General features: G+C 31.3%; 47 protein-coding genes (1 of these 47 running past the window's edge). 21 read left to right on the top strand and 26 right to left on the bottom strand.

Features of this window, described 5'->3' with window-relative positions; genetic code table 11:
* Positions 1-160 precede the first annotated feature (160 nt).
* From IR010_RS16180 to IR010_RS16150, 7 genes are all read left to right on the top strand, one after another.
* On the top strand, positions 161-892 hold the full coding sequence (locus IR010_RS16180) for a type III pantothenate kinase (RefSeq protein WP_194605303.1): 732 nt from the start codon (positions 161-163) through the stop codon (positions 890-892).
* On the top strand, positions 889-2,118 hold the full coding sequence (locus IR010_RS16175; RefSeq protein ID WP_029271747.1) for a hypothetical protein: 1,230 nt from the start codon (positions 889-891) through the stop codon (positions 2,116-2,118). Before IR010_RS16180 ends, IR010_RS16175 begins: the two co-directional genes overlap by 4 nt.
* A 52-nt stretch (positions 2,119-2,170) precedes the next feature.
* On the top strand, positions 2,171-2,722 hold the full coding sequence (gene lptC, locus IR010_RS16170; RefSeq protein WP_194568028.1) for an LPS export ABC transporter periplasmic protein LptC: 552 nt from the start codon (positions 2,171-2,173) through the stop codon (positions 2,720-2,722).
* An 11-nt stretch (positions 2,723-2,733) separates the two neighbouring features.
* Positions 2,734-2,928 carry a hypothetical protein gene (locus IR010_RS16165; RefSeq protein WP_194605300.1) on the top strand — a complete coding sequence of 65 codons (195 nt, stop codon included), beginning with the start codon at positions 2,734-2,736 and terminating at the stop codon, positions 2,926-2,928.
* Positions 2,929-2,930: 2 nt separating this feature from the next.
* The gene (locus tag IR010_RS16160) at positions 2,931-4,190 is read left to right on the top strand and encodes a hemolysin family protein (RefSeq protein WP_029271751.1); all 1,260 of its coding nucleotides are present in this window, start codon (positions 2,931-2,933) and stop codon (positions 4,188-4,190) included.
* Positions 4,191-4,298: 108 nt separating this feature from the next.
* Positions 4,299-6,398 (top strand): peptidylprolyl isomerase, encoded by a 2,100-nt coding sequence (locus IR010_RS16155; protein ID WP_194605297.1) that lies wholly within the window; start codon positions 4,299-4,301, stop codon positions 6,396-6,398.
* 304 nt (positions 6,399-6,702) lie between these two features.
* Positions 6,703-7,137 (top strand): hypothetical protein, encoded by a 435-nt coding sequence (locus IR010_RS16150; RefSeq protein ID WP_029271753.1) that lies wholly within the window; start codon positions 6,703-6,705, stop codon positions 7,135-7,137.
* Positions 7,138-7,163: 26 nt separating this feature from the next.
* On the opposite strand, the gene IR010_RS16145 is transcribed toward IR010_RS16150, so the two are convergent.
* On the bottom strand, positions 7,164-8,078 hold the full coding sequence (locus IR010_RS16145) for a GYDIA family GHMP kinase (RefSeq protein ID WP_194568030.1): 915 nt from the start codon (positions 8,076-8,078) through the stop codon (positions 7,164-7,166).
* A 116-nt stretch (positions 8,079-8,194) separates the two neighbouring features.
* Complete coding sequence (locus IR010_RS16140) at positions 8,195-9,508, bottom strand: hydroxymethylglutaryl-CoA reductase, degradative (RefSeq protein WP_194605294.1); 1,314 nt, start codon at positions 9,506-9,508, stop codon at positions 8,195-8,197.
* A gap of 182 nt (positions 9,509-9,690) precedes the next feature.
* On the opposite strand from IR010_RS16140, the gene IR010_RS16135 reads away from it, so the two are divergent.
* The 6 genes from IR010_RS16135 to IR010_RS16110 all read left to right on the top strand — a co-directional run bounded on the left by IR010_RS16135 (position 9,691) and on the right by IR010_RS16110 (position 16,967).
* Complete coding sequence (locus IR010_RS16135; RefSeq protein WP_194568032.1) at positions 9,691-11,862, top strand: S9 family peptidase; 2,172 nt, start codon at positions 9,691-9,693, stop codon at positions 11,860-11,862.
* 36 nt (positions 11,863-11,898) lie between these two features.
* Entirely contained in the window at positions 11,899-13,575 is a 1,677-nt protein-coding gene (locus IR010_RS16130) for a peptide MFS transporter (protein ID WP_029271759.1), read from the top strand.
* A 1-nt stretch (position 13,576) separates the two neighbouring features.
* Positions 13,577-15,061 carry a peptide MFS transporter gene (locus tag IR010_RS16125; RefSeq protein ID WP_029271760.1) on the top strand — a complete coding sequence of 495 codons (1,485 nt, stop codon included), beginning with the start codon at positions 13,577-13,579 and terminating at the stop codon, positions 15,059-15,061.
* 52 nt (positions 15,062-15,113) lie between these two features.
* On the top strand, positions 15,114-15,581 hold the full coding sequence (locus tag IR010_RS16120; protein WP_029271761.1) for a thioredoxin family protein: 468 nt from the start codon (positions 15,114-15,116) through the stop codon (positions 15,579-15,581).
* Positions 15,582-15,804: 223 nt separating this feature from the next.
* Entirely contained in the window at positions 15,805-16,257 is a 453-nt protein-coding gene (locus IR010_RS16115; RefSeq protein WP_029271763.1) for a hypothetical protein, read from the top strand.
* A 263-nt stretch (positions 16,258-16,520) separates the two neighbouring features.
* Entirely contained in the window at positions 16,521-16,967 is a 447-nt protein-coding gene (locus IR010_RS16110) for a thioredoxin family protein (RefSeq protein ID WP_194568033.1), read from the top strand.
* A gap of 20 nt (positions 16,968-16,987) precedes the next feature.
* On the opposite strand, the gene IR010_RS16105 is transcribed toward IR010_RS16110, so the two are convergent.
* From IR010_RS16105 to surE, 5 genes are all read right to left on the bottom strand, one after another.
* The gene (locus tag IR010_RS16105) at positions 16,988-19,024 is read right to left on the bottom strand and encodes a ComEC/Rec2 family competence protein (RefSeq protein WP_194605291.1); all 2,037 of its coding nucleotides are present in this window, start codon (positions 19,022-19,024) and stop codon (positions 16,988-16,990) included.
* Between the two features lie 53 nt (positions 19,025-19,077).
* Positions 19,078-19,563 (bottom strand): C40 family peptidase, encoded by a 486-nt coding sequence (locus tag IR010_RS16100; protein ID WP_194605288.1) that lies wholly within the window; start codon positions 19,561-19,563, stop codon positions 19,078-19,080.
* Between the two features lie 12 nt (positions 19,564-19,575).
* Positions 19,576-20,694 carry a lipid-A-disaccharide synthase gene (gene lpxB, locus IR010_RS16095; protein ID WP_194568036.1) on the bottom strand — a complete coding sequence of 373 codons (1,119 nt, stop codon included), beginning with the start codon at positions 20,692-20,694 and terminating at the stop codon, positions 19,576-19,578.
* A 66-nt stretch (positions 20,695-20,760) separates the two neighbouring features.
* Positions 20,761-21,030: a hypothetical protein gene (locus IR010_RS16090; RefSeq protein ID WP_029271768.1), complete on the bottom strand. Its 270-nt coding sequence runs from the start codon at positions 21,028-21,030 to the stop codon at positions 20,761-20,763.
* A complete protein-coding gene (surE, locus tag IR010_RS16085) occupies positions 21,023-21,802 on the bottom strand; it encodes a 5'/3'-nucleotidase SurE (RefSeq protein WP_029271770.1) in 780 nt (259 codons plus the stop codon). Before surE ends, IR010_RS16090 begins: the two co-directional genes overlap by 8 nt.
* Positions 21,803-22,015: 213 nt before the next feature.
* On the opposite strand from surE, the gene IR010_RS16080 reads away from it, so the two are divergent.
* Complete coding sequence (locus IR010_RS16080) at positions 22,016-24,199, top strand: carboxy terminal-processing peptidase (RefSeq protein ID WP_029271771.1); 2,184 nt, start codon at positions 22,016-22,018, stop codon at positions 24,197-24,199.
* A gap of 90 nt (positions 24,200-24,289) precedes the next feature.
* Positions 24,290-25,072: a DNA/RNA non-specific endonuclease gene (locus IR010_RS16075; RefSeq protein WP_194605285.1), complete on the top strand. Its 783-nt coding sequence runs from the start codon at positions 24,290-24,292 to the stop codon at positions 25,070-25,072.
* Here the strand turns inward: IR010_RS16075 and rpe are convergent.
* From rpe to IR010_RS15980, 19 genes are all read right to left on the bottom strand, one after another.
* Positions 25,049-25,711, bottom strand: coding sequence for a ribulose-phosphate 3-epimerase (gene rpe, locus IR010_RS16070; RefSeq protein WP_194605282.1), 663 nt, complete (start codon positions 25,709-25,711; stop codon positions 25,049-25,051). The two genes, IR010_RS16075 and rpe, sit on opposite strands and share 24 nt — an antisense overlap.
* 334 nt (positions 25,712-26,045) lie before the next feature.
* On the bottom strand, positions 26,046-26,909 hold the full coding sequence (locus IR010_RS16065) for an RNA polymerase sigma factor RpoD/SigA (RefSeq protein ID WP_007804760.1): 864 nt from the start codon (positions 26,907-26,909) through the stop codon (positions 26,046-26,048).
* An 83-nt stretch (positions 26,910-26,992) separates the two neighbouring features.
* Positions 26,993-28,471 carry a hypothetical protein gene (locus IR010_RS16060; RefSeq protein ID WP_194605279.1) on the bottom strand — a complete coding sequence of 493 codons (1,479 nt, stop codon included), beginning with the start codon at positions 28,469-28,471 and terminating at the stop codon, positions 26,993-26,995.
* Positions 28,461-29,012 (bottom strand): RNA polymerase sigma factor, encoded by a 552-nt coding sequence (locus tag IR010_RS16055; RefSeq protein WP_194605276.1) that lies wholly within the window; start codon positions 29,010-29,012, stop codon positions 28,461-28,463. Before IR010_RS16055 ends, IR010_RS16060 begins: the two co-directional genes overlap by 11 nt.
* A 250-nt stretch (positions 29,013-29,262) precedes the next feature.
* A complete protein-coding gene (locus IR010_RS16050; protein WP_194605273.1) occupies positions 29,263-30,999 on the bottom strand; it encodes a hypothetical protein in 1,737 nt (578 codons plus the stop codon).
* On the bottom strand, positions 30,987-32,216 hold the full coding sequence (locus tag IR010_RS16045) for a DUF4249 domain-containing protein (RefSeq protein ID WP_194605270.1): 1,230 nt from the start codon (positions 32,214-32,216) through the stop codon (positions 30,987-30,989). The genes IR010_RS16050 and IR010_RS16045 overlap by 13 nt, the downstream gene beginning before the upstream one ends.
* A gap of 5 nt (positions 32,217-32,221) precedes the next feature.
* Positions 32,222-34,963, bottom strand: coding sequence for a TonB-dependent receptor plug domain-containing protein (locus IR010_RS16040; RefSeq protein ID WP_194605267.1), 2,742 nt, complete (start codon positions 34,961-34,963; stop codon positions 32,222-32,224).
* A 20-nt stretch (positions 34,964-34,983) separates the two neighbouring features.
* Positions 34,984-35,700 (bottom strand): hypothetical protein, encoded by a 717-nt coding sequence (locus IR010_RS16035; RefSeq protein ID WP_194605263.1) that lies wholly within the window; start codon positions 35,698-35,700, stop codon positions 34,984-34,986.
* A gap of 155 nt (positions 35,701-35,855) precedes the next feature.
* Entirely contained in the window at positions 35,856-37,607 is a 1,752-nt protein-coding gene (locus IR010_RS16030) for a hypothetical protein (RefSeq protein ID WP_194605260.1), read from the bottom strand.
* On the bottom strand, positions 37,595-38,806 hold the full coding sequence (locus tag IR010_RS16025; protein ID WP_194605257.1) for a DUF4249 domain-containing protein: 1,212 nt from the start codon (positions 38,804-38,806) through the stop codon (positions 37,595-37,597). The genes IR010_RS16030 and IR010_RS16025 overlap by 13 nt, the downstream gene beginning before the upstream one ends.
* Before the next feature lie 11 nt (positions 38,807-38,817).
* Positions 38,818-41,604, bottom strand: a complete 2,787-nt coding sequence (locus IR010_RS16020; RefSeq protein ID WP_194605254.1) for a TonB-dependent receptor — start codon at positions 41,602-41,604, stop codon at positions 38,818-38,820.
* A 5-nt stretch (positions 41,605-41,609) separates the two neighbouring features.
* A complete protein-coding gene (locus IR010_RS16015; protein WP_194605251.1) occupies positions 41,610-42,356 on the bottom strand; it encodes a hypothetical protein in 747 nt (248 codons plus the stop codon).
* Between the two features lie 173 nt (positions 42,357-42,529).
* On the bottom strand, positions 42,530-42,781 hold the full coding sequence (locus tag IR010_RS16010) for a hypothetical protein (RefSeq protein ID WP_029271786.1): 252 nt from the start codon (positions 42,779-42,781) through the stop codon (positions 42,530-42,532).
* 200 nt (positions 42,782-42,981) lie between these two features.
* Positions 42,982-43,728: a LytR/AlgR family response regulator transcription factor gene (locus tag IR010_RS16005; protein ID WP_194605248.1), complete on the bottom strand. Its 747-nt coding sequence runs from the start codon at positions 43,726-43,728 to the stop codon at positions 42,982-42,984.
* On the bottom strand, positions 43,721-45,262 hold the full coding sequence (locus IR010_RS16000) for a tetratricopeptide repeat-containing sensor histidine kinase (RefSeq protein ID WP_194605245.1): 1,542 nt from the start codon (positions 45,260-45,262) through the stop codon (positions 43,721-43,723). Before IR010_RS16000 ends, IR010_RS16005 begins: the two co-directional genes overlap by 8 nt.
* A gap of 197 nt (positions 45,263-45,459) precedes the next feature.
* Positions 45,460-45,852: a hypothetical protein gene (locus tag IR010_RS15995; RefSeq protein ID WP_194605242.1), complete on the bottom strand. Its 393-nt coding sequence runs from the start codon at positions 45,850-45,852 to the stop codon at positions 45,460-45,462.
* A gap of 250 nt (positions 45,853-46,102) precedes the next feature.
* Positions 46,103-48,238, bottom strand: coding sequence for a polyribonucleotide nucleotidyltransferase (locus tag IR010_RS15990; RefSeq protein ID WP_029271790.1), 2,136 nt, complete (start codon positions 48,236-48,238; stop codon positions 46,103-46,105).
* Positions 48,239-48,399: 161 nt separating this feature from the next.
* Positions 48,400-48,666, bottom strand: coding sequence for a 30S ribosomal protein S15 (gene rpsO, locus IR010_RS15985; RefSeq protein ID WP_029271792.1), 267 nt, complete (start codon positions 48,664-48,666; stop codon positions 48,400-48,402).
* Between the two features lie 163 nt (positions 48,667-48,829).
* On the bottom strand, positions 48,830-49,285 hold the full coding sequence (locus IR010_RS15980) for a GAF domain-containing protein (protein WP_029271793.1): 456 nt from the start codon (positions 49,283-49,285) through the stop codon (positions 48,830-48,832).
* A gap of 71 nt (positions 49,286-49,356) precedes the next feature.
* Between IR010_RS15980 and xrtF the strand changes: the two genes are divergently transcribed.
* From xrtF to IR010_RS15950, 6 genes are all read left to right on the top strand, one after another.
* Positions 49,357-49,893, top strand: a complete 537-nt coding sequence (xrtF, locus tag IR010_RS15975; RefSeq protein WP_029271794.1) for an exosortase family protein XrtF — start codon at positions 49,357-49,359, stop codon at positions 49,891-49,893.
* On the top strand, positions 49,883-50,329 hold the full coding sequence (locus tag IR010_RS15970; RefSeq protein ID WP_029271795.1) for an exosortase F system-associated membrane protein: 447 nt from the start codon (positions 49,883-49,885) through the stop codon (positions 50,327-50,329). The genes xrtF and IR010_RS15970 overlap by 11 nt, the downstream gene beginning before the upstream one ends.
* Before the next feature lie 44 nt (positions 50,330-50,373).
* Positions 50,374-50,772 carry an HYC_CC_PP family protein gene (locus IR010_RS15965; protein ID WP_194568051.1) on the top strand — a complete coding sequence of 133 codons (399 nt, stop codon included), beginning with the start codon at positions 50,374-50,376 and terminating at the stop codon, positions 50,770-50,772.
* A 116-nt stretch (positions 50,773-50,888) separates the two neighbouring features.
* Positions 50,889-52,895, top strand: a complete 2,007-nt coding sequence (locus tag IR010_RS15960) for a TonB-dependent receptor plug domain-containing protein (RefSeq protein WP_194605239.1) — start codon at positions 50,889-50,891, stop codon at positions 52,893-52,895.
* A 45-nt stretch (positions 52,896-52,940) separates the two neighbouring features.
* On the top strand, positions 52,941-53,282 hold the full coding sequence (locus tag IR010_RS15955) for a heavy-metal-associated domain-containing protein (protein WP_194568055.1): 342 nt from the start codon (positions 52,941-52,943) through the stop codon (positions 53,280-53,282).
* A gap of 130 nt (positions 53,283-53,412) precedes the next feature.
* Positions 53,413-53,584, top strand: partial view of a DedA family protein gene (locus IR010_RS15950; RefSeq protein ID WP_029271799.1) — the beginning only. Its footprint extends 512 nt past the window's final position; 172 of the gene's 684 nt are visible here — the first part of the coding sequence; the start codon lies at positions 53,413-53,415; its stop codon lies beyond the right edge, outside the window.

Here is a 53,584-nt window from a genome sequence, read left to right as displayed (position 1 = left end):
GGATCGAACCAGGGACACATGGATTTTCAGTCCATTGCTCTACCATCTGAGCTAAGGCACCGTGCTGATTGCGGGTGCAAAGATAGAATCATTTTTCGTTTATCCAAAACATTTTTTTAAAAAAATCAATTCGTATCTTCGCATTTATAAAAAAACGAACATGGTTTTAACGGTTGATGTTGGAAATACTCGGATTAAAGCGTCTGTCTTTGAGGGAAATACTGCTTTAGAAAATTTTGTTTTCGAGAAAAATGAACTCGAAAAAAAAATTAAAAAAATTTTAAAAAAATTTCAAAATTGCTCCGATTTGGTCGTTGCTTCGGTCGGAAATGTCGAAAAACAATCTTTTTTAGCTTTCGAAAACCAGCTTAAAGTTCATTTTTTAACAAATGAAGATTCTTATCCCTTTATAAATAAATATGCAACTCCAAAAACTTTAGGAATCGATCGTATGGTTTTGGCTGCTGGAGCTACTTTGCAGTTTCCAAAACAAAATAGATTAGTGATAGATACCGGAACTTGCATAACCTACGATTTTATCGACGAAAACGATAATTATCTGGGTGGCGCAATTTCGCCAGGACTGCGTTTGCGTTATGAAGCATTACATAATTACACGGCCAAACTGCCTTTGCTTACCTTAGAGAGTCCAGACTTGTATATAGGAAACTCTACCAAACAAGCGATTCATTCTGGAGTTGTCAACGGGTTCGTCTATGAGATTGACGGTTTTATCGATGAATATCGAGCAAACTTTTCAAATTTTATAATAATTTTAACGGGAGGCGATGCAGAATTTTTGGCTAAACGATTAAAAAATACCATATTTGCCAATTCAAATTTCCTTTTAGAAAGTTTGAACCAAACATTTCAATATAAAAATCGACAATGATTAAAAAAATTATAATAAGTGCTTGTTTACTTATCTCGTTCGTTTCATTTGCTCAGCAAGGTACAGCTTCACCATATTCTTTTTACGGAATTGGGGATGCAAGATTTAAAGGTACTCTTGAAAATAGATCTATGGCCGGAGTTTCGGTAGAGCAAGATAGTATTCACTTGAATATTGATAATCCTTCAAGTTATGCAAGTTTGAGACAAACTACATTTACAGTTGGAGGAAGTTTTGGAACATCTAATCTAAAAACTACTGAACAATCTGAAAAAGCGCAAAGAAGTACTTTTGATTATTTAGCAGTCGGAATTCCGATGGGAAAATTTGGAGCATCTTTTGGTTTGATTCCATTATCTTCTGTTGGATATAAAATTTTAAATGATAATTCTACTCAAGAAGGAGCAACAAGCAATCAATTTGAAGGTAAAGGCGGCGTGAATAGAGTGTTTTTTGGTTTAGGATATAAAATTTTGCCAAACTGGAATATTGGAGCTGACGTTCAATATAACTTTGGTAAAATTACAACAACAAGTATCGAAGCCATTACAGGAGTGCAAAATGCAACTAAAGAAACAAATGCGTCTGAATTATCTGGTGCTAATTTTAATATTGGTACAATGTATCAAACAAAAATTTACAAAAAAACGACATTGTTTACTAGTCTGAGTTATACTTTTTCAAGTACATTAAATTCAACTAGTACTAGAGTTATTCAAGTAGATACAGATCCAGATCCTATAACATTTGATCCAGTTGATACAAAATTAAAATTACCAACCAAGTTAACAATTGGTGCGGGTATAGGAGTGCCAAGAAAATGGCTTGTTGGAACTACATTGGCCTTCCAAGGTGATGGAAGATATGCAAATTACTACAATTCAAGTGATGATGTTCGCTACGAAAAATATTCAAAATATGCAGTTGGAGGATATTTTATTCCTAACTATGCTTCCTTTTCTAGTTATTTGAGCAGAGTTACTTACAGAGCTGGTTTGAAATACGAAAAGATTGGTTTAATTGTGAATAATGAGTCATTAAATGATGTTGGAATGACTTTAGGAGCAGGATTTCCAATTACAGGATCTTTTTCAAACGTAAACGTAGGAGTTGAATTTGGTAAAAGAGGAACAACAACTGCAGGTTTAGTTCAAGAAAACTATATGAATTTTAGTGTGAGTTTTTCTTTCAACGACAGATGGTTCGTGAAAAGTAAATTCAACTAAACATAAAAATTTATGTTTTTCTAAGCTCATTACAATTTACTACATTTGGCAAATGAATTTACCAAAGAGATATATTATAACCGTTGTCACAGTTCTTGCTGTGACACTGTTTTTTGGATGCGAAAGTAATTTTAAAGACGTGCAGAAAATTAACTTCTCTGAATTCGTTCCCGGAAGTGATGCTGATACAGTTAATATAAAATATACAGATTCTGGACGCATAACAGGAGTTTTAAAAAGTCCAAAAATGCTGGATTATTCAAATCTAGAATTTCCATTTACTGAATTTCCTAAAGGAATCGATGTTACCTTATATGATAAAAAACAAAAGCGTACTTTTATAAAATCTAATTATGCTGTTTCTTATAAAAATACTGGCATCATCGATCTGCAGGGAAAAGTAAAAATTACTTCAGAAGCAGGACAAGTTCTTGAAACAGAACAGCTTTATTTTGATCAAAAAAACGAATGGTTTTACACCGAAAGAAAATTTAAGCTTACAGATGCTAAAGGAATTTCTAACGGTCAGGGAATAGATTTTAGCAAAGATTTTAAAGTGATTAATTCGCAGCGAATAAGCGGTGAAATTGAATCAAACGAATAAAAATATAAATTATGGGCGTTTTAAAATACACACAATATCTTTACTTATTAATTGCTGCGGCTTTCATTTTCGATGGAATTACGAAGCTAAATACGCCTAATGAAGATGCATGGTTAAGTTTTTTAATTGCTGGCGTGAGTGTTTTTATGTTTTTCTTCAGGAGAAAATACGCTAAGAAATTTGATGACCATTATAAAAAACAATAAAAATGGAAATTAGTATTATAATACTATGTTTAATACTATCAGCCTTTTTTTCAGGAATGGAAATAGCTTTTATTTCCTCGAACAAAATTTATCTTGAAATCGAAAAAAAACAAGATAATTTTCTGTCGAAAATCCTAACTAAACTTACCGAAAATCCATCAAAATTTATTGCTGCAATGCTGATTGGCAATAATGTAGCCTTAGTAATTTATGGGTTTTATATGGGAGATTTAATTTTGAACTGCATAGTTGGTTTAGGATTTCAATTCTCAAGTTTGACCGGTTTATTGATTCAAACTGTGCTTTCGACTTTTATCGTTTTAATTACTGCGGAATTTTTTCCGAAAGTGTTTTTTCAAATTTATGCCAATTCATTAATTAAGATTTTTGCAATTCCGGCCTATTTGTTCTATAGATTATTTTATTATATCTCAACCTTTTTTATTTGGATTTCGGATTTTGTTTTGAGAAAGTTTTTCAAAACAGAAGGCGATCAGGTACAATTGTATTTTAGTAAAATTGAACTTGGAAATTACATTACGGAGCAAATGAATTCTGTAGAAGATGATGAAGAAGTAGATTCAGAAATTCAGATCTTTCAGAATGCATTAGAATTTTCAGGCGTAAAAGCGCGTGATATTATGACACCGCGTACAGAAATTGTAGATATTGATTTGTTTGAAAGCATAACAGAACTGAAAGAGCTTTTTATTGAAACAGGCTATTCTAAAATAGTAGTAAGTCAAAATTCGCTTGACGATATTGTTGGCTATGTACATTCATTTGATTTATTTAAAAAGCCAAAAACAATAAAGTCTGTTTTAATGACGGTAGAGTTTGTGCCGGAAACTATTTTGATAAAAGATGCATTAAATCTTTTAATTAAAAAACGAAAAAATGTAGCTGTTGTTTTAGATGAATATGGGGGAACTTCTGGAATTATTACTATAGAAGATATTGTAGAAGAACTTTTTGGCGAGATAGAAGACGAGCACGATTTAGATGAAGAATTGATAGAACAAGAATTAGGAGAAGGTAAGTATTTGTTTTCGACTAGATTAGATGTAGAATACCTAAATGAGACCTATAAATTGGCAATTCCCGAAGAAGATTCATACGGAACTTTAGGAGGTTTTATCGTTAATTATACGAAAGAAATTCCGCTAAAAGGAGAAGAAATAGTGATAGACAGCTATCATTTTGTGATAGAAGAGGCCACAAATAAGAAAATTGAATTGGTTAAATTGACAATAAAAGAGTGATTTTTTAAATTAATGAAAAAAATGTTGCAAAATAAAACGCTAGTTGTATTGTTATTAACTAGATAATTGTATTTTCGCAAACTGAATATAAAATTAACGATAATAAAAATGGCAGTTTTAGCAAAAATTAGACAGCGTTCCGCTTTATTGATAGGAGTTATTGCACTTGCATTATTTGCATTTATAATACAAGATCTATTTAATAAAGGAACATTTAGTCAAAGTTCAAAAGATGTAGGAAGCATCGACGGAAAAGATATTTCATTTGAAGACTTTAGAGTTAAAGTTAGTAATGTTGAAAAAAGTGGGCAAGGAATTACTTCCACTGAAGCTGCAAACAGAGTTTGGGATCAAGAGGTTTCAATTGCATTATTATCAGCTCAGTTTGATAAGTTAGGATTAAGAGTTGGTGAAAAACACTTGCTTGAAGTTTTAAAATCAGATCCAAATATTGGTAAAAACCCAATGTTTTTAAATGCAGCTGGTATGTTTGATGTAGTAAAATTTAAAGATTACTTCAAAACAAATCCTGAAGCAGCACAGTATATTTCTGAGAAAGAAAAAGACGCTGAATTAAATGCAAAATTTCAAATCTACAATACGTTAGTAAAATCTGGACTTTACACTACTGCTAGTGAAGGAAAGCTGAAATATGAAATGGAAGCAAACAAAGTTAACTTTAGTTATGCTGCTGCATTATATTCTTCTATTAAAGACAGTGAAGTGAAAATTTCTGATTCAGAAATTGTTGATTATATGAAGAAAAACGAGAAAAAATTCAAAGCGGATGAAACTCGTGAAATTCAATATGTTTTAGTTGAAGATAAAGCATCAAAAGAAGACGAAGCTGAAATCAAAGCTAAAATCACTGGTTTATTAAACGGAAGTGTTGTTTACAATGCAAAAACTGGTAAAAACGATACATTAGCAGGTTTTAGAACTGCAAAAAACATTGCTGAATTTGTAAACGCAAATTCTGATGTTCCTTACGATTCAACTTATATTCCTAAAAATTCTTTACCTGCGGTTGATGCTGATAAATTATTCAGTTTGCCTGCTGGAGCAATTTATGGTCCTTATGTTTATGGAAAATACTATGCTATTTCTAAATCTTTAGGATTTAAAGCTGGTGTTAACGCAAAAGCAAGTCATATATTAATTGGTTATAAAGGATCTCAAACTCCAAACCAAAAAGAAGAGAGAACTAAAGAAGAAGCAAAAGCTAAAGCTGAAGAAATTTTAGCACAAGTTCAAGCTAATCCAGATAGTTTTATGATGTTGGCTTTTACAAGTTCTGATGATTCATCTGCACAACAGGGTGGTGATTTAGGATATTTTGGTCAAGGCCAAATGGTAAAACCTTTCAATGATTTTGTATTCAGTAACGGAATTGGAAAAGTTGGTTTAGTTGAAACTCCTTTTGGATTTCACATCATCAAAATTACGGATAAACAAGACGGAATTCGTTTAGCTACTATCGCTCAAAAAATTGAGCCTTCTGAAGCTACTTCTGATAAAGTATTTACATTGGCAACTAAATTTGAAATGGATGCTGCTGATAAAGATTTTAATGCTACTGCAAAAGAATTAGGTTTAAAAGTTTCGGCTCCTGTAACTGCAAAAGCAATGGACGAAGCATTTGGTCCATTAGGAAACCAACGTAATATTATAAGATGGGCATTTGACAAAGAAACTAGTATTGGAGACGTAAAACGTTTTGAAATTGCTAATATCGGTCACGTGATTGCACAATACAAAAGCGAAAACAAATCAGGTTTAGTAGCTGTCAGCTTAGCTAGACCTTATGTAGAGTCTATCTTAAAAAACAAGAAAAAAGCTGAAATCTTAAAAGCTAAGTTAACTGGTTCAACTATAGAAGCTATTGCAAAAAATGCTGGTGTAGCTGTTCAGCAAGCAACTGATGTTACATTAGAGAATCCAGTTTTACCTGGTGGAGTAGGACAAGAGCCAAAAGTTGTTGGAAATGCATTTGCTTTAACTGCAAATAAAGTTTCTGCACCAATTGAAGGAAATACTGGAGTTTATGTTGTAAAAAACATTAGCACTGTAAAAGCTCCTGCAATTGCTAATCATGCCGCTTATGTTGCTAAGCTAAAAGCTCAAACTGCATCTGATGCAAGCAGAATTTTGCCTGCTTTAAAAAGCAATGCTAAAATTGAAGATAATAGACTGCAATTTAACTACTAGTTATTAGTAGCAAATAAATTTTAAAATATAAAACCCGAAATGTTCATTTAGAATATTTCGGGTTTTTCTTTGTTTTTTTCTTATTATTTTCGCAATTTGTAGTAAAATATTTATGTATTTTTCTTAACTATATGGAAATAATGGAAATATAATTTAAAATACTTGCGATATTAAAATTATTGCAGTTTATTTGTCCGGATTTTTGTTTTAATAAATTGAGCTATTAACAAACAATTGTTAAATAAAAATTGTAAGAAAATGATAAAAAAATACTTTAATAATCTGACATTTAATGTTTTTTTATATGTTTAGTTTTTTAAAAAGAAAACCTAGAGTATATTCCAAAATTGAAAATCATATTTTTGGAATAATTACGGAACTTTTAAAAGTTAGTAGTACTGACATCAATGTTGATGAATTGGGAGGTAAATACTACTTAAGCAATGAGGAGCAACATTTTAAAGTTACTATTTTAAGTAACGATTATGTTATCAGGCTAACTAATACGCGTGATTCAGTTGCTGAAAAATATGATAAATTTTTTGTTGAAGATGTTTTAAAAGCAGTAAAAGAAGAGAAACATCGGAGAATGGAACTGGTATACGATTCTATAACAAATAGTATCGAAAAAATGGCAGAACGTTTGCACAATACACTTATAGAATCTAATGAACAAGAAACTGAAAAAGTACGTCGACTTGAAACAAAACCTATAAAAGATAAGAAAGTAAATTTCTAATTTTTATAATAGGCATAAATTACTCCCTATAAGATCATCTCCTCGTATGAAAGAATAGTTTCATATCCTTTTGAAACAAAGTATTTCGTTGGATCTTCTTTAGAAATTACCATTACAAAATCACCGCCCCACGCCCCAAGACTTTTAACAAGGCCATTGAAATCTGCAAAAGCAATTTCTTTTATCGTTTGTATTTCTAAGATATTGCTCAAATGAATCTCATGTTTTTCTACAGCAAGAGCAAATTCTTTTAGCGTTTTAGCGTTTAATATAGTGTCGGTAATTTTGTTATTATCAATAATATTTTGAACTAAATCTTGATTTTTATTGTTGTAATAAGCATTTATAGCAGCTTTGCTGTTTTGTTTTTTATTCAGGTAAACAAAGTAAATGTTTTTAGTGAAATCAGGATTAAAGGCAACCTGTTCAACTTTAGGTAAACTTTGTTCTAATCGATAAACAATTGGTGTGTTATTTTGTGCGCAGGCAATATCATATCCACTGCCTCCAAAACTGTTTTTAAGCAGTGTGAAAGCATCAATTTTAGCCCATTGAGCAATATTGTTCAACAGTGTTGAGGATGTGCCCAATCCCCATTTTTTGGGAAATGTAAGGTGGGTACTAATTATATATCCTTCTGCTTTATTAATAAAGTCTGGATTTAATAAATAAGCTTCGTGTAAAATATTGATTAAAGTTGTTTTTACAGTTTCAACTTGTGTTGGAATGTTATTTGTAATTTCAGAAAATGAAATAACATCTTCAAACCAAAGATGCTCGTCGAAGTCATAACTCTTCCATTTAATTTCTTGGTTCGATCCGTTTTCTACAATTAAATCCTGTCCAAATTTTGTAGGCAAAGCAAAGGCTCTTGCACCATCTAAAACTAAGTATTCGCCTGTAATTAAAAGTTTTCCGTTGCTATAAAAGGTTGTTTTCATTCTGTAATTTTAAAATAAAGTCCAATCCCGTAGCTTTGGGATAAAATTCAAAATCCCACCATTCTTGGAATTTGGAATTCTATTCGCAGCTATACTTTTGGAGTTTAATATTCGGGTTATTTTCTTAAATTTTCAATAAAGTCAACTACAGCACTATGAGATACAGCATTTTTCTTAAAATGAGTTTTAATTAAATGGCGTTCTTCTTCAGTTGCTTCAAATTGATTGATGATATTATTTAAGTGCATTTTCATGTGTCCTTCCTGAATTCCTGTTGTAGTCAGCGAACGCAAGGCAGCAAAGTTTTGAGCCAAACCAGCAACAGCAACAATTTCCATCAATTCATTGGCAGATGGTTTTTCTAGTATTTCTAAACATAATTTAACTAAAGGATGTAAAGATGTCAATCCGCCAACGGTTCCTATGGCTAAAGGGATTTCGAGCCAAAAAGTAAAAATACCGTTTTCGATTTTTGCATGCGACAAGCTAGAATATTGCCCATTTCTTGATGCATAAGCATGCACGCCAGCTTCTACAGCTCTAAAGTCATTTCCAGTTGCTAGAATTACAGCGTCAACTCCATTCATAATACCTTTATTATGCGTCACAGCTCTAAAAGGTTCCACTTCGGCAATTTGAACAGCCTGAACAAAACGCTCGGCAAAATCTTGCGGATTCGAAATATGTTTCTCAGTTAAATCTTCAACAGGACAAGAAACTTCAGCCCTAACAACACAATTCGGAACATAATTAGACAAAATACTCATCACTACAGTAAGGGTTTCCTTCTCTGAAAAGAGATTAGAATTTAGAAATTCTTCTTTTAGAGTTGAAGCAAATTGTTCGAGACAAGAATTTATGAAATTAGCACCCATACTGTCTTTTGTTTCAAAAGTGGCATGAAGCTGAAAATAGTTTTCTAACAAACTTCTTTTGTCTTTTAGTTTAATATCTAAAATTCCTCCGCCACGTTGCTGCATGTTTTTGGTGATGCTTTGCGTGTCGGAGAAAAATTTAGATTTTATGTTGTTAAAGAAAGAATCTAATTTATCGGCATCTCCATTAAATGTAAAATGCACTTGACCAATCTTTTCAGTATTAGTTACCGTTGCTTTAAAACCACCTCGAGTTGCCCAATATTTTGCTGATTTTGAAGCCGCCGCAACAACAGAACTTTCTTCAATTGCCATCGGAATTGTTTTGTACTTGCCGTTAATTAAAAAATTGGGTGCAACTCCTAACGGAATATATAAATTGGTGATAGTGTTTTCGATGAACTCATCATGCAATTGTTGGAGCTTGTCGTCTGAATTCCAGTAATTTCTTATAATAGTCAGTGCTTCTTCAGGGGTTGAAAAATACTCATTTGCGATCCAGTTTATTTTTTCTTTTTTGGATAATTTAGAAAATCCAGCAACTGCGTTGTTCATTCTCAATGTATTAAATAATAATGTGGTAACAAAGATACTATTTTAAGAGTTTTGTTTATAATGTATTTGAAAATTGAAAAGCACGCAATCGTTATTTTTTTTAACATTTAACAGTTAAAATGTGTATTATGTTTATTTTTTTTACTAAAATTGGGCTCTTTTTTATATTTAAAATAATTCTGATGAATACAAGTAAAATTACTGTTATGTTTTTGTTTTTTGTAGCCGCCATTTTTGGCCAGCAAAAAATAACTGTCGAAAATATTTATAGTGGTGCATTTCGTGCAAAAGCGATGGATGAACTGCAATCGTTAAAAAATACAGATCAATATACTGTTTTAAATGTTGATCAAGCCAGCAGAAGCATGCAGATTGACTTGTATGATTTTGCAACCTTAAAAAAAGTGTCAAATCTAATTGATACTAAAAATCATAAAGAACTGGCTACCGGAATTGACAGCTATACTTTTGATGCTTCAGAAAAAAAGATTTTAATAGCTTGTAATTCAAATCAAATTTTCCGTCACTCTTTTACAGCAGATTATTTTTTATATGATATTGCTTCAAAATCGCTGACAAAACTGTTCGATTTTCAAGTTCAAGAGCCAACTTTTTCTCCTGATGGAACTAAAATTGCTTATGCTAAAGAAAATAACCTTTATGTATATGATGTAGCTTCAAAAAAATCTACTGCGGTTACTACTGATGGAAAGAAAAATGCCGTAATTAATGGTATTACGGATTGGGTTTATGAAGAAGAATTTGCTTTTGTCCGAGCTTTTGACTGGAGTAAAGACAGCAAAAAACTAGCTTACATTCGTTTTGACGAAAGTGCTGTTCCAGAATTTTCTATGTCGATATTTCAAAAAGATTTATACCCGACAATTGAAACATTTAAGTATCCTAAGGCTGGAGAAAAAAACTCACTAGTTTCATTACACATATATGATGCTGCTGCAAATACAGCCAAAAAAGTTGATTTAGGAAATTATAATGACTTTTATATCGCGAGATTACAATGGACTAATGATAATAATGTATTGTCAGCACAGGTTTTAAACCGCCACCAAGATAATCTAGATCTTTTATTTGTTGACGGAACAACAGCTGCTGCAAAAGTAGTTTTGAATGAAAAAGACAAAGCTTATGTTGATGTTACAGATAATTTGACATTCTTAAAAGATAATAGCTTTATCTGGACAAGTGAAAAAGATGGTTTTAATCATATCTATGTTTATGATAAAACAGGAAAACTTAAAAATCAGGTTACAAAAGGAAACTGGGAAGTAACTTCATACTACGGTTTCGACGAAAAAACAAAAACTATTTTCTACCAATCTACAGAAAATGGTTCTATAAATAGAGATCTTTACAGAATTAGTTTAGACGGAAAAAATAAATTGCGTTTAACAGCAAAAGTAGGAACAAGCGCTGCGACTTTTAGTCCAAATTTCCAATATTTCATTACTACTTTCTCTAGTAATTTAGTGCCAACAACTTATACTTTAAACGATGCTAAAACTGGAAAAGAGATTCAGGTTATAGAAAATAATCAGGCTCTTGCTGATAAGTTGAAAGCCTATAACTTGCCGGCAAAAGAATTCTTTGTTTTAAAAACAGCTAAAGGAAACGAACTTAACGCTTGGATTTTAAAACCAAAAGATTTTGATCCTTCTAAAAAATATCCTGTTTTCATGTACCAATATTCTGGCCCAGGATCGCAGCAAGTAAATAATGATTGGAATAACACTGATGATTATTGGTTTTTATCTCTTACACAGCAAGGTTATATCGTAGCTTGTGTTGATGGTAGAGGAACTGGTTTTAAAGGTGCTGATTTCAAAAAAGTAACCCAAAAAGAATTAGGTAAATACGAAGTTGAAGATCAGATTGATGCAGCAAAAGTAATTGGAGCTTATCCGTATGTTGATGCTTCAAGAATCGGAATCTTCGGATGGAGTTATGGTGGATTTATGGCTTCAAACTGTATTTTTCAAGGAAACGATGTTTTTAAAATGGCAATAGCGGTAGCACCGGTTACAAACTGGAGATTTTATGACAGTGTTTACACAGAAAGATACATGCAGACTCCTCAGGAAAATGCAAGCGGATACGATCAAAATTCTCCAATAAATCACGTTGATAAATTAAAAGGAAAGTTTTTGTTGATTCACGGATCAGGTGATGACAACGTTCATGTGCAAAATTCAATGCAGATGATGGAAGCACTGATTCAAGCGAACAAACAATTTGATTCTCAGATATATCCAGATAAAAACCACGGTATTTACGGTGGTAAGACGAGAATTCAGCTTTATAATAAAATGACTAACTTTATCAAAGAAAATTTATAATCTAAATCTATTAACCTTAAAAAAATAATGAATAATATGGGAGAAACTCAAGTAAAAACTGGGCATCCAAAAGGACTTTGGGTATTGTTTGGAACGGAGATGTGGGAGAGATTCAATTTTTATGGAATGCGAGCTTTATTGACTTTATTTCTTGTGAATTCATTAATGATGAAGGAAGAAGAAGCGTCATTAATTTATGGAGGTTTCCTTGGACTTTGTTATTTAACACCAATGTTGGGAGGTTTTATTGCTGACCGATTTTTAGGAAATAGAAATTGTATTTTATTAGGTGGATTATTGATGGCTACTGGCCAAATGTTATTGTTTACCAGCGGTAGTATTTTTGAGTCTAATTTAGGATTGGCAAAAACTATCATGTATTGCGGATTAGGTGTTATTGTTTTTGGTAACGGATTCTTCAAGCCAAATATTTCGAGTATGGTTGGAAGTTTGTATCCAAAACAAGAAAAAACAAAACTAGATACTGCTTTTACTATTTTCTATATGGGTATTAATATTGGTGCTTTCTTAGGGCAATCAATTTGTCCTTTCTTAGGCGATGTAAAAGATGCAGGCGGAATTAGAGATATTCACGCTTTTAGATGGGGATTTATGGCGGCGTCAGGAGCAATGCTTGTTGGAACTGTTCTTTTCTACTTCTTGAAAAATAAATATGTGGTTTCTCCAGAAGGAAGACCATTAGGAGGTTTGCCTTCTAAAAATATAGCTTCAGATTTTGAAGAAGGAGAAGCTCAAAAAGCTAATTTTTCTAGTAAAGCGCTAACTATTGCAGGTGTTGCATTTATTGCTTTAGGTTTTTTCTTTCATTATGTTGTGGGTCAAAACTTGATTTATACTTTGATATATTCTAGTGGTTTGGCTTTGGCTGGATTAATTATTTCTGATACTTCTTTAACTAAAATTGAAAGAGATAGAATTATTGTAATTTATATCGTGTCGTTTTTTATTATTTTCTTTTGGGCGGCATTTGAACAAGCAGGTTCGTCATTAACTTTTATTGCGGATAATCAAACAGATAGACATTTCTTTGGGTATTTAATGCCTCCATCAATGGTTCAGATCTTTAACGGATTGTTTGTTGTTGTAATGGCTGTTCCTTTTAGTATACTATGGGATTCTTTAAGAGCAAATCAAAAAGAACCAATTTCACCAGTTAAATTGGCTGTAGGTTTGGTTATAATTTCTGTAAGTTTCTTTATGATTGCAACTCAAGTTTCATACATCGGAACTTCTGGCTTACTATTGGTAAAATGGTTAATCTTATTATATTTCTTAAATACTTGTGCAGAGTTGTGTTTGTCTCCAATTGGATTGTCATTGGTGGGTAAATTATCTCCAAAACGTTTTGCTTCATTGCTATACGGCGTATTCTTTTTGTCAAATGCATCTGGTTATGCGTTAGGGGGAACTTTAGGTTCTATCTTGCCTGCTACAGGTGATAAATTTGAAAAAGCAAAAGAATTAGGAATCGATCTTCAAGCCGTTTTAGACAATAAAGTAACGCCTACAACTGAGCAATTAGCACTATTAGAACAGCACCAAATTAGTGCGCACAATCACTTTTTTGCAGGATTCGAGATTCATAATTTATATGAGTTTTTTATGGTGTTTGTTGTTCTTACAGGTATTGCAGCGATTGTATTATTTGCTTTGACTCCGTTATTGAAAAAAATGATGCACGGTGTTAGATAATATGGAAAACAATTTAGCTTTAGAGGAAATTCAAAATTTTAAAGGCAAGTATCCAAAGCAATTGTGGTACTTGTTTTTGGTTGAAATGTGGGAGCGTTTTTGCTTTTACGGAATGAGAGGTGTTCTGGCTTTTTTCATGGTAGACCAATTAGGTTTGCTTGAAGGAAAAGCGAATCTTCAATATGGAGCCATTCAGGCTTTTGTTTATGCCTTTACTTTTATTGGAGGTATTTTTGCTGACAAAATTTTAGGATTCAAAAAATCACTTCTTTTTGGAGGAATTGTGATGATTTTAGGAAATTTGCTTATTGCAGCAAATCCGCATGATTTCTTTTATTACGGAATAACACTTTCTATTATTGGAACAGGTTTTTTTAAGCCAAACGTTTCGTCAATGGTTGGTGAATTATATCATGAAAAGGATGGCCGACGTGATGCTGGTTACGGACTGTTTTACGCAGGTATTAATATAGGCGGAATGCTGGGAGGTGCGATTCCTATTTATTTAGGGAAAAACTATTCTTGGAGCTTATGCTTTCTTTCTGCAGCAATTGTGATGATTATTGGTGTTGTTACTTTTCTTTTGACTAAAAAACATTTAGCACCAATCGGAAATTCTCCTCTTGAAAAACATGAACCGAAAAAACGTAATCTTTATGAAATAGCTGTTTACGTTGGATCATTTCTTGTAATTCCATTGGTTTATATAATGGTAATTAACTCTGATTTTACAGAGTATTTTATGTATTCAATTGGTGTTGCAGCATTAGGATACTTTTTGTTTGAATTATTTATGATAAAAGAAAGAAAACAGCAATACAAACTTTTGGCAGCTTTCGTCTTTATTTTTGGATATTTCATGTTTATGGCGATTTCTGAGCAATCAGGAGGTTCTTTGTCGTTGTTTGCCAAGGATAACTTAACAAATAAATTGTTGTTTTTTCATATTGATCCGAATGTTGTTAACAATAGTATAAATTCATTGTATGTTATCATTTTCAGTCCATTAGTAGGGCTATTGTGGATCTTTCTTTTCAAAAGAAAAATTGAACCAAATACAGTTATTAAATTCGGATTCTCATTTATATTGTTAGCAGCGGGTTTCTTTATTTTTTACAGTGCCAGATTTTTTATTGATGAAAAAGGATTGAGTTCTCTAAACGTATTTGCATTAGGGTACTTGTTGTATACTCTGGGAGAATTATGTATTGGACCAATTGGAATGTCTGTAATTACTAAATTATCTCCAAAGCGATTGTTTGGAATGATGATGGGATTGTGGTTTTTGTCTAGTGCCTTTGGTCAATTTGCAGCAGGTAAATTAGGCTCTGAAATGTCTAATGCAAATACAGGCACAACATTAATGTCAAAATTGATTGCTTACACTGATGGATATTATCAATTAGCATTATATTCTTTAATTGCCGGCGTTATTTTGATTGTTACAACACCATTAATCAAAAAATTAATGCAGGAAGTAAAATAAGATTTATTTACCGATTCTTTTTTTGTTTAAATTTGTGCAAAATAAACACAATATGAAAAAAATATTTTTAGTAACGTTATTTTTAGTTGGAGCGCTTACAGTTCAATCACAAGAGCTAAAGTGGTATACAGATGTAAAAGAAGCAATAACGGTAAGTAACAAAGAACATAAGCCAATGTTGATGTTTTTTACTGGAAGTGACTGGTGCGGATGGTGTATTCGTTTGCAAAATGAAGTTTTAACGACGCCTGAATTTAAAAAATGGGCTGTAGATAATGTTGTTTTAGTAGAATTGGATTATCCAAGAAGAACACCTCAGACTCCAGAATTAAAAAGTCAAAATAATGAATTACAGCAGGCTTTTGGAATTCAAGGTTTTCCTACAATTTATTTTACAAGTGCTGAGTCTAAAGACGGAAAAGTAAATTTTAAAGGTCTTGGACAAACCGGATACGTTGCTGGAGGGCCAACTGCATGGTTGACAGTTGCAGACGGAATCATTAAACCAAAAAAGTCTTAAAGAAAAACATATTCAAATTTATTTATAAGCTCCTTGTGCAATATGCGCAAGGAGCTTTTTTCTTTAGTAAGAAAAGTTATTCATTTGTTTTTCTTTATTTTATGTATTTATCAATTTATTATAAGTAAAAAAACACATTATATATTTTTTATATTAATAAAAGTTGGAAAATTAAAATATTATGTTAATTTCGTTACACTATACTAACCAAAATCAATATAATATGACTAAAAAATTACTTATCCTACTGTTTTTTTTAGGTTCATTTTTTATGCAGGCTCAAAATCTAGTTTGGAGAACAAACATGACTGATGCTATCGCTATTAGCAATGAACAAAGAAAACCAATGTTGATTCTTTTTACTGCCTCAGGTGTACCAGACAATCTTCAGAATGAAATATTTAAAACTCCAGATTTTGCAGTTTGGTCTCGCGACAATGTCATTCTCGTAAAACTTGATTTGTCTGATGAAGCAGCATCTGATGGTGATAAAGAACAAAACCTTAGATTAAAAAGTGCTTTTGGCGTTGAAGACTTACCAGAAGTTTGTTTTGCAAGTGCTTCTATCAGAAAAAACAAAACTACTTTTAGCGCTTTAGGAAAACTTGCTTATAAACCAGGAGGTGCAAAAGCTTGGATTGCAGAATCTAACGGAATCTTGCATCCAAGTGAATAATACTTAAGTCAAGTTTCGCAATTTAACTTGTAAGTCCCTTTTCAATTTAGTGAAAAGGGATTTTTTTTTGAACAGTTTAAGATTATCGTCATTATTTTGATAATTTATTATGCTATTTTTTTTGTTTTTGTCAGTTATTTAGGGTTTTATTAACAAATTCGATTTTGTTATGTTTTTTTTGAGTTTTTTGTCTAAATATGACTTGTTTGATAAGGATATTATACTAATTTAGTCGCGTTAACCTACTTAAAACCCAAATTGTTATGACCAGAAAACTACTTATACTACTATTTTTTTTAGGTTCATTTTTTATGCATTCGCAAAATGTCTGGAAAACAACTATGACAGAGGCTGTTGCAGCAAGTGTTGAACAAAGAAAACCACTATTCATATTTTTTACAATTGCTGGTGCACCACAAAGATTCCAGAATGAGATATTTAATACTCCAGATTTTGCTGTATGGGCACGTGAAAATGTCGTTTTGGTTAGACTGGATTTATCTGATCCTAATATATCTGATGCCGAGAAAGAACAAAATGTTATGTTGAAAAATGCTTTGGGAGTAACCGAATTGCCACAAGTTTGTTTCACAATAGCATCTGTTAGAAAGCAGAAAACAACTTTTAATTTATTGGGTAAATTGCCTTTTAAACCAATTGGTGCTGTGGGATGGATGACGGAAGCTAATATAATTTTACGTCCCGAATAAGAAATATAATTTTAAGTATTTTAATTTAATTTGTAATATCCTTTTTCGCTTGTTGAGTGAAAAGGGATATTTTTTTTATCGCAGGTTTTCTTCCATTTTTTCTGGATGGAGTAAGAGTTTGAAGCATCAGCAACTATAATTTTTGGATGTAAGTCTTTTAAAACTCGATCTAAATTTAATTTTGGAGATTGTATAAGCAATACTATATCCGGCTGAATTTTATTTTGATAAGTTCCTGTACTGTCAATTATAAATATTTTTTTTCCGTTGAAAAATAACGTGTTTTTAACTTTGTGTGTGGCTTTTATTGTTCCAAAATTTCCTACTAAATAGGAATTCAAAACATAGTTTTTAGGATCATGAAGTAAAGCTGTATCTGATGTAAACAGTTCTATAGTTTTTCCTGATTTTTCTGTAATCAGCGTTTTTTTCTTTAAATTATAAATAATCATTTCCAGTTGGTTTTCAGTTTCTTTTTTGGTGTATATAAAAGAAATTTGAAGTAAAATTATAGTAGTCAACACAAAAACCAATTTGGAATAACTCGGTTTTTTGAAGCAAATAATACTCGTAATTATCAGCAGGTAAAAAGTGATGAGATAGTAAAGGTTAAAACTTATATCAATTATTACAAATGATTCGAATGAAGCAACATAATGAATGATGTGGTTTAAAAGATAGATACTCTTTTCGAAAATGATAATTAAGAATTCTGGAGGAGAACAAAAAACAGCAAAAATCATAACAATAATTCCCGCTATCATTATAAAAGACAAAACTGGAATAATAACAATATTAGTTACAAAAAATAAACCTGGAAATTGGTGAAAATAATATAAGCACAAAGGAAAGGCTCCGATTTGAGCCGCAAATGAAACCGTCAAAGCTTCCCAGATATAAAGTAGTACTTTGTTTTTTGGTGTCCAGATGTTTTTTAATAATGGCTGTAGCCAAAGAATAAAAAATAAGGCAATGTAACTTAATTGAAAGCCAACATCAAATAAAAAATAAGGTTCAAATAATAAGATCAGAAAAATAGAAACAAGCAAAGTATGGTAAATATTGCCGCCTCGGCGAAGATGATTTCCTGTGGCAATAAAAGAAAACATAACAACTGATCTTAAAACAGAAGGCGATAGTCCTGAAATTACGGCGAATCCCGCTAAGGAAATTAAAATTGAGATTAATTTTATAAATGAACCTTTTCGTGTATTTGGAATTGGTTTCAAAATGAAATTTATAAACAGCATAATAAAGCCGACATGCAATCCTGAAACAGATAAAATGTGTGTTGCTCCAGAGTACTGATAATCTTGAATAATATCTGACGAAATTTCTTGCTGCTGTCCTAGAATTAGGGCAAGTGCAACATTCATTTCAGCGGCGTTAAAATGTGCTCTCTCTAAGTTTGTAAGTATCCTGCGATGCAAACACCCAGAATAATACCAAATGTCTTTTTTAGCATATTTAGCGATACTGATTTCAGATTTGCTAACGTATAGCTGTGCATAAATTTGCCTGTCTGCTAAATATTTGCCGTAGTCAAATTGGTTTGGGTTTTTAGCATTACTATTATGCTGTAAAGTGGCTTTTAGTTTGATAATATTACCGATTATTACCGATTTTTTAATACTGTCTTTTGCAATATTTACAATAATTTTTCCAGTATAGTTTTGATTATTAATGCTGTTGATCAATGCAATAAATCGATCGTTATAGGCATTGCTTTTAAGCTTTTCTCGAATAGTAAGTGTAATTGTTTGTGATGTCTCAAAAGCTTTGGTACAATGAATATAGTTCGATTTCTGAAGCGAATCAGTATGGAAAAGTAAAGTTGCTGCTCCAATACAAAAAGAGGTAAAACAAGTAGTTATCCCAAAAAGCGTAATTAATTTTTTATTGTTTTTGGATGAAAAATACAAAAGAGAAAAGTCGATTGTTCCTATGAGAAGTACGATGCATAAATTGAATAATGTATTTGGCAGATAATAAGAAAACAAAATGCCAAGCAGAAACCAAATCGTAATTTTAACTAAAGGGAAATCTAATACTTTCATGGCATAAAAGTATTAAATATTTGTAAGAAAAAGAATATATTTTAATAGATAGATTATTCAATTATTCGATTCACCTGAAAAAAGGAATCACGATAATAGGGTTCTTTTGTAGATGAAATCATTACGCCTTTTGAAGTAGAAGAATGCACAAATTTTATTTCGTCTGAGTTAACTTCTGTAATAAGTCCTACATGGTTGATTTGCTTGCTTTTATTGGTTTTAAAGAAAATTAAATCGCCTTTCTTTGCATCATTCAGCACGATTATTTTTCCAACCTTTGCTTGCTCGTAAGAACTTCTGGGAAGTTTAATATTTTCTGATTCAAAAGTAGTATAAACTAATCCGGAGCAGTCAAAACCATTTTTTGTTGTACCTCCAGCTTTATATCTAACGCCAATATTGCTTGTTGCAGTTTCGATTAAATTTTTCACAAGAGTTCTTTTTTCTGTTTTAGATTCTTTTGCGCTTACGGCATTTGAAGTCGATTTACAAAAAGCAAAGAGAAGAGATAGAATAAGAATTGTGACTATTTTTTTCAAAATAAAAATATTTTATACTGGTTTTAAGTCGGCTACGATAAGTTTTGCTGTTTTTTTGCTCGCGCCAACGCCACCTAATTTTTGTTCGAGAATATCGTAATTTTTCAATAGTTTTTCGCGATAATGTGGCTCGAGCAATTTTTGTAATTCTTCTTTAATGCGTTTTGTATTGCATTCATTTTGAATTAATTCAGTAACTACTTCTTGATCCATTATTAGGTTTACAAGCGAAATATATTTTAAGGTAATAATGCGTTTTGCAATTTGATACGAAATATTACTTCCTTTATAACATACTACTTCTGGAACTTTAAAAAGAGCAGTTTCTAAAGTTGCTGTTCCCGAAGTTACCAAAGCAGCTGTCGAAGAACGAAGCAAATCGTACGTTTTATTCGAAATAAACTTGATGTTTTTATTACTGATGAATTGCTGATAAAATTCGTAATCCTGACTTGGTGCGCCGGCAATTACAAATTCATAATCCTGAAAATCATCGACAACACTTAGCATTACGCTTAACATTTTTGTAATTTCTTGTTTGCGGCTTCCTGGTAAAAGTGCAATAATGGGTTTGTCACCCAATTGATTTTCTTTTCTAAATATACCTTCATCAAAAGGTGGTTGATTTTGAATGGCATCAATTAAAGGATGGCCGACAAAATCTACAGGAAAATGATGCTTGTCTTCGTAAAAACTTTTTTCAAAAGGCAAAATCACAAACATCTTATCGACATCTTGTTTAATTGCTTTGATCCTATTTTCTTTCCAAGCCCAAATTTGAGGAGAAATATAATAGTGTGTTTTATAATTTAAAGTTTTGGCCCATTTTGCAATACGCATATTGAAACCTGGGTAATCTATAAAAATGATAACATCTGGCTTAAACTCAGAAATGTCTTTTTTACAAACTTTAATGTTGTTTAAAATCGTTTTTAAATTGAAAATAACTTCAACAAAACCCATAAAAGCCAATTCGCGATAATGTTTTACTAAAGTACCGCCGGCTTTTTGCATTAAGTCTCCACCCCAAAACCGAATTTCGGCTTGCGGATCTTCTTCATATAAAGCTTTCATTAAATTTGAACCGTGCAAATCTCCAGAGGCTTCGCCAGCTATTATGTAATATTTCATATCGACTTTTTTAAAAGTGTGTTTTAAATTTGCAACACAACATTTTTTTGCAGCACAAAGATAAGATTAAATAAATAAGGTTGAAATTGCTAAAACAATCACAGCAAAAACAACGCCTCTCGCCATTATTTCCTTATTTCTTTTAAGCAAAAATAAAAACAAAATAAGATCTAAAACGGTTCCTAGAGTAATTACTTTGCCCAAATAACCGTATTGTTTTATGGTTTCAATATTTGAAACATCAAAAGAGGTGAAAAATGTAATGAAAAGATAACTTCCTAAAAGTGAAGTTAAAATGCCGAGAACAAAACCAATAAGAAGGTCTAATTTATTCATTTAATTTCCAAGTATTAAGTTGTTGTATAGAATGATGCGCGGTTAAATCAAATTGAACTGGAACGACAGATATGTATCCGTTTTCTAAAGCCCATTCGTCAGTATCTTCGCCTTTGTCTTCGTTTGTAAATTTACCGGTAAGCCAGTAATAATCTTTTCCGTATGGAGTTTGTCGCTTGTCAAATTTTTGAGCATAGTAGGCTTTCGCTTGACGGCAAATTTTTATTCCTTTGATTTCTTTCTCTTTTAATTTTGGAAAATTTACATTTAAAACGACACCTGGCGGTAATTTATTGGCAAGAGTTTCTAAAGTAATCTTTTTTACAAATGATTTTATCTGTTCGAAATCAGCATTCCAGTCAAAATCTAAAAGAGAGAATCCAATTGCTTGAATTCCTTCAATTCCTGCTTCGACTGCCGCGCTCATAGTCCCAGAATAAATTACATTTATAGAAGAGTTTGATCCGTGATTAATTCCGGAAACACAAAGATCAGGTTTTCTTTTTAAAATTTCATTGACAGCCAATTTTACGCAATCTACTGGTGTTCCAGAACAGCTGTATTCTGTTATAATGTCTTCTTCTTTAGAGATTTTATCTAAAAACAGCGTGTTATTTATTGTAATTGCGTGTCCCATAGCACTCTGAGGTTTATCTGGAGCGACTACTATAACATCTCCAATAGTTTCCATAACGCTGATTAGGGCTCTGATTCCAGGAGCGAGAATTCCATCGTCATTGGTTACTAATATTAATGGTTTTTCATGTTTCATGCCGAGATTTTCATTTTTGATTTATCAAAATTAGTGCTTGATAGAGCAAATGTAGTAACAGATTTTGGTAGAATACTAACAAATAAATAAAAATTGTAAACTAAATTAAAGAAGACTTTTGAACATCAAACATTTTTATATCTTTAACAAAAAATTATAGTGAACTTGGCTTTATTGGCACAGTTTTTACCGTAACTTAGATTAAAAAATTTGATGAATGCTATTATTAAGTTTATGAAAAGAAATTATAAAATACTTATAGCCGTATTATGCTTGTCAGTAACATTGTTTGCATTTAAACTAAATGCTGATAAGTCTGAGGATCCGGACCCGAATAGAGATAAAACACTTTTAGAATTGCTTGCGTTTGTTATTGAAAAAGGACATTATAGTCCGGCTGAAATAAACGATGAATTTTCTAAAGGAATTTTTAAAGATTATATTGATGCGCTGGATCCTTCTAAAAGATTCTTCCTTCAGTCTGATATTGATGAATTTAAGCAATATGAGCTTCAGTTAGATGATCAGTTTTTGAATAAAGACTTAACGTTTTTTAATCTTACTTATACAAGATTGATGAAACGTATGGAAGAAAGCAAAAAACGATATAAGACTATTTTAGCACAGCCTTTCAACTATAATGTTGATGAGACTTTTAATGCTGATTATGAACATCTTCCTTATGCTAAAAATGCGACGGAAATTAACGAAAGATGGAGAAAACAAATCAAATTATCTACTCTTTCTTCACTTGTTACCAAACAAAAATTAGAAGAAGATAAAAAGAAAGCAGATCCAGCTTACAAAGAAAAATCTTTTGAAACTTTAGAGAAAGAAACGCGTGAAAGTTCTTTAAAATCTTTGGATGATAATTTTAGTCTGATTAAAGATTTAAATAAAGGAGATTGGTTCTCTGTGTATGTTAATTCGATTATGACACGTTTTGATCCGCATACAAGTTATTTTGCACCAGAGGAAAAAGATCGTTTTGATGTAAATATAAGTGGAAAGTTAGAAGGAATCGGAGCCAGATTGACTAAGAAAAATGACTTTACTCAAATTGACGAATTAATTTCTGGCGGTCCAGCTTGGAAAGGAAAACAACTTGAGGCAGGTGATTTAATTTTGAAAGTTGCACAAGGAAACGAAGAGCCTGTAGATGTTGTGGGTATGCGTTTGGATGATGTTGTGAAGAAAATTAAAGGTCACAAAGGAACTGAAGTTAAACTTACAGTTAAAAAAGTAGACGGAAGTATTAAAGTAATTTCTATCATCAGAGATGTTGTTGAAATTGAAGAAACTTACGCTAAATCTAGTATTGTAGAAAGAAACGGATTAAAATACGGAGTTATTTATTTGCCTAAATTCTATATCGATTTTGAAAACAAAGATGGACGCGATGCTGGAAAAGATATAGCTCTTGAGGTTGAAAGATTGAAAAAAGAAGATATTAATGGTATTGTACTTGATGTTCGTGATGATGGTGGCGGATCTTTATCTACAGTTGTTGATATTGCCGGTTTGTTTATCGAAGAAGGACCAATTGTTCAGGTTAAATCTGCTGGAAAAAAGAAAGAAGTTTTATACGATAAAGATAAAAAAATCGAATGGGATGGACCGTTAGTAATTATGGTGAACAGTTTCTCTGCTTCGGCTTCAGAAATTTTAGCAGCAGCAATTCAAGATTACAAACGTGGAGTGATCATTGGAAGTAAACAAACTTATGGAAAGGGAACTGTACAAAATGTTCTTGATCTAAATCAGTTTGTTCGTAATGCAAGCTATGGCGATTTAGGAGCTTTGAAAATTACGGGACAAAAATTCTATAGAATCAACGGAGGTTCTACTCAGTTAGAAGGTGTTCACAGCGATGTTGTGATGCCAGATCGTTATGCTTACTTAAAAATGGGCGAGCGTGATATTGACAATGCAATGCCATGGGATAAAATTGATCCAGCGGATTATAGTACTTGGACATCAAACGAAAAATTCAATCAAGCGATTAATAACAGCAGAAACAGAATTGCTGGAAATGCTCAATTCAAATTAATTGAGGATAATGCAAAATGGATTGATGTTAAGAATAAAGAGAACACTTACAGCTTGAACATTACAAGCTTTAAAGCTACTCAAGAACAGGTTGAGAATGAAGGTAAAAAATACAAACCAATCGCAGATTATAAAAACAGCTTGGTTTTTAAATCATTGCCTTACGAAGAACTTGAAATGAATAACGATGCTACATTAAAAGAAAAAAGAGAAGCTTGGCACCAAGCATTGTCTAAAGATGTTTATGTAGAAGAAGCATTGAATGTTTTAGATGATTTGCAAACTAAAGGATATGTAAAAAATACTGTTGCTCCTAAAATGAAAAAGGATAAACTAGTAAAATCATAATACTATAAAGAATTAATTTGTTATTAAACGCTCCGTAAATTTAAATTTATGGAGCGTTTTTTTGTAAGTTTATTAAAAATTAAAGTTTACATGAATAAGTATATTGTTTTTGTTGTAATAGGATTGCTATTATTATCCTGTAAAAAAGAAGTTGAAAATAATAGTGAGATTTTGCCACAACAGCAGACTTCTTTTGCTTCAGCCCAGAATACTTCAGATTCGCTTTATACAGTTGCATATTTGCCAACATCTACAACCAAGCAAATTGTAAAGCATACATATTATACGTTATCTTATAATGAAAAGTTCGAACAAGCCGAATGGGTTGCATACGAATTAAAGAAGGAATATTTAAAAAACAGAGATTATAAGAGACCTTATTTTATTGAAGATCCTAAAGTAACAACTGGTTCAGCAGATTGGAGAAATTATAAAAAATCCGGTTATGATAAAGGGCATCTTTGTCCGGCTGGTGATATGGAGTTTGACGTAAATGCCTATAATGATACTTTTTACACCTCGAATATTTCACCTCAAAGACATGATTTTAATAGTGGTATTTGGAATAGGATAGAGCAAAAAACGCGCTATTGGGCCGAAAAGTATACTGATATTTATATAGTAACAGGAGGGATTCTCAAAGATTCAGATAAAAAAATAGGAACAGAAAAAGTAGCTGTTCCTAAATATTTTTATAAAATCGTTTTGGCTAAATCAGGAAAAGAACATAAAGCAATTGCTTTTTTGGTTCCGAATGAAGATAGCAATAAGTCACTTTATGATTTTGTAGTTCCAATTGAAACTTTAGAAAAAATGACTGGAATTGATTTTTTTCCGAATTTGAAAAGATTAAAAAGCAGTCAAAGCTTTTAATTCTGCAATAGTTTGAGTTGGGTTTTCTGCTTTAAAAACAAAGCTTCCAGCAACTAAAACATCTGCACCTGCTTCTACTAATTGTTTTGCATTTTTACTGGTTACGCCGCCGTCAATTTCAATAATAGTCGAAGCATTTTTGCGCGTAATCAAATCTTTAAGTTTTTTAACTTTCACGTAAGTGTTTTCAATAAAAGATTGTCCTCCAAAACCTGGATTCACACTCATTATACAAACTAAATCAATATCGTTAATAACGTCTTCTAATAGATCTATATTGGTATGAGGATTAATGGCAACGCCAGCTTTCATTCCTTCTGCTTTGATGGCTTGTAGCGTTCTGTGCAAGTGTGTGCAAGCTTCATAATGTACACTTAAAATGTTTGCACCTAAATCTGCAAAAGTTTTAATGTAACGATCTGGATCAACAATCATTAAATGGACATCGATTGTTTTTTTAGCGTGTCTAGAAATTGCTTCTAAAACTGGCATTCCAAAAGAAATATTTGGAACAAAAACGCCATCCATAATATCGATATGAAACCAATCAGCATGACTGTTATTGATCATTTCTATGTCACGTTGTAAATTGGCAAAATCAGCTGCAAGAACAGAAGGAGCAATAAGTGTATTCTTCATTGTGTAGTTGTGTGTGTTATTTTTTTGCAAAGATAATTTTTTTAAATGCAAATTTTACAAGGATTTATCTAAAGTTTATTTAACAGAAAATTTCGCAAGGATTTACGCTAAGATCACAAGGTTTTATCTCGAATGTTAAAAACCTTTGCGAAAGTTGCGGTTTAAAAAAACGTCCTAATAAAAAATAAAAAACTCCGGTAATCAGCCGGAGTTTCAATCATCAATCAAAAAACGAACAGTCAATCAAACTGTTGTTTGCTTTAAAATAGTTTCAAGTTTAAGGTTTCAAGTTGTTTTTAGTTAACCTGAAACTTTAAACCTGAAACAAATATAGTTATCCTAAATAAGTTTTAAGAATTTTACTTCTAGAAGTATGTTTTAATCTGCGGATTGCTTTTTCTTTAATCTGACGAACACGCTCACGAGTTAAGTCGAAAGTTTCTCCAATTTCTTCTAAAGTCATTGGGTGCTGATCGCCAAGGCCAAAATACAAACGAACTACATCAGCCTCTCTTGGAGTTAATGTTTCTAACGAACGTTCAATTTCAGTACGTAATGATTCGTGAATTAATTCTCTGTCTGGGTTTGGAGATTCTCCAGAACGTAAAACGTCATAAAGGTTAGAATCTTCACCTTCAACAAGAGGTGCATCCATAGATAAGTGACGGCCAGAGTTTTTCATAGACTCTTTTACGTCATTTACAGTCATGTCAAGTTCTTTTGCAATTTCTTCAGCAGAAGGCGGACGCTCGTTAGATTGCTCTAATAAAGCATACATTTTGTTGATTTTATTGATAGAACCAATTTTGTTCAATGGTAAACGAACGATACGTGATTGTTCTGCTAATGCTTGAAGAATCGATTGACGAATCCACCATACTGCATAAGAGATAAATTTGAAACCACGAGTTTCATCAAAACGCTGCGCAGCTTTAATTAAACCTAAGTTTCCTTCGTTAATTAAGTCAGGAAGAGTTAATCCTTGATTTTGATATTGTTTAGCAACCGATACAACGAAACGTAGGTTGGCTTTTGTTAATTTTTCTAATGCTCTTTGATCACCTGCCTTTATTCTTTGTGCTAATTCTACCTCTTCATCAGCGGTAATTAGGTCAACTTTTCCGATTTCTTGTAGATATTTATCTAACGATGCAGTTTCACGATTAGTTACCTGCTTGGTGATTTTAAGTTGTCTCATGTTTTTGTCTCCTCAATTTTTAAGTGTACAAATAGTTATACGTAAAGAGTATCAAAAAAGTTACAACAAAGTAAAAAATATTTTTAAAATTTATAGCTAACCCCAGATTGAAGCGAAAAACTATATGGTTTTGCATCACCGCTTTCTTTAAAAGTACTCAGATAATATTTAAAAAGCGGATTTATGTCTAAATTAAACTTGTCATTCAATTTATAGCTTATTCCTATTCCTAAATTATAAGAAAAATTGATTCCTGATATGTTTTTCGCTTCGCCAATTTGTTGCTTCGCCACTTTTTCAGATTCTAAAAAAAGCTGGTTTTTATCTAAAAGCAAAAAGCTAAAGCCTGTAAAAACATCCATTCCAATCTTGCTTTCATCCTTTTTTATAGCATAGTCAAATTCCATTGGCAGTTCATAATATGAAATTTTTTGTAATAAGTTAACTTCATTCGAACCGCTAAAAGTTTGATTAATGTTTGTTTCAGATTTTAATTCAATATTAGTATAATTCGGAATTAATACATCTTTATCTAATCGAGTTGTAGTTTTCAAGCTTATTTTAGAAAATCCTGCTCTAAAACCAATTCTGTCATACATAGTTTTGACATAAATACCATAATGCGACGTTATAGGATGGCTTTTAGATAAATCATTCATCGCTGGACTTATCATTGATTCACTGTTTAAAGACCCTGAGATAGCTGGGCCATAAAAAACAGATACAGTAAAATCTGGATCTGATTCATCATTTTGAGTATTATAAATTGTTTTTTTATACTCTCTTTTTGGAGTTGTACTTTTCTTCGTCTTCAAGCTGTCGACTTTTGGCAAGCTGTCTATTTTTGTTTCTGCTATTTTCGGAGAATTTTCAATTTGCTTATCGTTCAATATTTCTTTTTCTGCTTCAGTCTTTTTAACGGGATCGCTGACAGCTGGTTTTGCAGGAACTGTCTTATTATGATTTATTACTATTTTTTTAGATTTTCCTTTTTTGTTTTTATTTCCTTTTAAAGCTAATTGCTTGTTTTTCTGAATTTTTGGCTTTGCCAATTTTTTAACTGTCGCTAATTTTATAGGTTTTGCGCTTACCTGTTCCTTCTTAATAACAACTTTGTATTTTTTCACGACTTCATATTCTTCGTATTCATCTGTAGAAGTTACCAGTTTGCTTGACTCCTTAACCAATTTTACAGTTTTGCTTTTCTTTATTGTAGTAATTTCATCTGGTCCGGATTTTTTTAATTCAGAGTTTGATTTTGATTTTTTTCCTGGGTTTTGCGTTGGATTTTGGTCAGATTTAGAATTAACAGCATTTATTTTAATTTCTTTTTTTGAAGATTCTAATCTTTGATTTTTATCTTGAAAATCTGAATTAAAATAAAGTAGTGTAGAAAAAAGCAAAAAGGCAATTACGCTCGGAAGCATCCAAGATAAAATTCTTTTGTTTCTTTTTTTATTAAGATCTGTTTCAATTTTAGACCAAACAAAATCACTTGGATTTTTGTCCAAATGTGTCAATTTATTTTTGATCACTTTTCCTATTTCAGTTCTATTTTCCATTTTTTTGCTTCGAATAATAAAATGTACTTTTTGATTTAATTTTTTCTTTCAAAATTTGTTTTGCCCTGTGCAAGTTTGATTTTGAAGTGCTTTCAGAGATTGATAACATCTTGGCTATTTCCTGATGCGAATAATCATCCAATTCATATAAGCTGAAAACCAATCGATATTGATGTGGCAATTCTTGAATAAAAGACAAAATGATATCTAGTGAGAAATCAATTTCATTCTCATTTATAGTTTCGTCTTGAGGATAATCATCTTTTATAGCCGTTAAACTATAAGATTGTTTATATCTGGTTATTGCTTTATTAATTGTGATTCTTTTTATCCATCCTTCAAAACTTCCGTTTCCCTTGAAGTTTTTTATATTGGTAAATATCTCAATAAAGGAGTCATGAAGATTATCTTCGGCTTCAGTTTCATTCGCGCAATATTTTAGGCTTAATACAAAAAGAGTTTTTTTATACGTTTGGTATAACTCTTCCTGTGCCTTTCTGTTTTGCTTGATGCAGTCCTTTATGAGTTGATTTAAATTCAAATTTTAATATTATAATTTTGAGATTTCTAATGATCTTTAACAAAATAAATATAATCTATCGGATCTTGATTTGCTGTCATTACTGGAGAATATAAAAATTAATATAATTAATATTATTTCTTCATGGTTCATTGCCTTCTATACTTAATAGTATTAAAACAATAAAAAGGTTGCGTTACATAATAAAAAAAAACCTCTGCTTTCTATATTTCGAAAGCGGAGGTTTTTTAAGAATGCATTTTTTTAGAATTTAATTCAAATCTGATTTTTTTATTTCTATAAAATCTTTTATATAAACCGGTTTTCCGGTTGCTGAAAATCCTTCCAATATTATTTCAAACTTACCTGATACATCTGATGTGTAAAATGTGATCTTTGATTTTGAATTATTCAAATCTACTTTAGGCATCCATACTAACTGATGTCTGTAATCTGGAATTCTTAAACTTTTATTAGTACTGTAATCAGGCTGAAAATATTCTTTTTTAGCCTGAGGTCTTAAAAGTTCCGGTCTTATTATAAAATTACCTTTTAGTTTTGTTTCGTAATCGCCATTTTTGGTTGTAAAAGAAATTAAGCCGTTGAAAGATTTTGCACCGTAGTAGTAAACTCCTCTTACAATATTAATTTTGTACATATTTTTAGGATTGTACTTAAAAAGCTCATTCAGGTCTTTTATAATTAATCCGTCAACCACTACTAGTGCAGGCAAAGTAGATTCGTAATTAGGGTCGTAATCATAAATATGAATAAAATAATCATTTTTGACTTTTCTGTAAACTACACCTTTTACCACTTCTGTAATTGTTTCTTCCATAGTTGGAAATCTTGTAAAAGCATCAAGTTTAAATTCTGTAGAAAGATTTCCATAAAAAGGAATACTGTCGTTAGAATTTAGTGTACTGTCTTTTTTAACATTGTAGTAAGCGTTTTCTATCTGACTTGCAATTAATCTCTCGGTTATATTTTTTTTGAATTCTGAATTAAATTGAAGGCTTGGGAAATTTAAGTTTGACAAATCAATATTTTTTGTTTTATCAATTTCAACTGTATACTCTTTTTCATTGTCTTCAACTACTTGTACGACAATATTTGAACTGCTGTTAGGTTTTTCTAAATTAAAAATGAATCGTCCCAGATCATCCGTTTTTGCTAATTTTAAATAGTAATTTTTACCTATTACAGAGAGGGCAACTTTTTTATTTTTAATATCACCGGTGGCAGAAGATATTTTCCCTGAAATAATTTCACCGCGCAATTCGGGAAAAATAAAATTAGTATTGTCGATTTGTAAATTAGAATTTCGGCTCAGATTCTCAGCGGGCAATTCCTTAAAATTTGTTTTATTCTGAGATAAAAAGCCATCTGTTTTTCTTACCGATAATGTATAATTACCTTTGGTAAATTCTTCAGAATTAGCATTGATTCCTAATTCTATCGGATCACGATTATTATATGTTTTGGTTTTAAAATCAAAAGAAATATTACTATCAGTTACAGATTCTAAAGAAGCTAATTCGTTAGAAGCAACTGTTGTATTTGACTCTTCTTTATACGGATTTACTATATAAATATCGATATTAAAAAATCCTGAAGCATTTTTATTGAGCATCCAGTTTGTATATCCGATTAATTTATAATTTCCTGTTTCTAAAGTAGTCGGAATAAAGAAATCACCATTTCCAGCTCCGTTTTCTAGAAATAATTTATGGGTAAAAACTATTTTTTTATTACTGTCGACAAGTGCTGCATAAGCAACTTTACTGAAATTTTTTGCAGCATTTGTTGATTTGTCAATGCAAAAAAGTTTGTAGAATAAAGTTTCTCCAGTTAAAAATGAATTAGCATTTGTAGTGATGTAAATTGATTCATTTATTTTTTTATCAATTTCATTCAGTTCAGTTATAGAATTGCTTTTTTGAGCAAAAGAAATCTGCTGACAACTTATTGCTAAAGCTGCGACTAATATATATTTTAATCTATCCAAAATGATGGTTTTATATTTGATGAAAATGAAGTGCAATCTCCGCATTCTATTGGATACAATATGTAGCCTATTGGGTTCTCTGTAGGGAAATAAACTTTTGTTCCGGAAGCAAGTAAGTCTAAAATTAAGTTTCCTTGACACGCACTATTGTTAGCAAAACAATACGTAAATAAATAATCTGCATTATCTGCATCAGGTATTGGTGCAGGGCAATTGTATTGATATTCAGGAATTGGCTGTCCATTCAGAAGATCGGTAAAATTGAAAAACAGTCTTTTTTCAGAATAAGAAGCTACATTAAAAAAGCCTATCACTTTTTCTCCAGGATTGTCAAGAGATTTTATATTTCCGTAGAAAAAACCAGGCTGTGTTTGCGATAAAATGCTTCCTGAATTTGATATTTCTTTTAAGGTTTCAAAAAAAGTATGAGCAGCAAGGCTCTGAACATATTGTTTTACTAAAATACTATATCTGTTTCTGATGATTGGATCTGTGCTCAGAATAAATCTTACAGGAAAATTAGTAACTTTATCTTCAGCTAAATTATTTGTATTAGTTAAAAGTAAATCATTTGATTTTTGACTTAAAAAACAAACTCTAGCTTCTTCTGTTCTGTTTTCAAAAACAACTTGTCCTTTTGGATTTGAACCTGAAGCGAAAAATTTTGGAACAGCTTTTTGATAATACCATTTAGGAGCAATAACCTTGTACGTTTCCTCATAATCATATCTGTAATATCTTGATTTATTAGTAGGATCACTACTGTTTACAGTAATTTCGACACCAAGCTGTCCTTCTTTAGTTACGGCTTTTGCTTCTAGACTTTCAATTTGAGTTTGCTGCGGTAACACTTCGGCTGTAGAAACATAGGATCTGCCATCTTTGGTTAAAATATGCAATTGATATTCTTTATCCGCACTTGCCTGAAACTGATTTACAGAAGTATATAATTCGTTGTTTTCTTCAAAATCATATTTATTGCCTGAATTATCAGTTACATACACGACTGCTTCAGTTTCAAACTTAGATTTTACACCATCAAGCTGATAGGTTCTTGTAAGTTTAATTTCTTGATTTTTATTTTCATTTGTTATTGTTGCTTCTATTACAATGACGTCTTCAAATCCTTTATTTTGGTAAGCATAAGGCGTTGTACAGCCAAATACCGATGAGAGAATTATTGTTACAAGAAATCTAAGAAATAAGATTTTTTTCATAACCTTTAAAATTTAAAATTGTAAGTAATGGTTGGTATTGGCACGGCAAAAATTGACGTTTTATAGGCTTTTATCTCTCCTTTGTCTGTTACAAAAAAGATCGAATACGGATTATTTCTTCCGAGTACATTATAAACTGAAATGTTCCAGAAACTATGTGCTAATTTTTTTATTTTGTGGTTTCCTTCAATATTAAGCCCAACATCTAATCTATAATAATCTGGTATTCTGAATTTATTTCGGTCACTGTATAAGGTAAATTGTGCGCCATTATAATCGTATTTACCAATTGGATATGTAATTGGCCTTCCTGTTTGATATACAAAATTAGAAGAGAAACTATAACGATGCGTAAATTTATAGTTCATTACAATACTTAAATCATGAGGTTTGTCAAAATTTGTTGGGAAATAAGCCCCATTATTGACTTTCTCATCATTAAACTTACTGTCTAATTTTATAAAAGTTCTTGAATACGTATAACCAATCCAGCCGTTAAGTCGTCCTATCGATTTTTTTAATAAAAATTCGACACCGTATGCTTTTCCGTCACCTTGTAATAATTCAGTTTCTAAATCCTTATTTAACAATATGTTTGCTCCAACTTTATAATCTAAAATGTTTTTAGAAGTTTTGTAATAACCTTCTACGCTTAGCTCTAGATCTTTATAATCCAGTTTTTTGAAAAGCCCTAATGAATATTGTAATCCGCTTTCTGGTTTTACATTCAGGTCAGACAATTTCCAGGTGTCAGTTGGCGATTGTGTTGTATTATTTGTAAGGAGGTGAATGTATTGATAATTTTTGTCGAAACCCGCTTTTATAAAAAAGCTGTCATCAAAAATATATCGCAAGCCTATTCTCGGTTCAAACCCTCCGGATGTATTGATTACTTGGTTGTTACTGTATGTTTTTTCTTCTACAACTGTTGAAGGAGTTTTAGGTACGCCATCTTGATAGATTTTTTGAGTTGATTCTCCTAACGCTGCATATAATGAATATCTCGCGCCAATGTCTAATAGTAATTTTTCGGTAATTTGAAATTTATCAGAAAAAAACACTCCAGACTCCAATCCTTTTTCATCGTCAATTTTTAATGGATTTACTAATGAAGATGATCCGTTAGGAGTTAATTCTCCAGGATTTACCTTATAGAGTTTGCTTGAAATTCCGTAAGTAAATTTATGATTGCTGTTGAAATCAGTATTGAATTTTAAGCTTGCCTGAGTTTCATTTATTTTATATTTAAATATAAATGATTCCGGATTAGCAGATTCATAATCAATGCTGAATTTATATTCGCTGTTTGTAACGTTAAATTCGCTGCTATTTTTCTCGTTATACGAATGTTTCCATTTTAAAGAAACAAGTCTGTTGCTGTATTGGTACAAGGAATCCGGAGTAATACTATATTTGTCCTTGCTATAGTAGGCAGTTCCTTCAACTGAATTATTTTTGTTTATTTTATGGTTGTACTTTGCAAATAAATCATAAAAAGAAGCTTCACTATTTTTCAGGTTTTCATCATCTAAAGACTTTAAAATCCAGTCGGAATAAGTTGCTCTTCCTCCCACTAATAAACTTGCTTTTCCTTTCACAACAGGAATTGAAGCAGTAAGATTACTTGTTACAGGGCCGATTCCGCCTTCCCCTGAAATTTTTTCTGTATTTCCGTTCTTAGAAATGATATCAAAAACAGACGATAATCTGCCACCAAATTCTGGAGGAATACCACCTTTATAAATGTCTACTTTGTTGATTGTATAAGGATTAATAGAGGAGAAAAATCCAAATAGGTGAGAAGGATTGTATATCGTTGCATTATCTAATAATACTAAGTTTTGATCTTCTTTTCCGCCTCTTACATTAAATCCGGAAGAGCCTTCTCCGGCAGTTTTTATTCCCGGTATTGTTAAAGCAACTTTTAGAATATCTCTTTCTCCTAAAACTAACGGAATGTTTTTCACTCCTTCTGCCTCAATTGTTGTAACTCCAGTTATGGCAGTTCTGATGTTTTGACTGTCTTTTCCTTTTACTAAAACCTCGTCAAGCTGGTTTATCTTTTCCATTACAGAAAAATCCAGAGTACCGTTGCTGTAGATCATTATTTTTCTGGAAGTACGATTGTAAAAAAGTGATTCAACTTCAATTGTACTTAATCCTGTAGGTATTTTTACACTATAAAATCCTTCGGCATTTGTGATGGTTGTAATTGTTGTGTTTTTTACTTTTACATTAATATCTGCTAATGGTTTCTGATCTTTTAAATCAGTAATATGACCAGAAAGAGTGTATAACTCAACGTCTGAATCTGTTGATTCTTTTCCAATTAATGCAATTGGAGCAGCTGTTTCTGTTTTGTTTTTTTTAACCGAATCGTATTGCTGAAAAAAGATTGGAGCATTCGGATTCTTAGTATTTTTATTTTGAAATTTATCGTAAATAATACTGTTTTTTGTTAGTATAACTTTATTCTCATCAATGAAAAAATTAAGCTCAGTATCTTCCAAAACTTTAGTCAAAACTTCCTGAATTGTTTTGTCTGAATAATCTCCTGATATTAAAACATTGTTGCTGAGCCAGTCTTCCTGAAAATAAAACTTATAATTAGTCGAAGCCTCAATCTTTTTTAAGACTTCTATTCTATTAATATTGCTGTAATTAATGCTAATCGTATTTTTTTGATCTTGTGAATACATTAATTGATTAAAACCGAAAAACAATAAAAGGATTGTAAATATTCTCATTTGGGTGATTTCTACAGATTTTAATTATTGATGTACTTGACCAGATTCTCCATGAATAAAGGAGTGTTGCTCTCTTTTAGATTTTTATTCATATCGTAGAAATCGTTTATCTTTTTTTTATTGGCTGGAAATAGTGCTATGATTACTTTTTTATCATTAATCAAATTAAATTTATTTTCCTTTAAAAGTATAAATTCATATTTTGGAACATATTCAATGAGGTCAACGTTATCTTTGGTAACTTTTTTTCTTTCTTTATAATATTTTATATAAAGTGTAATATTGTTTCCAATTAATACCTCTTCATAAAATCCGCCTTTAAAAATAGTTGAGTTGAGTTCTTTTAAATTAATAAACTTCTCAGTGCCAATTTTAAAATAGCTGATATTGTCTTTTATAAGATTGATTTTTGTTGTGTTTAATTCGTCGTAAGGTCTTAAAACTAATTCATCGCTGTAGATGTCATACTTCAAAAATAAATCAAAATAATTCAGAAGATTGTAATTCACACTTCCGTTTTTAAAATCAGGCAGATAATACCTGTCTTGATCGTTGACAGTATTGTCGAAGTTTAAATGTGCCAATCCGTTTTTTATATCTAACGATTCTATACTAAGATTTTTATCGAACCAATTATAGATTTCAATTTCATTAGCAGTTTGGCTGCGTATTGGCTGAATACTTAATAATAATCCAAAGATAGTTAGGAATATTATCTTTTTTTGGGAATTTCTCAAAGAATTTTATTTTTGGTTTTGTCGAATTCAAATGTATTAAAAAAAATATTATAAATACACTAGAATTGTTAATTAGCAGTGTGATTTACACATTTCTTAATATAAAAGTCTTATTATTTAATTAAAAACAAAGCTTTTTATAATTATAACAAAACTTAATTTGTGGTTGAATCTTTCACTTCGATAATTTCCTTTAAAGAAACAGGAATTCCGTTTTTAGAAAAACCTTCCAATTTTATTTCAAACGTTCCTGGGATATCTGATGCGTAAAATGAATTATTGTTTTCAACATTTAATTTTACCTCAGGGTTCCAAAACAATTGATTTCTAAAATCAGGAATTCTTGCATTGTCTTCTATATTAGAGTAGTCAATTTTATTATATATTTTTTTAAGCTGTGGTCTTAAGATTGAAGTTCTGATTATTGAAGTGCCGCTTTGTGTACTTTTAAAATCTCTGTCGAATGTTGTAAAGCTTATTAATCCGTTAAATGATTTTGAACCTACATAATAACGTCCAACAATTAGTTCGATTTTGTATACATTTTTCATGTTATACGTCATCAATTCATTTTGATTTTCTAAATATAGTCCGTCAATTAAAACCAATGCAGGTTCTGGCAATTGAGGAAAAACACTCGGATCATTCACATGCAGGTAAACTTTATCATCTTTTTGTTTGTGATATATTTCAACTGCAACTTCAGTCATAGTTTCTTTTAAAGTTTTAAATCTAGTATAGTCATCTAGAACATACTCTTTTGCCAACGGATAATAGAAAGGATCATAACTTGGCGCTTTAGTTATATTATCTGTTTTTTTATGATAATAAGCATTTTCTATCTGACTAGAAATAGATCGATTTACTAAGCTTTCTTTTGTGATATAAGATAAATTAGCTTCTGGAATAAAAGACAATTTCGAGTAATCAATTTCTGGTAAGCTGTTTAACGAAATGGTATAATTCGAAGCATTTTCATCAATTACCTGAACACTTATATTAGTATTGTAATTTGCCTTGTCGACTGTGAAAATAAAATTGCCCTGTGCGTCAGTTTTAACCACTTTAAAAGCAAATGATTTGCCTGGAAGTGAAAATGCAATAGCAATATTTTCGATTCTGTCAGTACCATTTTTAGCTGTAATTTTTCCAGAAATGACTTCACCTCTAATTTCAGGCAATACAATTGTTGTTTCCTGATTTTGTACATCAAGAATTGTATTTGATTTATTTTCAGAAAAAGCCACAGCCGTAGTTTGGTTCGTAGTAGGCAAGTTGTCTATTTTTCGGACAGATAGGGAATAAGCACCATCTTTGAAAATAGGATTAGCCGTTTCAATTTTTAAATCAACTAATTCTCGGTTAGAAAATGTTTTTTTATTTAAATTAAATTTTACATTTTCATTTGTAATCACGTTGCTTTGTGAAGCAGTTTCATTGCTAATGACAGCTGAAACTCCCTGATTGCTATTTGTAGTGCCTGATGTACTTTTTTCGTCTGCTTTATAAGGATTGATTATTTTAATGTCTATCTGAAAAAGATCTGAAGCTGATTTATTTAACATCCAATCTGTATATCCAACAAGTTTATAATTTCCTGTTTTTAGAGTTGTTGGTATAAAATAATCTCCTTGCCCGTATGAATTCTCTAAAGCAACTTTAGTTTTAAATACCGATTTTTTATTGCTGTCAACCAGTTCGACATACGCTATTTTGCTGATTATGCTTGGAGTCTTGTCAGAAGATTTTAAGCAATAAACTTTATATAGTAATGTTTCTCCTGAAACAAAGGTTGTTCCATTCGCATGAACAAATACAGATTCGTCTATATTGACTGTTTTTTGTGCGGTTATCAATTGTGTATTGATGAATACAAACAATAATAATATGTGTTTTAATTTATCCAAAATGAAGGTATTTTATTAGATGAAAAAGTAGTACAGTCTCCACAAGGTGCATTAACCATGTAGTAATCCAGTCTTGTTGGATCGTAAAAATTTGGCGTTACTAAATTTTGCTGTATATCACTTATTAGTTGTGGCCCCATACAAGCGCGCTCGGGATCAGTGCTAAATCCAAAACAAAACCAATAATACTTATTGCTGCAGTCTGTATAATAAGGTGGTAAATTCTCTCCAGGAAATAAATCGGAATAATTGAAAAAGATCCTTTTTATATCGACCGAAGAAACATCAAAAAAACCAATGGCTTTATAGTCTGAATTTGTTACACATTTAATATTTCCATTTATAAATCCGGGTTGTTTTGGCGATAATATGCTTGACGAACTTGCAATTTCTTTTAAGGTTTTATAAAAAGAGTACGATTCTACATTTTGAACATATTGTTTAACCAAAATGGTATAACGGTGACTGATAATGTAATTTTGATCACTTATAAATCGAACAGAAAAATTTACTCTGTCTTCTTGTAAGTTTGTTGTAGTATATTGAAGAATATCTACTGAGTTTTTAGTTGAATAGCAAACTTTCGTATCTGTTGAATTAGGAACTTCAGTAAGCTCTCTCGGACCGGTAACAACTAACTTAGTAGATGTCCAAACAGGCGTAATAATTTTAAAAGTTTCTTCGTATTTATATCTGTAATATTTAGAGGTATTAGTAGGGTCATAGCTTTTTACAGATATCCTAACGCCTCTTCCTTCTTTACTATCTGTAACAACTTCTGGTGTAATGCTTTCTATTTTGCTTGCCGTTGTTAAAACTTCTTTTGTAGATTCAAATCTTTTCCCGTCAGCGGTTATGATTTCAAGAGAATATTCTGTATTTGGTTCTGCTTTGAATGCAGTTTCTGAAACATATATAGTATCTTGTTCTATAAAGTGGTAATTATTTCCTTTATTGTCTTTAACGTTTACGTTAGCACCTTTTTCAGTTTTTATCCCTTCGTCTTCAAATTGTGAAGTCTTTGTAAGTCTTATTTCTTGCTGCTTAAGTTCGTTAGTTATGGTTGCTTCTACTACTAATGCTTCTTCATAGGTATTTGTCTGCAAATTGTAAGTTTCGGTACAACTGCTGATAATTACACTTAAAAGAAAGAATAGGGCGATTTTATTTATAAAGATGGTTTTCATTTTTGAATCCATTTGAAATTTATTTAAAATTTGAAATTATAAGTAATACTAGGAACCGGAATAGAGAAGATAGAAGTTTTATAGGCCTTTATTTTTCCTTCTGGATTAGTTACAAAAAAAATAGAATAAGGATTGTTTCGTCCTAAGACATTATAAACCGATATGTTCCAGAAACTATGTGCTAATTTTTTTATTTTATGGTTTCCTTCAATATTAAGACCGATGTCTAGACGTATATAATCTGGAATTCTATATTTATTTCGATCGCTGTAAAGTGTGTAGTCTGCATCTCCAAAATGATATGTTCCGATAGGATAGGTGATAGGCCTTCCTGTTTGATATAAAAAGTTTGTAGACAAACTGTATCGCTTTGTAAATTTATAATTTAATACGGCACTTAAATCATGAGGTTTGTCAAAATTTGAAGAAAAATATTTTCCATTGTTTACTTTCTCTTCGTTAAATTCTCCATTAAGTTTTATAAGTGAACGAGAATAAGTGTAGCCAATCCATCCATTTAAATTTCCAACTTGTTTTTTGACTAAGAATTCAACTCCATATGCTTTTCCTTCACCTTGTAAAAGTTCTGTTTCTACATTTTCATTCAACAGTAATTGTGCTCCTACTTTATAATCAAGAATATTGTTCGATTTTTTATAATATCCTTCTAAGCTTAGTTCGTATTCTTCATCTTTTAGATTTTTATATAAACCTAATGAAACCTGTTGTGCACTTTGCGGTTTTACGTTCGTGTCAGATAATTTCCAGGTATCTGTTGGTGATTGTGTTACATTGCTTGATAACAAGTGTATGTATTGTCTTGTCATGTCGTAGCCTGCCTTTATTGAAAAATCTTCTGTAAAGAAATATCGTGCAGCAAAACGAGGTTCTAAACCTCCGTATGTTTTTACAACTTCATTATTGTCATAGTGATCAGTTCGAACAATTGAAGCGTCACCTAAAGGCAACCCTGGTTGATAAATATTAACATCAGCTGGCCCTAAAGAAGCATAGAAAGAATACCGTAACCCTAAATCGATCAATAATTTATCGCTTAATTTATAATTATCAGCAAAATAGATTCCGGATTCGAGCGCTTTTTCTTTTTCAATATCTGTTGAAATTAAAGTAGCCTCTGGTTTAGTAGGATGCTGATATCCGGGTGAAATATTGTATAATTTACTTGCAACACCATAACTGAAATTATGTTTTTCATTGAATGCGTAATTGAATTTTGCCTGTATTTGAGATTCATCTATTTTATAGCCAAAATGAAAGGAATTAATATCATCCGAATGATAATCGATATTAAACTTGTATTCACTGTTTGTAAAAATAAAGGCAGCTTTGTGTTTCTTGTTAAAAGTATGATCCCATTTTGCAGACGCTAATCTGTTGCTGTATTTATATACAGAATCTGAGCTGATACTAAAACGGTCATGACTGTAATATATAGTAGCTTCTAGATTGTTGTTTTTATTTATAGCGTTATTATATTTTAAGATTCCGTCATAAAATCCAGCTTCACTATTTTTTAGATCTTCATTGTCTAATGCTTTTAAAATCCAGTCAGAATATGTAGCTCTTGCTCCAAACAGTAAGCTTGATTTGTTTTTTTGAATTGGCAATCCAAAACTAAGATTTGATGTTACAGGACCAATTGCCCCTTCTCCAGAAAATTTCTCAGGATTTCCATTTTTAGTTGTAATGTCAAATACAGAAGATAATCTTCCGCCAAAATCTGCCGGAATACTTCCTTTATAAATATCAGCTTTCTTTGCTGTGTAAGGATTTATAGCCGAGAAAAAACCTAAAAAATGTTGCGGATTATAAAGGACTGCATTGTCTAAAAGAATTAAGTTTTGATCCTCTTTTCCTCCTCTAACATTAAACCCAGCAGATCCTTCTCCAGTTGTTTTAATTCCAGGAAATGTGGTAGCGACTTTCAAAATATCTCTTTCGCCAAGAATTAGAGGAACATTTTTCATGCCTTCGATATCTATAGAAACTAATCCTGAAACCACATTTTCAACTGTTTTTTGTCCTTTCTTTTTAATGACAACTTCATCCAGCTGATTTGATTTTTCATTTACATTAATATCAAAATCGCCATCATCATAAACCATTAATGTTTTTACAACCTCTTTATGGCTTAATGATTTTATTTCAATAACATTTGTTCCTCTTGGCAACTGTAAAGTATAATGTCCATCAGGATCAGTCGAAGTACTAATGTTTTTATTTCTTATTTTAATATAAATGCTAGGCTCCGGTTTGCCGGTTTCTTCATTTCTTACAAATCCAGAAACAGTAAAAGTTTTTTTAGAAGTGTCTTTATTTTCTTTGCCTATAAATATTACAGATCCTTTTTTAGTAACGCTATAACTGTTTACAGAATCATATTGCTGATAAAAAACAGGATTGTCACCGCTGTTTTGATTGCTGTTACTCTCGTTTGCAACTGGAGCATCAGGAAAATAATTTGCAGGTAAATCCTCGTGTATCGTATTGTGCAGCGTTAGGATTATTTTTTTATTTAAAACAATAAAATTGAGATCGGTTTTGTTTAAGATTTTATCTAATAATTCATCTACAGCAACATTGTTAAAGCTCCCAGATATTAAAGTTTTATTTGCATCAACCCATGTTGGGTCGTAGTAAAACTTGTAAGCAGTAGTGCTTTCAAGTGATTTTATTATGCTGGATAATGTTTCATTTTTATATTCTACAGTTATTTTTTCATTCGAATTTTGAGCAAATGAAATTAGATTTAATAATACTAGTACTAAGGTGAGTATAACTTTTTTCATTAGTCTTATTTAGCTTGATTGGAAAGTGAAGTATTGATATATTTCATTAAATTTTTCATAAATTGATTTAGATCAGATTTTCTAATACTTCTGTTCATTAAATAAAACTCATTGATTTGTTTTTTTTGTTCTGGAAATAAATTAATTAAATCATTTTTGCTATTAATCGGGTATAAGTTTTTTTTATAATCAAGGTAAAAATGATTATTGTCCTTAAAGTAATAGTATGCACCATCATCCTTGACTTTCTTTTGAATCGTTTTAGAATGTTTGATGTAAAATATAAAGTTGTCGCTAAATTTAGCAGTTTCGTAGTAACCTGTTAAAAATTCAGGAAGATTGTATTGCTCTTTATGTATTTTGACAAAATTTCTATTCGATATTGTAAAAGAATCTACTTTCTCAGTGTTCAAGCTCACTCCAATTAACTCTGAAGTGCCGGCTGGATTTAGAATTAAAATATCTCTATAAACATCGTACTTGAGAGCATTGTCATAATAAATTTGCCCATTGTAAGTGAGATTTCCTTTTTCAAATTTATCACCTAAAAAATACAAATTGTTATCGTCTATTGTTCTGTACGGATTGGTGTAAAGAACACCGTTATTTATGTCTAAATTTTCTTTTCTGATAGTTGAATCAAACCAATTAAAAATTTCGTTTTCTTTAGCGGTTTGAGCGTGTAGAGCGTTAATACTTAGTAATAATCCAAAGATACTATGGAATATTATTTTTTTTTGAGAATTTGTCAAAGGATTCGCAGATTTGTTAGTTTGTTTTTTGGTGATTTCAAAAGTATTAAAAAAAATACTAACAAACTTCGCCTTAAGTGTTAAATTGTAATATAATATTTATCATTTTATGCAAAAATACCCCAAACTTAAAACTTAAGCTGAGGTATTTTATCAAGGAGGGGCAAACTATTTTAATCTAAATAATCATCAGAAGTATCTAAGATTTCATCGAATATTTTTTTCAGCGATTTTAAGTAAAAAGGAAATGAAACAGCTAATATGATGTATTCTTTTCTGAGAATAGTGACGTCATCAAGAATTTCATATAAACTCGGAATAATTAAAGCCAGAGAGACTAAAACGCCAATCCAGGGATTATTTATTATTTTTTTTAAAGTTGATAAAAGTTTCATTTCTGGTTGTTTGGTTAGTTCGATTCTCATCTAGAATTAATTTTATTTGGTTTTTGTGATGCGAATGTAATGGCGATTTGCTTTCTCAATCTTAAAAATGTCACGAAAGCCATTTTTTTTGTCATGAAAACTCTAAAAAGGTATTTTGCTCGACAAAGCGTTTTATAAAACAAAAAATCCTCTTCGCTAGAAGAGGATTTGAGGAAAATATTTTTTAAAGGTTCTTTGAGTTACGATAAAATATTCATCTTTTTTATAAAATCTTTATAAGTATCGCTAAGGTTTATTTTGTGATTGCCTTTTAAAATTATAAGATTGTCAGAAAGTATGATTTCTTCAATTTTATCTGAGTTCACAATCGTATTTCTGTGCGTTCTTATAAATTTACTTCTATCTAATAAATCGCTGATTCTAGTCAATGAAATGAGAATTACAAATTTCTCTTTTTCAGTAATAATATTACAGTAACGTTCTTCGACCTCAATATAAAGAATGTCGTCTAAGGCTACTTTTTTTAACGCGTTTTTCTTTTTTATAAATAAATAATCACTGCTGATAACCGTATCTTGTTCTTCACTTAAAAAGATATTGGTTTGAGCGTAAAATTTTTCAACAGCCATTTCTATGCCGTACAAAATTTCGAGCTCATTAAAAGGCTTCATTAAAAAACTGAAAGGTTTAGTAAGTTTAGCTCTTTCAAAAATTTGACGATCTTGAGAGCTGGTCAAAAAAACAAATGGTTTTGACGCATTCGGAATTATATTAATGGATTCTGCAAAGGTTATTCCGTCTGGTTTTCCGTCTAAGAAAACATCAATTATAATAACATCAATTGTATGTTCGTAAAAAAGTTTTAATGCCTCTGTAAAGTTTGTGCCTACTCCCACAACATTATAATTGTTTTGAAGCAGTACCTTAATAAGTGCATCGCTTTGTTCAGGCGTGTCTTCGATAATTAAAACATTAATATTATCCATTGCTAGTTGTTTTGAGGAATGTTAATATCATTTTAGTCCCATTCTTTAATTCGCTTTCGATCGCTAATGTACCACCGTTTTTTTTGATCATTTGTTTGCATAATTGCAATCCTAAACCAGTTCCTATAATTTCAGCATTCTTTTTTTTGGCTAAAACTTCAGTGTCTTTAAGCAGTTCTGTTATTGTTTCTCTGGTCATTCCAATTCCGTTGTCCTGAATAATTAATTGGCAAGAATCAGAATTGTTTTCCTGTGTGTAAAAAGTAATCTGGCCATTTTCATTTGAAAACTTAATGGCATTATCCAACAAATTTCTAAATACAATTTTTAATGAATCAAGATCTGCGAAAATGAAAATATTTTTTGAAACGTTGTTTTCAAAATGAATCGCTTTGTCTAAAAGCAAAGGTTTGTAATTATATTCAATTTGCTGTACAATAGAATGCAAATGGACAGATTCTTTATGAAAATACAATTGCTTTGTCTGGAGCATTGCCCAATGCAGTAAATTGTCTAATAAACTGTAAGCGCCGTTTGCAATACCGCTGTTTTGAATAATCAACCCATTTAAATCATCATAATTTTTAGTTTGTAATGTTGCGGCTAATTTAGCATTGCTTGTTTTCAGGGCATTTACAGACGAGCGCAAATCATGACTTACAATCGAAAACAACTGATCTTTAGTTGCATTAAGCTGGTCAAGTTTATTTTTTTGAATTAATATGGTTTTCGAATTTTTTACTTTTTGAGCGTAAAGATAAATTCCTGCAGTTAAAAACAGCAATAAGGCGATAGCCGAGAAAAAAAACACATTGCGCTGTGTTTTTTTTAATTCGTTTTCGACTTTTAAGACTTTAATTTCTTTTTGTTTTTGTGCAACTGCGAATTTTTTTTCAAAGTCAGCAACTGCCCAGACTTTGTTTTGGTTATTTAAAGAGTCTTTCCATTTTTCAGATTCTTTTCTATATTCTAAAGCTTTTTTATAATTGCCTCTATTTTCTTCTACAGCCGCCATATTTTCAGCTGCCATCGCTTTTTTACTGGTGTTTTTTACTTTTTTCGATAATGCGTAGGCTTTTTCAAAATAAGGAATCGCTTGGCTGTCTTTGTATTGTACATAATATAAATTTGCCATAGCGTTGTAAGCATTTAATAACTCAGTTTCATTTTTTTCTTTTTCTTTAATTTCTAAACTTTTCACAAGGTAATCTTCAGCTCTGTCATATTTTTCTAAAAAGAAATAAGTGATTCCTAAGCCTTCAAATGTTTTTGAAAGATCGTGAGATTGTTGTGAGATTTGAGGAAGTTTGAGCGCGTTTTCATAATACAGCAAAGCATTTTTAAACTCGCGTAATTCTAAAGTCGCAGTGGCTAAAAGGATTCTGGCGCGAAGATAAAATTCAAATTTTTCAGAAATGAGTAATAGTTCCTTTTTAGCTTCCTTGTAGAGTTTTTTTTGAACAAAACTTGAACCTCTAAAATAATGCGAATAATCAATTAGTTCTTTGTTTGTTGTTAAACTCAATTGTTTCATTGAGTATATAAGAGTAGAATCCCAATCTTTTTTTAAGTAAAAAGATTGAGATTTAATAAAATTTATTTCCTCCTTAAATTCGATCGTCTTTTTTTTAAGTATGTTTTTTTCAAATAAATCAGGTGACTGAGAAAAAAGCAAACTTGGAACTATCAAAGTAAGATAAAGAAAAAACCTAATCCATTTATTATTCATAATTATGGCAGTTCGGTTCTTGTTCCTCTTGAAGTTTCTGGATCAATATCCTTTAAAAAGGATACAATTTGGTTTAAATTGTTAACATTATCAGACGTATAATCTACTTCTACATACCATACATCACAGCTTTCCGGTGTTTTGTCAGAAAAATTATAGTCAAAAAATAATTGTAGAGAATTGCATATTTCTTGTGGCTCCGCAACAGTTGGGTTATTGGGGTCTTCAGAGTTAATATATAATGTAGCCCTGATTTTTAAAGTTCGCACACCTCCTTCTGTGGTGTAGAATTTTGCAGAAACTAATGGAGGTACGGGATAGGTTACGGTTTTTGGATTTGAAAAAATAAAATCGCCTGTGTTGATTCTGGTATTCTGTACTACAGTATACGCCATAATTGGTGTTTTTTAGTGTTAATTAATTGGTTTTGGTAGCGTTAAAGGTATTTTTTTTCTTTCAATAAAATGTAAATTAAGTGTTGTTTTTTAGCTTTGGCTGTTTTATTCTAAATAACAGATAAATAGTAATGTTATTTATTAATAAGCGGCATTTTTGAATTTGTAATTTAAGTACAACGAAAAACCCCAATTCAAATATTTGAATTGGGGTTTTCTATGAATAAACCTTTAGTAAACTAAGATCTGATTACTCTTTTTTGTCCTCACGCGGAGGTCTTTGCAAAAGTGCTTTTCTTGACACTTTTTCTTTTTTAGTTTTAGGATCTACACCTAAGTATTTCACTTCAAATACATCACCCATGTTTACAACATCAGTTACGTTTTCAGTGCGTTCCCAAGCTAATTCAGAAACGTGTAATAAAACTTCGTTTCCTGGTGCAGCAGTATATTCTACTACAGCTCCAAAATCTAACATTTTAATTACTTTTACTTCATAAGCTTCACCCATTTGCGGTTTAAAAGTGATTGACTTAATTTTAGCCAATACTGCTTCGATTCCAGCAGGATCTGTACCTAAGATTTCGATAACACCTTGCTCATCAACTTCATTGATTACAATAGTTGTTCCAGTAGCTTTTTGTAATTCTTGAATTACTTTTCCTCCAGGTCCAATTAATGCTCCAATAAAGTTTCCAGGAATAGTTCTGGTAATGATTTTTGGTGCGTGTGCTTTTACGTCAGCTCTTGGTGCAGCGATAGTTTCAGTCAATTTTCCTAAAATATGTAAACGTCCTTCACGTGCTTGCCCTAAAGCTTGCTCCATAATATCATAACGTAAACCATCTATTTTAATGTCCATTTGACAAGCTGTAATACCATCAGCAGTTCCAGTTACTTTAAAGTCCATATCTCCTAAGTGATCTTCATCACCTAAAATGTCAGACAACACAGCAAATTTTTCACCGTCAGTAATCAATCCCATAGCAATTCCAGAAACTGGTTTTACCATTTGAACTCCAGCATCCATCAAAGCCATTGTTCCAGCACAAACTGTAGCCATAGAAGAAGAACCGTTAGATTCTAAAACTTCAGATACAATACGAATTGTGTAAGGACAATCAGCAGGAATCATGTTTTTTAAAGCTCTTTGCGCTAAGTTACCGTGACCAACTTCTCTTCTTGAAGTTCCTCTTAGAGGTTTTGCTTCACCAGTTGAGAAAGGAGGGAAGTTATAGTGTAGGTAGAATTTCTCTTCACCTTGTTCAGATGGAGAATCAATTTGGTTAGCTTCTCTAGAAGTTCCTAAAGTTACAGTAGCCAAAGCCTGAGTTTCTCCACGTGTAAATAAAGACGAACCGTGAACTCTTGGCAAGTAATCAATTTCACACCAAATTGGTCTGATATCAGTTGTTTTTCTACCGTCTAAACGAACACCTAATTCTAATACTACATTACGAACAGCTTCTTTGTTTGTTTTGTAGAAATATTTAGAAACTAAATCTCCGTCAGCAGCTAATTCTTCTTCAGTAAATAAAGCTTTTACCTCTTCTTTTACTTCAGCAAATGCAGCAGTTCTTTCGTGTTTAGCTGAACCAACTTTTGCAATTGCGTATATTTTATCGTATGCAGCAGCTTTTACTTTTTTGTAAATTTCTTCGTTTTCTTTCTCACCTTCGTAAGTACGGATTTCTTTTTTACCAAAAGCAGCTTGTAAACGTAATTGTGCCTGAATTTGAACTTTAATAGCTTCGTGAGCAAATTTAATTGCACTAACCATTTCAGCTTCTGAAATTTCTTTCATCTCTCCTTCAACCATTGCAACTGAATCCATAGAAGCACCAATCATCATGTCGATGTCAGATTTTGCTAAGTCTTCTCTGCTTGGGTTGATTACAAATTTTCCGTCGATACGTGCAACACGAACTTCAGAAATTAAGTTATAAAAGGGAATATCTGAAACTGCTAATGCTGCAGATGCAGCTAAACCAGCTAAAGCGTCTGGCATAACTTCTTCGTCATGAGACATTAATTGAATCATAACTTGAGTTTCAGCATGATAATCATCTGGGAAAAGCGGACGCAAAACACGGTCTACTAATCTCATTGTTAACACTTCACTGTCGCTTGGGCGTGCTTCTCTTTTGAAGAAACCTCCAGGAAAACGACCAGCTGCTGCAAATTTTTCGCGGTAATCTACTGTTAATGGTAAAAAGTCTACCGCTGGGTTAGCGCTACGAGCTGAAACTGCTGTTGCAAGTATCATCGTGTCGCCCATTCTTACTACTACCGAACCGTCAGCTTGTTTTGCTAAACGACCCGTCTCGATTGTGATGCTTCTTCCATCACCTAAATCGATCTTTTCTACAAATAATTGTGGAATCATAATTTTTCCTTATTGGTTATACAATGGGTTTTAGTTGTGTTGTAGTTGTTGTGTGTAGTTGTTGTTTCTAAAACCCAATGAAAAACCAAACTTTTTTTCTTATAAAATGCTTGTAATGTAAAAACAAAAAGAGGCACTCTCGCACCTCTTTTCTATATTGATTATTTTCTGATATTCAATACTTTGATAATCTCACGATATCTGTTGATCTCTTTCTTTTTCAAGTAATCCAACAAAGCTCTTCTTTTACCTACTAATAGTACAAGTGAACGCTCAGTGTTGTAATCGTGACGATTTTTTTTCAAGTGCTCAGTTAAGTGTGAAATTCTGTAAGTGAACAATGCAATTTGACCTTCTGCGCTTCCAGTATTTGTTGCACTACCGTGTTGAGCGAAAATCTCTTCCTTTTTTTCTTTAGTTAAATACATTCCAATATTATTTAATGATTTTTATGTAGTCGTACATCTTTTGTAAGACGGTGCAAAATTACTACTTTTTTTTGAAAAAATAAATTTAAAGAATGAAAAATTTAGAGATTAAACAATTTAGGCTGAAAATAATCTTTTTTTAATCTTTTAGATACCTTATTTTTTAAAATAATTTAGCAACCTCCTGATTAACAAACTCTAAAAATCTTTCGTCAGCTTCTGTAAATGGGTCAATTACATGACTGTCGATATCAATCTGGCCAATATTAACTCCATTTACAAATAATGGCACTACGATTTCTGATTTTACAGTAAAGCTGCAGGCAATATAATTGTCTTGGGCCGCTACATCCGGAACTACAAAGTTTGCATTGCTTTCGGCAACTTGACCGCAAATTCCTTTCCCAAAAGGAATAACAGTATGGTCTGTTTCTGCACCAACATAAGGTCCTAAATGCAAAGTTTTGTTTTCGTGATTGGCGAAGTAAAAACCAACCCAATTGTAATACTCTACGTTTTCATTTAGTAATTGGCATATTGCTAATAATTTTTCGTCTCTAACAGTATTGATATCAGCTACAATACCGCTTATCTTTGGTTGTAATTCTTGAAATGTCATGATGTAAAAATTTTATACAAAAGTATTTAAAGCTGAACTCAAAAAATACATAAATTTGAAAAAAAATTCCTTTGAAAAAATATTTAGTACAATTTAAACCTTTCTTAATTTTTATAGGCACTTTTTTTTCGGCTTATATCTTGCTTACTTTACTTTATAAGCTCTATCTTAATAGCTATAGTCCAATCGATGTAGACGCAATTACAAACGTAGTTGGCCGCAATGTCGAGCAGTTAATGCATTTTTTTAACTTGGACATCAGAATTGAAAAGGGTTTTGCAGCTCCTTATTTGCTCGTTTTTTATAATGGAGAAATTCCGATCAGAATTGTTGAGGGCTGTAATGCCGTCAGCGTTATTATTTTATTTGTTTCATTTGTTATTGCCTTTTCAGGGAAATTAAAAACCACTTTGTATTTTATTTTATTTGGAGCATTCTTTATTTATGTTTTAAATGTGATCAGAATTGCTTTATTGGCTGTTTTGTTATTTCATTTCCCAGACAAAAGCCATATTTTGCATGGTGTTCTTTTTCCTTTAATTATTTACGGACTTGTTTTTATCTTGTGGATTATTTGGGTTAATAAATTTTCAAAATATGCTAAATAAATTAATAGAACATAAATTCAAGATTTTGATTGCAATTTCTATTGTAATATGTTTCGGACTTATAAGAGCTTTTGAAATTCAGCTTTTTTACGATCCGTTTCTTGATTATTTTGAAAACGATTACAAAACTTTGCCTTATCCTGAAGTAAATATGTTTAAGCTGTTTTGCGGCCTTTTTTTAAGATATTTTTTAAACACAATTTTATCTTTACTCCTTATATATATATTGTTTAAAGATGTTGAAATTTTTAAGTTCAGTGTTTTTTTATATTTATTTTTTTTCGTGCTGCTTTTCGGGATGTTTTTTATAGTCCTCAACTATTTGCCTAATGATAATTGGCTTCTTTTTTATGTAAGAAGATTTATTATCCAGCCCATATTTGCCTTGTTATTTATTCCTGCATTTTATTATCAGCAACAAAATTTTAAAAAATAGAATAGTATTAAACTTTTTTAAAATCTTTTAGGTAATTTTGCAACATGAATTTAAAGAAGTGCACAGGACTATTTTTAGCTTTTCTGTTGTTGGTTTCCAACATCGGGTTTGCTTTTGATGTGCATTATTGCGGCGGAAAAATTGCTTCTGTTTCTTTAAATACTGCAGCAGTTGCTTCACCAGAAAAAAAATGTTGCGGAGCATCTGAAAAAAAATCTTCTTGCTGCAAAGACAAAGTAGTGCATTTAGAAAAGAAATCAGATAATGCGACTTTCAAAATATTCTTTTTTCAACTTGAATTTCCTGCTGTAATTCAGGAGTTCAAACCAATTGCTTTTTTATCAATTCCAAATTTTAAAAGCAATCAAATTACTTCGTATTATTCAGATGCGAATGCGCCTCCCTTATTCAAATTATATAGTCAATATATTTTTTACTCCTGATTTTAATGTTTAGAATCGAGCAAGTTTTTTTGGCTTGCATTGTGCTGTTTTTCTGTTTCTTATAAAAAGAAATTGCTATAAAACAGTTTTTCTATTTAACATTAAAATCTTTTTTTATGCCAAGAAATATCATGCTTTTCGGTATGATTTTGCTTTCAATATCTGTTTTTTCTCAGGAAGATTTAGAAGAAGTGAAAATTACCAAAAAGCAAAAGGGAATCAAAAAATCCTATACGCTTACTGCCAATACAACTTTAATTACAAGCAAAGAACTGCTTAAAGCTGCTTGTTGTAATTTGGCCGAAAGCTTCGAAACCAATCCTTCAATAGATGTAAATTTTTCGGATGCTTTAACAGGAACCAAACAAATAAAAATGTTAGGTTTAACAAGTCCGTATTTAATGATCACTGAAGAAAACATTCCTTCGGTGCGTGGTGCTTCTCAAGCATACGGATTATCATTTACACCCGGAACCTGGATCGAAAGTGTTCAGATCACAAAAGGAGCCGGAAGCGTTATTAACGGTTATGAAAGCATTTCGGGACAAATAAATACAGAACTTTTAAAACCTTTAAGCGATATTCCGTTCTTTTTGAATGTTTACGGATCTACTGATTCTCGTTTTGAATTGAATTCCCATTTCAATAAAAAATTGTCTGATAAATGGGCAACAAGCCTTTTTGTTCACGGAAATACTCGTGTCGCTAAAAACGATATGAATGACGATGGTTTTTTAGATAATCCGTTAGGGAAACAAATCAATGTTTTGAATCGTTACCAGTATTACAATCCAGATAGCGGTTTAGTAAGTTTTATCAATTTCAGATATATGAATGATAAAAAACAAACCGGAGAAGTTGATTTTGATAAAGATACAGATCGAGGAACAACAAATCGATGGGGTTCAGAAATCAACACAGAACGTTTTGATGTTTCTACCAAAATTGGATACGTTTTTCCAGATATACCTTATCAAAGTATTGGTTTTCAGAATGCTTTCAACAGTCATAATCAAAATTCTTATTTTGGGTTAAATCTATATGATATTAAACAGAACAGCTTTTATTCGAATTTAATTTTCAATTCGATTATTAATAATACAATGCACAAATTCACAACGGGTTTGAATTTTACCTACGATCAATATCAGGAATTTGTGAACGTAAATGATTATAGCAGAATTGATAATTCTGTAGGAGCATTTTTTGAATATACTTATGATAATACAGATAATTTCAGTCTGATTTTAGGTGGTAGAGTAGACAATCATAATCGCTTAGGCTTATTTGTAACGCCCCGCCTGCACATGCGTTACAATCCGTGGAAAGATGCTGTGATTCGTTTTTCTGCCGGAAGAGGAAAACGTTCAGCTAATATTTTTGCAGAAAATCAACAGCTTTTTGCAAGTTCCAGAACTTTTTCAATCTTAGATAATAGCGGAAAAATTTATGGATTGAATCCAGAAATTGCATGGAATTATGGTGTGAGTTTTTCTCAGAAATTCAAAATTTTCAATAAGAATGCCGATATTGGATTTGATTTCTATAGAACTGATTTTCAAAATCAGGCAGTTGTAGATCTAATGCAAAGTCCGCAAGATGTTTTGTTTTATAACTTAAAAGGAAGTTCATTTGCAAATAGTTTTCAATTTGAATTTAACTATGAGCTGATTCATAATTTGAATTTAAGAACAGCCTATAAATATTATGATATTCAAACTGATTATTTGAGAGGAACTTTTCAGCGTCCGTTGCAGGCAAAACATCGTTTTTTAGGAAATCTGGAATACGAAACGGCCTTAAATAATGACAAACAATGGAAGTTTGATTACACTTTTAATTGGTCTGGAAAACAACAATTGCCTTATACAGCTTCTAATCCTGTTGAAGATCAGTTTCCTGATTTTTCACCTTCATATGCTGTAATGAATCTTCAGGTTACCAGAGTTTTTTCGCCTGTTTTTGAAGTTTATATTGGAGGAGAAAACATTGGAAATTACAAACAAGAAAAAGCAATTTTAGGAGCTAATGATCCTTTCGGTCCAAATTTTGATGCTTCAGTTGCTTACGCACCCATTTTTGGACAAATGTATTACGCAGGATTACGATTTAAAATAAAATAACAATACAATATAAATAATAATTTATAACACTAAATAATAGACGAAATGAGAAATTTGATTTTAATCGCTATGATTACTTTTTTAGGATTTTCAGCTCAGGCTCAAACTAAAAAAAATAAAAATTTTAAATATACTACGGAAGTAAATGGAAATTGCGAGCAATGTAAAAAGCGCATCGAAAAAGCTGCTTTTGGAGTTCCGGGTGTAAAAACAGCAAATTGGGATATAAGTTCCCATCAATTAACTGTTATATTAAACGAAGAAAAATCATCTCCAGCTGACTTAAATGCAGCTATTGCAAAAGTAGGGCATGATACAAAAGAAGTCAAAGCAACTCAGGCAGATTATGATAATTTGCACACATGCTGCAAGTATACAAGAGAATAATTTTTGAAAAAGCCCAAGTTATCCTTGGGCTTTTTAATAGTTAATTTATCTTTAAAATAACATATTTTATTGTGGTTGAAGTAAATTATTGTTACTTTCACAAACTTATACGTGTAACCAAAACATATTTATGAATAATTTTGATTGGACTCAATTAGTCAACCCTGAATTTTATATAACATTAAGTATCGGAGGTTTTCAAATTGGGTTATATATAGTGCTGTTTATAGTTTTTGCTGAGACAGGACTTTTTGCAGGTTTTTTTCTTCCCGGAGACAGTTTGCTTTTTTTATCAGGGATTT

The organism is Flavobacterium sp. MR2016-29 (genome assembly GCF_015350695.1).
Taxonomy (GTDB): Bacteria; Bacteroidota; Bacteroidia; order Flavobacteriales; family Flavobacteriaceae; genus Flavobacterium.
Note: the sequence above shows the minus strand (reverse complement) of the source record. Positions and strands in the feature narration are given on the sequence as shown.

Bases quoted from the DNA above. Each gene is read 5' to 3' on its own strand.
- IR010_RS16020 (WP_194605254.1), bottom strand. From the start codon at position 41,604: ATGAAAAAAGTTATACTCACCTTAGTACTAGTATTATTAAATCTAATT.
- IR010_RS15955 (WP_194568055.1), top strand. From the start codon at position 52,941: ATGAGAAATTTGATTTTAATCGCTATGATTACTTTTTTAGGATTTTCA.
- IR010_RS16010 (WP_029271786.1), bottom strand. From the start codon at position 42,781: ATGAGAATCGAACTAACCAAACAACCAGAAATGAAACTTTTATCAACT.
- IR010_RS16000 (WP_194605245.1), bottom strand. From the start codon at position 45,262: ATGAAACAATTGAGTTTAACAACAAACAAAGAACTAATTGATTATTCG.
- IR010_RS16060 (WP_194605279.1), bottom strand. From the start codon at position 28,471: ATGGAAAATAGAACTGAAATAGGAAAAGTGATCAAAAATAAATTGACA.
- IR010_RS16075 (WP_194605285.1), top strand. From the start codon at position 24,290: ATGAATAAGTATATTGTTTTTGTTGTAATAGGATTGCTATTATTATCC.
- IR010_RS16110 (WP_194568033.1), top strand. From the start codon at position 16,521: ATGACCAGAAAACTACTTATACTACTATTTTTTTTAGGTTCATTTTTT.
- IR010_RS15970 (WP_029271795.1), top strand. From the start codon at position 49,883: ATGCTAAATAAATTAATAGAACATAAATTCAAGATTTTGATTGCAATT.
- IR010_RS15960 (WP_194605239.1), top strand. From the start codon at position 50,889: ATGCCAAGAAATATCATGCTTTTCGGTATGATTTTGCTTTCAATATCT.
- IR010_RS16160 (WP_029271751.1), top strand. From the start codon at position 2,931: ATGGAAATTAGTATTATAATACTATGTTTAATACTATCAGCCTTTTTT.
- IR010_RS16155 (WP_194605297.1), top strand. From the start codon at position 4,299: ATGGCAGTTTTAGCAAAAATTAGACAGCGTTCCGCTTTATTGATAGGA.
- lptC (WP_194568028.1), top strand. From the start codon at position 2,171: ATGAATTTACCAAAGAGATATATTATAACCGTTGTCACAGTTCTTGCT.
- IR010_RS16045 (WP_194605270.1), bottom strand. From the start codon at position 32,216: ATGAAAAAAATCTTATTTCTTAGATTTCTTGTAACAATAATTCTCTCA.
- IR010_RS16090 (WP_029271768.1), bottom strand. From the start codon at position 21,030: ATGAATAAATTAGACCTTCTTATTGGTTTTGTTCTCGGCATTTTAACT.
- IR010_RS16080 (WP_029271771.1), top strand. From the start codon at position 22,016: ATGAATGCTATTATTAAGTTTATGAAAAGAAATTATAAAATACTTATA.
- IR010_RS16115 (WP_029271763.1), top strand. From the start codon at position 15,805: ATGACTAAAAAATTACTTATCCTACTGTTTTTTTTAGGTTCATTTTTT.
- rpe (WP_194605282.1), bottom strand. From the start codon at position 25,711: ATGAAGAATACACTTATTGCTCCTTCTGTTCTTGCAGCTGATTTTGCC.
- IR010_RS15965 (WP_194568051.1), top strand. From the start codon at position 50,374: ATGAATTTAAAGAAGTGCACAGGACTATTTTTAGCTTTTCTGTTGTTG.
- lpxB (WP_194568036.1), bottom strand. From the start codon at position 20,694: ATGAAATATTACATAATAGCTGGCGAAGCCTCTGGAGATTTGCACGGT.
- IR010_RS16140 (WP_194605294.1), bottom strand. From the start codon at position 9,508: ATGAACAACGCAGTTGCTGGATTTTCTAAATTATCCAAAAAAGAAAAA.
- IR010_RS16005 (WP_194605248.1), bottom strand. From the start codon at position 43,728: ATGGATAATATTAATGTTTTAATTATCGAAGACACGCCTGAACAAAGC.
- IR010_RS15980 (WP_029271793.1), bottom strand. From the start codon at position 49,285: ATGACATTTCAAGAATTACAACCAAAGATAAGCGGTATTGTAGCTGAT.
- IR010_RS16065 (WP_007804760.1), bottom strand. From the start codon at position 26,909: ATGAGACAACTTAAAATCACCAAGCAGGTAACTAATCGTGAAACTGCA.
- IR010_RS16120 (WP_029271761.1), top strand. From the start codon at position 15,114: ATGAAAAAAATATTTTTAGTAACGTTATTTTTAGTTGGAGCGCTTACA.
- IR010_RS16040 (WP_194605267.1), bottom strand. From the start codon at position 34,963: ATGAGAATATTTACAATCCTTTTATTGTTTTTCGGTTTTAATCAATTA.
- IR010_RS16180 (WP_194605303.1), top strand. From the start codon at position 161: ATGGTTTTAACGGTTGATGTTGGAAATACTCGGATTAAAGCGTCTGTC.
- IR010_RS16165 (WP_194605300.1), top strand. From the start codon at position 2,734: ATGGGCGTTTTAAAATACACACAATATCTTTACTTATTAATTGCTGCG.
- IR010_RS16130 (WP_029271759.1), top strand. From the start codon at position 11,899: ATGGGAGAAACTCAAGTAAAAACTGGGCATCCAAAAGGACTTTGGGTA.
- IR010_RS16175 (WP_029271747.1), top strand. From the start codon at position 889: ATGATTAAAAAAATTATAATAAGTGCTTGTTTACTTATCTCGTTCGTT.
- rpsO (WP_029271792.1), bottom strand. From the start codon at position 48,666: ATGTATTTAACTAAAGAAAAAAAGGAAGAGATTTTCGCTCAACACGGT.
- IR010_RS16105 (WP_194605291.1), bottom strand. From the start codon at position 19,024: ATGAAAGTATTAGATTTCCCTTTAGTTAAAATTACGATTTGGTTTCTG.
- IR010_RS16135 (WP_194568032.1), top strand. From the start codon at position 9,691: ATGAATACAAGTAAAATTACTGTTATGTTTTTGTTTTTTGTAGCCGCC.
- IR010_RS16025 (WP_194605257.1), bottom strand. From the start codon at position 38,806: ATGGATTCAAAAATGAAAACCATCTTTATAAATAAAATCGCCCTATTC.
- IR010_RS15995 (WP_194605242.1), bottom strand. From the start codon at position 45,852: ATGGCGTATACTGTAGTACAGAATACCAGAATCAACACAGGCGATTTT.
- IR010_RS16145 (WP_194568030.1), bottom strand. From the start codon at position 8,078: ATGAAAACAACCTTTTATAGCAACGGAAAACTTTTAATTACAGGCGAA.
- surE (WP_029271770.1), bottom strand. From the start codon at position 21,802: ATGAAACATGAAAAACCATTAATATTAGTAACCAATGACGATGGAATT.
- IR010_RS16125 (WP_029271760.1), top strand. From the start codon at position 13,577: ATGGAAAACAATTTAGCTTTAGAGGAAATTCAAAATTTTAAAGGCAAG.
- IR010_RS16150 (WP_029271753.1), top strand. From the start codon at position 6,703: ATGTTTAGTTTTTTAAAAAGAAAACCTAGAGTATATTCCAAAATTGAA.
- IR010_RS15990 (WP_029271790.1), bottom strand. From the start codon at position 48,238: ATGATTCCACAATTATTTGTAGAAAAGATCGATTTAGGTGATGGAAGA.